Below are 40,485 nucleotides of genomic sequence, written 5' to 3'. Positions count from 1 at the left end.
CTTGGAAGTTTCGGTGGGGGAGTAGCCTCCCCCACCGAAACTTCTCACACCTCGAGCTTATTCCTACTTACACAAACTTCTTGACGCTACCCCTCGTCGGTTCGTTAGAGTTTATTTGGAGCTATTATCGGGCAAATAAGCGCTGTACGGTTCGTTAGAGTTCTCGCTCCCCACATTCTGCATTCAGCAACTCCCGCTACGCACAACGTGAACAACTAACGAACAGTACAGGCGTTAGTAAGCCGAATTTGGGATTTTTAAAATTCACCCACGAAAAAGACGTGCCTCAACCAGGCACGTCTTTTCTCTATTCTAATATTTGAATTTCGCCACCGACTCATTGAGCTTCGCGGCCATATAAGAAAGCTCCTGCGAAGATGCAGCCGTCTCTTCCGCCGCCGCTGCCGATTGTTCGCTGATTGCCGCAACCGAGCTGATTGACTGCATTACTTCACCTGATGCCGCTGCTTGGGTCTGGCTGTCCTTGAAGATTTCTTCAACTTTGCTTGAGGTCATCTGCACATTCATGACGATGTCCCCGAAGGAATCTCGCGTTCTGCCAAACTGGGCTACACTCTCAGCAACCGCTAGAACGCTCTTCTCCGCGCTGTTCTGCATAACCTTAATGATTCCTGCGATTTGTCTGGTGGCATCACCGCTTCGTTCAGCCAATTTGCGCACTTCATCTGCTACAACCGCGAAGCCGCGTCCCTGCTCCCCTGCACGCGCTGCTTCGATTGCTGCATTCAGCGCCAGCAGATTCGTTTGCTCCGCAATATCGTTAATAACGCCGCTAATATCCCCGATTTTGCGCGAATCGCTCTCCAGCTGGGACATATGCCGATTCACTTCGTCCATCTGACCGATCGTCTGATTGATCAGGTTCGTGCCTTCTTTGGCAATGTTCACCGTTTCACCCGACAGCGATTTCGCTTCTCTTGCACTTGCCGACACAGAGCGGATGGAGTTATCGAGACTGCCGAACAATTCGGACATGACACCTGCTTGTGCCGCCTGATCCACGCTTCCTTTTGCCACTTCATCCGTACTGATCGTAATCTGTTCGGCCGATGAGGCTACGCCTACGGAAGCTGTCGATACCTGCTCAATCATACTGGACAAGCCATCTAACATCCCATTCATATGAACGGCCAGTTCGCCCAATTCATCCTTGGAACGAATTTCGATTCTAGGTCGGAGATCACCTGTCGCCAGCTTCTTGACCATCGCTGTAATGTAGATGATTGGCTGAACCATTCTCGTTGTAAACGTATAGATCGCGACTAATGCGACTAATGCGACAATGAGTGCTGTAATCAGCGTAGTGCGCATCATTTGATTGATTGGCGCCATTAGTTCGCTCTCCGGAACGGCCAGCATCGTGACGAATCCGGTTTCGCTTCCGTATGCATAGCCGATTTTTTTGACGCCGTCAAATTCATAGGAGTAAGAGGCCGGTTTTCCTTGCTTCGCCGACTCAAACGCTGCTGTAAGTTCGGGAATGTTTAGATCAGCTATGTTTTTCTTCATGATAAAAGAAGCATCCGGATGATAGACCATTGTCCCGTTCATATCCAGGAGGACCGCATACCCGGAGTCGCCGATTTTCGTTTCGCGAATGACGCGGGTAGCTTCATTGATCTCTATAGCAGAGGAATAGAACCCGTAAGTGACGCCATCCTTAATCAACGGAGCTGCGAATGGAACAATCAGAGTGGACGGATCTGCCTTGGACACTGCGGGAGGTGCAATCGCCGACTCCCCACGTCTCAATTGCGGAATATACGTCCTTCCCGACAGATCGATGCTCAATCCTGTACTCAGGACGGCATTCTTGCCATCCAGATCCATGGAGAGGGAAACGCCTTGCCCGAATTCTTTGTGCTGTGCCGCGAAAGCTTTCACCATCTCCAAGTGACGCGCTTTATCAGGGCCAAGCAGCTGCGCATAGCTCGCAAAGGACTCCAGCTTCGTTAACTCTTGTCTTAGATTATGATCAAAGGAAGTCGCAATATTCTCTGTCTTTAGCGCCAATTCCTGATCAATCTGATCACGAAACAACTTGGAGTTGGGCAAGAAGAGTGCGATCGACATCGCTGCTACGATGATAATCATAATGAAGAGTGTTACCGCTGAGAACCTAGTTGCAAGCTTACGAAATGTGAAAAATTGAAGTGCGTTCTTAACCATTGCTTAATGCTGCCCCCTACTTGAAGTTAATAGTTTCTGGTTGACTTCCAGCTAACTCCAAGTTTAAGCGCTAAATGTTTAAGAAGATTATGTATAACAATTAGATCCCTACGAGATTTCATAGAAAAGTTAAATGAATATTAGATCGCAACCAAATTATGTAAGCTAACCGCCAATTGCAGCTCCGTCTCCCCTTGGATCCGCCGCACCGCTAATGACGCCATCACTGCCGATCAAGATCCCTTGCGCCTGACCCATTATGCCGTCCCAGCCATCCACCACATCGATCTGGTGTCCCCAAGCTTTCAATTGCTCAGCGGCATCGCCGAGATCGCGGTTCTCCAATCGAAGCCGATCACTATCGTCGCCCCAGGTGCGCCCGTACACCCATCGCGGTAATTCAATAGCCTCTTGAATGGTGCAGCCGTAATCCAAAACGCCGGTAATAACCGAAAGCTGCGTCTGCGGCTGCCCTTCCCCGCCTTGCGTTCCCATCAGCATGATCGGCTTCCCGTCTTTAAGCGCCATACCTGGCATAAGCGTATGGAAAGGACGTTTTCCTGGAAGCAGCACATTGGGATGAGCTGGATCGAGAGAAAAGTAGGAACCGCGATTTTGCAAAATAATGCCTGTCTGCCCGGCCGTATACGCGGAGCCGAAATCGTAATAGAGGCTTTGAATGAAGGACACCGCATTCCCCGCTTCATCTACGACCGAGGCGTATGCGGTGTCTTGACCCGTGGGCACGGAGTCACAATCACTTGCCTGCACAGGATTTCTCTGTATTTCGTTGACCAGTTGCTCCGCCATTTCTTTACTAAGCAGCTGCTCCAGCGGAATCGTGCTGAATGTCGGATCGGCTAGATACATATCTCGGTAGCGAAACGCTCGCTTTACCACCTCGGTCACCAAATGATAGAAAGCCGAAGAACTGCGCGGAATCCGCTTTAGATCGAACAGCTCCAGCATGTTCAGCATCATGAGGAGGGAGAAGCCTTGTGAATTAGGGGGCATTTGATAGACTTGCGCGCCTCTATATTCCACAGCAAGCGGCTCCACCCACTCACTATGGTGTGAGGTAAAATCCGATTCGGCAAGTAAACCGCCATCCGCGCGTACCGCATCGACGATTGCTTTCATGAGTGTGCCTTCATAGAAGGCATCGCGGCCTTCGTGCATCAACGTGCGCAGTGATTCGGCAAGCTGCGGCTGTTTGAGCCTCGAACCTTCAGGCTTGATCGTGTTCATAACGGGATCGATGTACAAGTCGCGCAGAACAGGATCCGCACGCAGCAGCTGCTCATCGCGAGTCATCCATACGTGCAGATTGCGCGAAATCGGAATGCCTTCTTCGGCATATCGGAGTGCGGGTCGCATAAGCTCTTCCCATGGCAGCTTGCCGTATTTCGACCATACTTCCCACCATGCGTCCACCATGTCGGGAACCGTTATCGCACTCTGCACGCCGCGATCAGGAAGCCGGCTCAGCCCTTCCTTCAGAAATTGGTCCGGATTTGCAGCTGACGCTGCTCTGCCGCTGCCATTTAGACCGATGATTCTATTTTCTTGCACGGAATAAATCAGAAAGAAGCTGTCACCGCCAAGCCCAGTCATATGCGGATACACGACGGCAAGCGCAGCGCTGACCGCCACGGCAGCATCTATCGCATTGCCGCCTTGAAGGAGAATCCCGCTTCCCACTTGGCTTGCCAAATAATGAGGTGTCGTCACCATATAGCGATAGGATCGCGGCATAACGTTATGCATCCGGCTTCGCCCCTTCCACATAAACAGCCAATGCCGCCGAGATGGCAGCACCTGGAATGATGCTTGCACCATTGAGGGGCAATACTGCTTCGAGCGCTGCCAAACCAAGTAAGATATTGGATTTGCGGCAGCTGTACCCCATTGTGCCGATTCGCCAAATCTGACCTTTCAGCGGGCCGAATGAGCTTGCGATTTCGATACCGAAATCCGCAAGGAGCTGGCTGCGCACCGCTTCTCCGTCTACGCCTGAGGGAATGCAAATGCAGGTAACGACAGGCATCTTGCAGCTATCGTCGCCGTATCTTGTCAGTCCCATCGCTTGAAGCCCTGCAACTAACGCTTGTTCATGCAGGCGATGGCGCGCAAAACGCTGCTCCAGTCCTTCTTCCAGCACAAGACGCAGTCCTTCTCGAAGTCCATACACCATCGCCGTCGCTTCGGTATGATGGTTCAGTCGCTGCGGACTCCAATAATCCTGCAGCTGCGTCAAGTCCAAGTAATTGCTGCGGATGAATAATTGAGGATCCTCATCGATGTAACCATCCGGCCGGATTCCCTTCTCAATCCGCTTACGCTTCATCAGCTTCGCTTCAACCCGATCGTTATATGTGATTGGTGCCATGCCGGATGGGACGGATAAGCACTTCTGCGTTCCGCCGACCACGGCGTCGAGCTGCCATGCATCCGTCTCGACAGGAACGCCGCCGATTGTCGCGACTGCATCCACGATGAGCAAGAGATCCCGTTCCCGGCAGGCTCGGCCAATCGCTTCAAGCGGCTGCAAACGGCCTGTCGATGTTTCACCATGGACGATGGCGACCAGAGTCGGCTTGAGTCTGTCGATGGCATCGATGACATCGCCGGGCTTAAACACCGTGCCCCACTCCGTCTCGATGGTTACGACTTCTGCTCCGCAGCGTTCCGCGATTTCGGCGAGCAAATAGCCGAATCGGCCGAAGATCGGAACGAGCACCCGGTCTCCCGGCTCGATGAGTCCGGTTAGCACCGCCTCCAAGCCTGCGCGGGAAGTTCCGTCTATCGGGTAAGCCCATCGATTGGACGTTCGGAAGAGCTCGCGCAGCATTTGCATCGTCTCATTCATGATCGCGGTAAACTCCGGATCGAATTGGCCGAGCATCGGATAAGAAAGCGCTCTGGATACGCGCGGATCAACCTCGACGGGACCCGGTGTCAGTATGATGCGAGGCGAGGGAGATAAATCCTTATATCGCTTCATGGGACTCCTCCACATAGGCAAGTTGATAGAGCAGTTCGGTTAAGACGTCGGTACCGCGCACGATAGCGTCCGGAGCTGTATATTCCAGCGGTGAATGGCTGATTCCACCTTGACTCGGCACGAATATCATCGCGCACGCGCATTGCGATGCGAATAATCCTGCATCATGGCCGGCTCCGCTGGTGACCGTCATATGGGAATACCCTTTATCCTCAGCGATTCGAGCCATGCGTTCTTGTATCGCCGCATTCATTGGCGCCGGATGCTCGCTCAGCCAGCACGACTTCGATATCAGGACGTTATGCTGAGCCGCTGTCACCTCAAACGCTTGAAAAGTGCGCTCACAGAATGCGGTAATGACGGCTTCATCCCGGTGCCGAATGTCTACGGAGAAGCGAACTTTATCCGGTATGACGTTGGCGATATTCGGTGAAACGTCCAGCTTCCCGACCGTGGCCACAAGACCATCCCCGTGCTCTACGCCGGCTTTGCGCAGCCAGACAATCATTTCCGCTCCCGCAGCCAATGCATCCTCGCGGATCGCCATCGGTGTCGTGCCTGCATGTCCGCTGCGTCCCTGAATATCCACGAAATAGCGCCGCTGCCCGCAGATGGCATCTACGACTCCGATCTCACATTGCGAACGCTCCAGCACTTCACCTTGCTCAATGTGCAGCTCGATGTAAATGCCGATATCCGTCCGCCTGCTTCGCCGATGTGCATCCGGATCGAATCCCGCTTCTACCATCGCCTCGCGAAGTGAGATGCCCTCGGAATCCTTTGCCTCCAATGCTCCATCGAAGCTCTTGCTGCCGGTAACATTGCCCGATCCCCAGTAGGCCAGCGGGAAACGGCTTCCTTCTTCCTCACAGAATGACACCACTTCAAGCGTTCGGCGAGGCTGTCCGTACTTGAACTGCAGCTCCGAGAGTGCCGCAATGCCAGCCGCAATACCTAGTGCACCGTCATATCGCCCTCCACATGGCACCGTGTCCATATGTGAACCAGTCAGTACATGCAATGCTTCGGCATCCGATCCGGCTAATCTCCCATATACATTGCCGACTTCATCGATGGAGACTGCGAGTCCGGCATCAGCCATCATACGAGCAGCCGCTTGCTGCGCTTGCCGCCAGGCTGAGTCATACAGCAGCCGAGTGACGCCTCCATGCGGATCTTCGCCAATCGCAGCGAGTTCCGCAAGCAGCTCTAAGATCCCTATGCTCGCCTTCAATACAGACTCCCCCTCCCTGCATATTCACGTCCCGGCAACATGAGGCCATAGCCGTTGACCACCGCCACCTGTCCGCTCTCCACCTGCTTCAGCGCTTCTGTTAAAAAGGATATTCCCGCGCAGCAGAGTCATGTCTACTTGGCAGTCAAACGCATAACCGACGAATGCGCTGTGCGGATGCCGATATTTCAGCTGCTGCTCAGTAAGTACATAGGGAGAAGTCAAATCGACTACAACCAAGTCGGCATCAAATCCGAACGTAATCTTCCCCTTCTTATGCCCGAATCCGAAGCGTTCAGCAGGCGCTGCCGACATGGCCCGGGACAACACGTGAAGGGGTATACCGCGTTTCAATCCGCCCTCGCTCACGATGACTTCAAGCAAACTCTGCGCACCGAGTATTCCGCCCCAAACGTCAAAATAATTCCCACCCGTTACTTCCTTCATTGCCGGCGGGCACGGAGAGTGATCGGACGCGATGATATCAATCTCGCCTGCGGCAAGCTGCTTCCACAGTGCCTCACGCTCGCGCTCAGAGCGTATTGGAGGCGAGCATTTCGCAGCGGCGCCAATTCGAATCACATCCTCGTCGGTGAATGCCAAATAATGCGGGCATGTTTCCGCCGTAACATCGAGCCCCGATTGCTTGGCTTCGCCAATGAGATCAATCGCCTCAGGCGTGCTGATATGGACAAAATGCAGCTTGCAGCCTGTACGCTCAGCCATATGCAGCGCACGCTTCACCGCTTCCCATTCAGCCGCAGGCGGCCTGGCGTCCAAATAATCTCGCAAGCTTACCTTGCCTTCTGCTTGCTTGGCAGCAGCAAGCGCCGATACCATCGCTTCATCCTCCGCATGCAGCGCCAATATTCCATCTAGCGAGGCGATTGCTTTCATGCCCTCCATTAATGTTTCGTCGTCCACATTCATGAAACAACCTTCTCCCGTATCGCCGGGGTAGGACATGAAGGCTTTATAGCCCACAACGCCTGCTTCCGACAGCGCCGCCAATTCTCCAATATTCCCGGGGACAAGCCCTCCCCAGATGGCATAATCCACACATGCTCCGTTCTCACCGGCTGCCGCGTCCAGCTTCAGCTTCAGTGCCGATAGATTTACGGTAGGCGGTAATCCATTAAGCGGCATATCGATGAACGAAGTGCAGCCTCCTGCCGCAAGAGCCGCAGTCCCGGTCGCGAAGCCTTCCCAATCGCCGAGCCCCGGCTCATTGAAATGCACATGGGCATCCACAATGCCGGCGAAAATATGCTTGCCTGCCGCCGAGATGACGAGATTCGCAGCGGCTTCCGGTAGATTCGATGACAGGCCGGTTATTCGCCCATCCGTAATTCCGATGTCGAGTACCTCGACGCCATCCGGCAGCACGACACTGCCTCCTTTAATGAGGACATCCCATTGCCTATCGTTCATCTCGCTTACCTCCCTATTTATACATAAAGAAGGCAAACCTCGCCTGAAATCACACTCAAAGTTTGCCGCTCCACTATACTTCACCTGATTGCGTTAGATTACATAACATATAAATGACTAATAAACCTATATTATCCTGATTATTTCGTCATGTCACTTCCTAATTCGTACAACTACTACTCTATGCCTGTATTTCATCTGCTAGAACGAGCTTGCCTAGCGGCCATCAACATTCTAATGTTACATAGTCTTACACACAAAAAAAGAAGACTCGCGAAACGCGAATCTTCCCATTGAATAATTACTTATGAAGGTATTCTTTCCAACATCTCTTTGGATCTAACTTCCCGCTCTTCCGGCGTCATTCGCGGACAGACATAACATTTGGTCCCATCGGCGCGGCGGTCAAACAAGCAGCAGGAGGAGCGCATGACCCAGTTCTCGTCAGGCTTCAAAGGATTTGCCACATAGCGGCGGGTCCACTGAAACGGATTCCGTTTACGGTTAAAGACTTCAAGGGAAATCGACTCCGTCAGGAGCTTGAAATGATAATTAAACCCATCCTTCACTTGCTCCGGCAGCTGCATAGCATGAACGAACTCCATCATCATGCCCGCTAATCCGCCGAATTGCTGCCATATCATCTCCGGCTTCATCGACGCTGCACTTGCAATCGCTTCGACCGCCGGCCTAACCGTCGTAACGATGAAATGCTCCCAATCCGCCAATACGAAGGCCTCGCCATTCTCGGAAGGAATATCTTGCGTAATAAGCTGGTTAATCTTGTAGCCCAGATGAGCGTGACCATGTCCTTCTTCATAATCAATTTGGAATAGAAGATGATCGAGGGATAAGTCCAGCACCTTGTTGTACGCCGACAGAAAATACAGCTTCGTAATACATAGATTGCACAGAGAAGTGCCGAAGAACGAGCCCGCCAGCTGGTTGTCAATCGCTTGAACCGTCTCCCCTGTCTTGCGCAGCATGTCTTCTAAGCGAGCAGGTTGAAAGAAATCCACGGCCGGCATTTCATCCAGAATATGATCGGCTCCCTCAGGCGAGATATGTAAATACATTTTAATTAAGGAAAAATCGTAAGCCGTTGTCATCTCTTCACCCCACATGAAAATGATTATCATTGTCGTCATTTTATCATGACAACCACTTTCCTACAATAAAATAAAGAAAAGTCCACGATCATGATCGTGAACTCTTCCTTATTTATTCCGCTCTGGACCAAGTACACGGTTCCCCGTCTTTCAGGCCGAGAGCTGTACGTATCATGCGTTCCACAACCGAGTAATCCTCCGGATTCTCCCGATTGAAATTCATTCGTTCATGCGTTGGCGCTACACGGTTGCACATGAAGCGAGGAACGCCAAGCTCGTTGTCGGATGGAGCATGGTAGAGGAACGGATGACAAATCACCATGTCTCCGGGTTTTCCTGTTGTCTCTACTACACGAAGCGAGTAGCCGTCCGGATCTTCGTAAGCTGTATCCTTAAACTTCTGCAGACGCTCCTTCTTCGCTTGACGATTGTCGGATGGCGTTGCTGCATAGATGTCATCGGAAGCTGGGATGTTCTTGCCCAGCAAGTCAGCCAGCCATGGGTGCTTGTTACACTCGCGAATCGCCTCGCCAAGGCCGATGCCTTCAGGGTGCTTCTCCAGCATCTTAGCCACAATATTATGGGAGCCTTCGGCCACCAACGTTCCCGATCCGCCTTTGTTAACTTCCGAGAACAAACAAACAAGAAGTACACCTTGTTCCCAGCTATCCAGGTAATGGCGGAAATGGCTGCCGTCATAATGCCAGTTGCCCGGCACCTCCGGTCCGAAATTGACGATATAACCGCCCCAGCTGACATTCTCTCTTTCTTTGCCCAGCTGCCAGCGGCCTTCACCGATCAAATCTTCAATTGCGCCCGTCAGTCGATCCGAGTTCAAACCGTTATGAATGGGATGAACATAGTCGCCAAGCCGAACGACAGGTTCGGTCCAAGTGGCTTGATCTTCTCGTTGCACGCCCCGTTTCGCCAGCTCCTCCCACAAGAAATCCTGCACCTTAAGCGCTTCTTCCCGCGGATAAGCTTCCTCGACTTTAACCCAGCCCTTGTCTATGAAATGCTTCACTTGTTCTTCTGTAAGTACTTTGGGCAATCTAAACACTCCCTAGCTTATGAGATGGTTGAACTTGCTTGTCCTTATGTTAGCGCTTTTATGGAATCAGGGCGAGAGAGGATTTTCCTAAACTGATAGGAATATCGTAGGCAGCTCTTCAGGATTGCTAACAATTATCGGAGGTTCTGCCAACAATATTCCTACCTGAGATGCTAAGCTTTTCACTGATAGCTCTAGAATGCGACAAAAAGCTGCCGGTACCAGCCGGCAGCTTTTTGCTTGTTGTGCATTTGTTTACATTCTCGGATAATTCACCTGCATGATGTCCATGAACGGAACCTTCTGCAGGCCCTCGGACGTTTCGACATGCACCCGACCGGTCCGCGAATCCATCGTCACGATTTGACCTTGGACGGCCTCTTCTCTTCCCCATACGGATAACACGATGATGGATTCCTCTTGATATGCTTCAACCAATTGATTACCCAGTTCCTCCAGCACGAACTCGTCTCGAGTCGGCCTTTTGGCAACCTTTGCTTTTGCCAATTCTGTCACTCCCCATCTATATGAAAAACGTCAAGTCTATTGTTATCATGCAGCCAAGCTCTAATCAGAGAGCCCCGGACATCCTATTATACCAAATAATTTCTAGGAGAAATAAAAAACTTGCAGCACCGGAATACGAGTCTGCCATGGAAGTGCATAAATATTCCAATCCGTCGCAAAATAACCATATTGCGCGTATTGGGGGTGTTTGGCGATGGGATTGTTCCGCAACATACTGCGAGGTAAACGGCAAAATAGCAGACAGCACAAGGCAGCACCTCAGACGAACAAGCTGCAAGCTACCAAGGCGATTAGCGACGACATCGACGTCAATCTCTCTGATCTACAGGCGCTGCTCACCGAATCTCCTGATCTCAATACGCGAAGGTTTCTGATCAAATCGACGCAAGAACGTGCAGCGTTAGTCTATCTCGACAATATGACCGACAAAGCTGCCATCAATAACGATATCCTTCGGCCGCTAATGCACGAAACGGCAGCCGATCCACAGATCGAACATATTATTACCATCGGCGGAATCAAAGCCGCAACGGATCTATATGAAATCGAACAAGCCGTTCTGCAGGGATCCAGTGTCCTGTTTGTAGACAATAGCCGTACAGCAACACTTCTCGACACGCATGGCTGGCCTCAAAGAGCCATCGAAGACCCTCAAATGGAAGCCTCGTTGAAAGGGGCTCATCAAGGGTTCGTGGAAACGGGAAGCCAGAACATCGCGCTTATTCGTAGATACATCCCCAATCGGGAATTGAAAACCATCGAAACTCGCGTAGGCGAACGCGGGCTGACAACCGTCAGTATTTTATATTTGGCTGACGTGGCGAATAAACAAGTGCTGCAAGAGCTGATCGACAGAATCGATCGAATCGATGTGGATGCCATCCTATCCTCTGGCGAATTGGAGGAGTTCATCGAAGATAACTCCTACTCTCCGTTTCCGCAATTTATTACGACGGAGCGTCCGGATTCCGTAGCATCACAAATCTTGCAGGGACGCTTAGCCATCGTGATCGATAAGTCTCCGGAGGTTCTGATCGGTCCGGCCAATTTCGTGATGTTCTTCCAAACGATCGATGACTACAGCAATCGCTGGCAGGTGTCGTCCTTTATTCGGATACTGCGGTTTCTCGCCTTCTTTATTACCATATTCTTGCCTTCGTTCTATATCGCCGTCATCTCGTATAACTTCGAGGTCATCCCGCTTCGGTTACTATTATCGGTCGGGCAATCCCGGGCAAGCGTTCCGTTCCCTCCTATTCTTGAAGCATTGATTATGGAAATTACACTTGAAATGCTGAAGGAAGCCGGGATTCGACTGCCGGCTCCGATTGGCCAGACCGTCGGGATCGTCGGCGCCATTGTAATTGGACAAGCGACTGTTCAGGCAGGTGTCGTGAGCAATATCATGGTTATCGTTGTTTCGCTAACAGCGCTATCTTCATTTATTATCCCAAATAACGACATGTCATCCGCCATCCGATTAATTCGCTTCCCCATGATGCTGGTTGCGTTCATCTATGGCATCCTTGGCGTAGCCATTGGCATGCTGGTGTTGCTCATCCATTTGATTTCGCTTGAGTCGCTTGGCACCCCTTACTTCAGTCCTTTCAGCCCGGTAAGGTTTAGAGATTTGAAGGATACGATCATCCGTTTGCCGATTTGGAAAATGACTACGCGTCCACTCAGTGCCAGAGGCATTCAGAGTAAGAAACAAGCTTCTGACCGAGGTGATAAAACTTGAAAAAATATGCGTTGAACGAGATAACGGTGATGCAATATATCTTACTGATCCACTCGACGCAGTTAGGATTTGGTTTATTGTCGCTGCCGGCGGATTTAGCGATGTATGCCGGAACGGACGGCTGGATTTCTCTTCTGATCGGATGGGCACTTGCCGTTCTTGCCAGTCTCTTTATTGTCCAAGTGATGAAAAAACACCAAGATGACACGATCTACGATCTTTTTCCTCGCTACTTCGGCAAAGTACTGGGGTTTATCCTGAACAGCTGTATTATCGTCTTTTTCATGTGCGGTTTCTTTGTATCGTTCTTTTCCGCGGTTGGCTTCTTCAAATTAGAGCTCTTAGCCAATACGCCGAATTTCTTATTGGTACTCTTGTTTGCCTTGCCCACCTATCAGCTTGCCCGTAACAATGTTCGCATTCTAGCGAGATATGCGGAAATCACGTTTTGGAGTTTCATGTGGATTATGCTCGTCATCCTGTATCCTTTAAAAGAAGCGCACTGGTTGTACTTATTGCCGGTCCTCAAAGATGGTTGGGGGCCAGTCCTGAAAGCGGTAAACCCGACCGGACTCTCTTTCCTCGGGTTTGAAATCAGCTTTATTCTGTATCCATTCCTTAAACATAAAGAGAAGGCGGCAATGGGTATTATCGTGGGAAATACGATCACGCTTGTGATCTATATGGTTGTGATCCTGATTTGTTTCCTGTTTTTCTCGCCGGACGATATTACCTCGTACAAATATCCAACTTTAAAAGTATTGAAGATAATTGAATTTCGCTTCATGGAACGGATTGAAATTATCGTCCTGGTCGCCTATTTGTTCTTGATCTTTCGCGTATGGACCTCTTATTTGTACGCATCCACGTTTGGGATCAGTCAGCTTCTGGGAAAACAAGACCATGAACCCTTTGTTAGGCTCACCATGATTGTAGTGCTTTTAGTATCAACCTTTTATAGACCTTCCAGTACTGGATTTGCTTCTCTCCTTCTCAGGTTCGGTCAGGTGGGGTGGTACTTCTCATTTGCTCTTCCTTTTTTCTTATTGGCATACACAAGTGTATTCACGCGTAAAGGAGGACTACAATGATCCGCATCCTGAAGGTTCTCCTTACACTAGCCATGTTTGTGCTGCTGCTGCCCGGCTGCTACGATCAGATGAATCTGGAGGATGCCTCCATTTCACTCATGCTCGGCATTGATGTCGATGAGGATAATCAAATTGTCATCTACTCACAGAGCCCTGTCTTTTATAAAGAAGCGCAGGAAAAAACCGAAACCGCGTCCGTACGTGCAGATTCAATCCGGCTTGCGCGAGCAAAATTCGACTCCATGTTAACAGGGATTACAACCGGCGGGAAACTCCAATCGATTCTAATTGGCAAGCGACTGTTACAGCAGAAAGATTGGTATAATATGTTCGATCTTTTCTATCGCGTCCCAAAGCAGACGGAGACGCCTATCGTAGTCGTTGTTGACGGGCCGATCGAGAGCATCTTTCACTATAAGCCGATTGATAAGCCGCGCCTCTCCCTTCATGTACGGAAGCTCATTGAAACGGCGAATAAAAGCAACATTACGGTTTCAAGGAATTTGCAGGAGCTGCGGCGAGAGATGAAAGACAAAGGAATGACAGCCTCTTTAACGCAGGTAAGGAAAGAGAAGAAAAACGTTGTTGTAACCGGAACTGCATTGTTGAACAAGAAAGGTCAGTTTACTGAGCATTTCTCGCTTCAAGAAACAACATTGTTTCTCCTCTTACAGAATCAATTTATAGGGACGCCTTCGTTCATTCTCGAATTGGATGGCGTTCAAGAACAAAGTGAAGATAGTAATCAAGCCGTCAAGAATGCAGTAGCGTTCGAGATTGTAAAAAGCTTCTACGACGTGGATACAAACGTACGAGATGGAAGGTTTATATATAACGTAACGATGCAGCTCAATATAATCATATCGACGCTGCAAACCGACGATCCAGAATTCGCCAAGGAAACGGCACCCAAATTACAGCGTTTAATTGCAGCTAAACTTCAGCAGCAATTCTCGCAGCTCATCCGTAGATGTCAGGACAAGCAGATTGATCCTTTCGGGTTCGGCATCTACGCCAGAGCTTACCAGTATAAAGCCTGGAAGCCTGTTCAGGATGATTGGGGAGCTGCGTTCGCGGATGCGCATGTGAACATCAAGCTGAAAGTCGCGATTAAGAGTACAGGGGTCGTCGATTTGTATAGTCCTTTGTAACATGAGTTACAAGGCATGAGAAAAGCCCACGATCATGATCGTGGGCTTCAACGTTTATTTGGCAAAGCGATGATGTCCAATCGTTGAAATGACTTCGAGACCGGACCAGAATGGTCCCTGGGAGACGGCAGGATTGAAGAAATAAACGGCATCCTTCACGTTGTTCTTCCCGTTCAGCGCATCCTTGGCTGCCCGCAGCGCACCTGCATTCGGCTGGCTCTTGTCCAGCAACCCGTTATGGGCCGGAGGAAACTGTCTTCCCGAATAAATGACATCGCGGATCGAATCCGGGAACTTCGCATTCTTCACTCGATTCAGGATCACATTAGCTAATGCAAGCTGGCCTTCATACGATTCATAACCGGCTTCCACCATCGTAATCTTGGCAAGCAGCATAAGATCTGCTTCTGTGAAAGGTTTGGCCGCTTTATTAAAGAACGAAGGAATGACAACTTTAAGCTTCTCGCCAGCGGCAATCTTCGATTCACCTGATAGAGCATTACGCTTCAGTAGTTCTTCCTTAGAGATATCAAATTGCTGACTGATTTGGTCCAGGCCAAATTCGTCTGTAATCGCTGCAGGTTCAACTGTCTTCAGTTCAATGACATCCGTGTCGGCATTCCATTTCAATTCTGCGTGGAGCAATTCCGAGAGCTGACGCAAAGGCACATACAGCCTGTCATCCGCCAGAAACGGGAGCGCCCCCATCCGGTAACGTGCACCGTTGAAATAAACGACCGGAACTTCATTGCCAAGCACAATCTTATCGCCGAGTGCTGTGTGTATCGTTAATTCCTCATTCACTTTGTTCCAGCTTGTCTTCGCGCCAAGCAGCTGTGCAACACGAGCCACAGGTATGTAAGTTCTGTTCTCTACCATCAGTGCAGGATCGGCCAGCTTCACCGTCTCGCCATTCAGTTCAATCGCAATATGGGTCTTCTTCGTAGTTTCCGCTGCTGAAACGATGGACTTTGGCCCAATTCCAATCAGAAGTAATGCCAAGGCCATCGTTACGATAAGCGGCTTGAATGGTCTGATCATGAATACCTCCAAGCTCATCCGTAGTATAAATCTGCCAAACTTGCTCTGGGCAAAATTATAACACAGCTAATTGCACCTGTAGGATTAACATTTTCACAGAATTAATAAAAACTTTAACTTTTCTTTATGCTAAGTTGAACAATTATCCTTCTTCGATGTCTGCAACGAGGTCACTTGCCACTTCTACCATCTTCGGAATGACCGCTTCATTCGTGCCGGAAACGTAGAGATCCCCTTGATAATGACGGAATGGAATCTGGCTATCCCCATAGCTCCACATGAAGAAATCACCTTCGATGGACATGGTCGTCTCGCCTTTCACGGTAAATACGGATGTATAGGTGAAATCAGGCTTTGAGGCAAAATAGTTCTTGCATTCCTCCAGCGAAATCGTTTGTGCGGCTAAATCCTCATGGCCTTGTAACGATCTCGTAATGCGATAACGCTGACTCATAATCGGCCTCCAATATGATGTTGATTATACTTTATGCAGTTGATGGACGCCGCTTAAGCTGGCACCTTCGACGAAGAAACGTTTAATGTTCTCCTCCACCACAGGATCCTGCAGCAGCGGCGGTGCTTGATGCGGTTTCGTGCGGGCGTCGATAATGACATTATCGCATGCCCAGTGCTTGAACTCGTAATAGCTGTTTACACCGTAAATATCATGGGAAGGATTACTTCGCGTGAAGGTCGTCCACAAGAAATTATTCAGCGTTTCGCTTACGAAGCGGCTGTCGTCACAAACAATGATCGTCGGGCACCCATCGATCGAGCCTTTCGCATGAATCGCTTCGGATAACGCCTGGAATTGCTGAGCAGCTTCGGCGTAATCGCGAAATGCCGGCCCTTGGATAGCAACAATGCCCGGCATGACAAGCGAGGCATGTTCATACCCCGGAAGATCTCTCAGAACCTCCGGAACTTCTTGGCACAGCACTCTCTTCTTCTCCCCAACCGCGGCGAAAATCACCTTGCTGCCGGAATTCAATCCGGTTCCGGAATAATCCAACGTATCGATGGTCGTATTCGTATAGAAATGGATATCTCGCTGTAGGTTGATTCGCTCTAGGATATAGGTGAGAAACCCTTCAATATCATGCGTATCCACTGGCTGATCTTCTTCGGCAGTGATGAACAAATACTTCGCCAGGCTCAATTGTCCTGTTCCCAGAATACGATTCGCGATGGTCAGAATCTCTGCCGGCTGTTTGACTTGTGCATATGGCGTGTATCTTTCGCTGCCGATCGCAAAGAGGAGCGGATGGACGCCTGCCGCATCAATAGCATGGACCTCCTTGACGCCGGGAATTTCCTGCTGAATCGCATCCCCCGTCAGTTCATGAATGAGTGCGCCGAAGGCCGTGTCCTCTTGAGGCGGGCGTCCAACAACGGTGAACGGGAAGATCGCGCCGGGCCTTGCATATACTTTATGCACTTTCATAACCGGGAACTCGTGCGTAAGGCTGTAATAGCCCAGATGATCGCCGAAAGGCCCTTCCGGCTTCGTCTCGCCTTGATGAATCTCTCCTGTGATGACGAAATCGGCATCATTGCTGATACAGAAACCATCTATATAGCTGTAGTGGAAACGCCGTCCCGCGAGTAAACCCGCGAAGGTAAGCTCGCTCATGCCTTCAGGCAGCGGCATCACCGCAGATAAGGTGTGCGCTGGGGGACCGCCGATAAAGCAGCTGACCTTGAGCGGAACACCTAGCTTGTTCGCTTTCTTCTGATGAACGCCGATGCCGCGATGGATTTGATAATGAACGCCAATTTCTTTGTTCATCTCATAATCATTGCCGCTAAGCTGAATCCGGTACATTCCCAAATTGGAGTTCATAATGCCCGGCTTCTCCGGATCTTCCGTATACACTTGCGGCAAGGTGACAAAGGCACCGCCATCATCCTGCCAATGTTTGATCAGCGGAAGATCGCTAATTTGAATTTCCTGCATGGCAACAGGCTGTCCACCGGACTTCCGTACCGGCAGCGCTTTACGTGCAGCGAGGCCCGTTCCGATATGCTTGAATGGATTCTTAAGGGCTTGCATCGGATCATTGCGCAGCGCAATCACGTTCTGAACCGACTCCCATGTATGACGGAAAATAAACTTACTCCGCTCCACCGTTCCGAAGAGGTTGGATACCGCGCGAAACTTCGAACCTTTCACATTCTCGAATAATAAGGCAGGTCCGCCGATTTCGAACATTTTCATATGGATGGCCGCCATCTCCAGATGCGGATCCACTTCTTCACGTACTCGGACCAAATGTCCGTTTCGTTCCAGGTCGATAATGCATTCTTCCAAACTCCGATAATTCATCGTATGACTCCAATCTCTGAGCTTCCTTTTTGCTATCTTTCATTATAGCCTTATCGTTAAGAAAATAAAGAGCGTGCCGAATGGTCTCGGAACGCTCTTTAAGAAGTGGTGATCTTACTACACCAACGCCGCTTGCTGCTTCTGCTCCAGCCAGGCTGTCATATCCTGAGCCGTCATCGGCTTGCTGTAATAGAAGCCTTGCATCACATGGCAGCCTCTGGACTGCAAGATATCGATTTGATCTTGCGTCTCCACGCCTTCGGCCACGACCTCGAGGTTTAAGTTCTTGGCGATGGCGATAATATTGCTTATAATAGCTTGTTTGGACAACTGCGCGCTTTTGTGAATGAAGATTTGATCGATCTTCAGCGTATCCACCGGCAGCTCGTCTAATGTGCCGAGTGAGGAATAGCCCGTACCGAAATCATCAAGCGACACTTTCACAGCAAGATCACGGATGCTGCGCAGCTGACTGACGATATCGTTCATATCACTCTTCGCAATCGATTCCGTAATCTCCAGCTCCAAATAATGCCCCTGCAATTCCGAAGCCCTTAGTGCATCATCAACCATTTCAAACAACAGCTGACTTTCAAATATCCGAATCGACATATTCACCGAAATGCAAGTGTAAATGTTATCATTCACCTGCCAGAGTTTGTTCTGCTTGCATACCTCTTGCAGCATCCAGCGCGTCATCGGAATAATCATGCCCGTTTCTTCTGCTATTGCTATAAATTCACTCGGCGATACGGCGCCAAGCTCCGGATGCTGCCAGCGCATTAAGGCTTCCATGCCGCTCAATTGATCGGTTCCCGTATCCCACTTCGGCTGATACATGATCGCGAACTCGCCATGTACCATCGCTTTGCGCATATCCTTCTCCAGCACCAGCTTGCGTATCTGATTGCGGCTCATGTCTTCATCGAAGATTCGGAATCTGTTCTTGCCGTCAAACTTAGCGGCATACATCGCCGTATCTGCTGCTTTAAGCAGCGAAGAACGGTCAACGCCATGAACCGGAGCATGGCTGATTCCGATACTGCAAGTCACATACAGTTCATGCGCTTCTACGAAATAAGCTTGTTTAATCTGGTTCAACAAATTATTGGCAAGCTGCTCCAACGCGCCGATATCCGATGTTCTTGCGACGATCAGGAACTCGTCGCCTCCAAGTCGGAATATCAATTCCCCGTCGACGGCACATAATCGCAATCGGTCCGCCACCTGCTGCAGCAGCAAATCGCCAACATCATGTCCGAGCGTATCGTTGATCATTTTGAAGCGATCCAGATCAATAAAGAGAAAAGCGCCTTGCTCAAGGCGATCATTCTTCTCGTTGAAAAACCGCTGCAAGTCATGTCGATTAGGCAGATTCGTTAGTTGATCGTAATAAGCCATCTTCTCCAGTACATGTCGATCGAAGAAAACAGCTCCCCACGAAACAGCCAATATGAAGAAGGTGGATACGGTTACGCCGAACAGTAGAAAGAACTGCGGTTCTCCGCTATCCATTACATGCTGAATCTCACTGTTTACGGTAAACTTCGCTGCCGCCATTCCCGTATAATGCATGCCACAAATGGCAATGCCCATCACGATTGCAGAGATGAGCTTCCATAAAGTGAAATCAGGCGAGTAACGCAATTTGTGGAACAAATACAGTGCGGCATAGGAAGCTGCTAATGCGATAAAGGCCGATAGTAACCATAACGTCAGGTCATAGGTCACTTCCCCCGGCATACGCATCGCACTCATGCCTGTGTAATGCATCGCGACGATGCCGCATCCCATAATCAAACCGCCTAATGCATACCTCAGCGGGCTGGACTGGCTTCTGGCCGTAATTCGAAAGGCAATGAACGAAGCCAAAATGCTGCCAAGCGACGATAGAATCGTAATAGTCGTATCGTATGTAACTTTCGTATCCATGTGATAGGCCAGCATTCCGACAAAATGCATCGACCAAACGCCCATCCCCATGACCACTGAGCCAGCAATTAGCCAAATGGTTCGCGTTCTGCCGCTTGATCGTGTAATTTTGCCTGCTAAATTTAAGGCTGAATAAGAGGCCATCACGGCAATAGCAAAGGATAGAAGGACAATCCATATATTAAAGTGACCCTGCATGTGTTGCTCTATGGGAATCCCCTCTCTCCGAACGAATTATTATGTATTCCTATTATATGTTATTCGACATTTCTCTGATAGAAGAAATTATATATTTTTGTATGAAAAGATCGAAAAAAGCCACTTCTAATCGAAGTGGCTTCGTTCTTGAAATCTCTATCCTCGACTGACGAAAAACGGCAGCTTATCAATACCTGCTATGCGCAAATAGATAAACATCTGTCCTTTGTGATGAATCTCATGATCCTTCGCATTCTGAAGCAATACGCTGCCTCGAAGGACATTCCCGAAGAAATCGATCGGTTGATCCAATTGCTCCGGTGTGATCGTTCTCAGAATCGCTTCTGTTTGTGCGGTTTGGGCTTCTATATTAGCTTTGAGCTCATCGATTGTCGCACAAGCTTTCGAAGGAACGGCCGGCGTATAGGCTCCATTCTGCACCGTTGAGGCAAACATGCCCATCGAACCGGTGATATGCAGGACAAGTCCTGACAAGGACATGCCTTGCTCCCACGGCTTCATCTGGAGCTGCTCGGTCGTTACATCCGTCAGCATCTGATGCAATACTCTTCGATGGCTTAGCCAGTCGGAAATAAATCCATTAATCATCGTCATTTAAGGCGTGCTCCTTTGGTTTCTCAGCAAGTAGTATATGCACTATGTCCGGCGCATATAAGCTCTCACCGTAATTGGAGCAAAGATGGCTACAATTACTGCGGCACCGAGGAGGGAGATGACCAGATCCCAGCCTACTGTTCCTTTGTTGGTCAAATCGCGAACGGCCGAGATGAGATGCGAGATCGGGTTCATTTTGACAAACCATTGCAGCCAGTTCGGCATCGTTTCAGTCGGTACAAATGCGTTAGATAGGAAGGTAAGTGGAAACAATACCAGCATGGAAATGCCTTGTACGCTCGAAGCGGTTCGGGCGATAACGCCGAAGAAAGCGAATATCCAGCTCATAGCCCACGAGCAAGCAATAACAAGAACGGCCGCTAAGGCAACATGCTCCAAACCGCCTTCAGGACGATAACCCATAATGTAGCCCATACTGAACGTTAGCACCGTGGCTATCGTATACCGAATGGTATCAGCCAGCAGTGCTCCTGCAAGCGGCGCAATACGAGCGATCGGCAGCGACTTGAATCGATCGAACACCCCTTTATCCATGTCCTCCCTCAGCTGCACCCCAGTGACGATGGAAGTCGTAATAACGGTCTGCACAAGGATGCCGGGAATGATAACGGGCAGATAGCTCGCAACGTCCCCGGAGATTGCGCCTCCGAAGATATACGTAAACATCAAGGTGAAAATAATCGGCTGTAACGTAACATCAAACAATTGCTCCGGTGTACGCCGGATCTTCAGCAAACCGCGGTAAGCCATGGTTAGTGAGTTGCGTATGGTCTGCCCGAGGCTCGTGTGGTTCTTTAGCTTGAGCGCTGCGACTGATTTATTGGATACTCCACTCATGCTCTTGCCTCCTTCGCTTTGTACATTTCATCGGATCCCTGTGTCGTTGTCGCCTCTTCCTTTACACCTTCGCCTGTAATCGTTAGGAATACTTCATCGAGCGTCGGTTTCTGCACGCTCATCTCGGATAGATGAATGCCTGCCGTGCGCAGCGCAATCAACAGATCGGTAACGAGGTCGGCATTCGCCATCGGGGCTGTAATTTTGCCCGCTTCGGATGATATTTTGCTCGGGACACCCAGCACCTGTTCAATAATATGACGAGCACCGTTGTTATCATCCGGATTTACTAGACGCAGATGCAACGAAGATGTACCCACGGATGCTTTCAATTCATCTACAGTCCCTTCCGCAACGACTTTGCCCGTATCGATAACGGCGATTCGATCGGCTAATTGATCGGCCTCATCGAGGTACTGCGTAGTCAGAAGGACGGTTGAGCCCGTCTTCACGAGACGACGGATTGTGTCCCACATCTGCGAACGAGTGCGCGGATCCAGGCCGGTCGTCGGCTCATCCAAGAAGATGAGCGGCGGCTGCGCAATAAGACTTGCGGCCAAGTCCAATCTACGACGCATACCGCCTGAGAAGTTCTTAAGCGGACGCTTCGCGGCCTCTGACAAACCAAATTCCTCAAGCAGCTCCTCTGCCTTACGGCGCGATTCTGCCCGTCCCAGCCCAAGCAGCCGGGAGAAGATGATCAGGTTCTCGGTAGCGCTAAGTGATTCATCAACGGATGCATACTGACCGGTCACTCCGATCAACTGACGGACGATCTGTGACTCCTTCGACACATCATGTCCGAAAATTCTCGCCGAACCTGCATCCGGACGAAGCAAAGTCGCCAGCATTCTAATCGTTGTTGTCTTACCTGCACCATTAGGACCGAGAACCCCATAGATCGAACCGGTGCGTACTTGCAGATCTACACCATCTACTGCACGATTATCGCCAAATGTTTTGACGAGTCCATGCGCTTCAACGGCCCAATCGCCGTTTGATCCGCTTTTGTTTCCATAAACCATTGCAATTCCTCCTAGATAACTGATTACTTAGGATGTTATCTCAAATTTATGAACTGAATATGAACCGCCAAGTCATATGAAAGCAGCAGATCAGGAAATAATACGATGAAGGTTGTCACAGATTGAAGCCGACTATCGTTTTATGAGTGTTCTGGCAATAACACAGCGGCGTCTGGATCTTCACTTTGGAGATCAAGTTCATACAAATACAGCAACTAACTAGGAGGATTCACATGAAAATCGTTGTTATCGGTGGTAGTGGACTAATCGGGAAGAAACTCGTAACTAATTTAAAGGAACTTGGTCATGATGTCGTGGCGGCATCGCCTTCCCTAGGAATCAATTCCGTTACCGGAGAAGGACTGGCAGAAGCAATTAGCGGTGCACAAGTTGTCGTTGACGTTTCGAATGCCCCTTCTTGGGAGGACCAAGCCGTTCTGGATTTCTTCGAAACATCAACGCGCAATCTGCTTAAAGCCGAAGCTGAGGCTGGCGTGAAGCATCACGTTGCATTGTCGGTCGTGGGTACAGACGGACTTCTTGAAAGTGGTTATTTCCGCGCCAAGATGGCGCAAGAAGAAATGATCAAAGCATCCGGCATTCCTTATACCATTGTTCGCGCGACACAGTTTTTCGAGTTCGTCGAAAGTATTGCTCAATTCTCGACGGAAGGGCAAACCGTCCGCATGCCGTCTCACTTTATTCAACCGATCGTTTCAGATGATGTCGCAGCTGCGCTTGTGGTCTATGCACTTGACAACCCCGTGAACGGCATCACCGATTTGGCCGGTCCGGAACGGATGGGGCTGGACGATCTTGTTCGTCGCTTCCTAAGCATCACGAAAGACTCACGACATGTGGTGACAGACGATAATGCACCTTATTATGGCGTAGTATTAAAGCAATATTCTCTGGTACCTGTTGGCGAGGCACGAATCGCAACGACACGATTCGAGGATTGGTTAAACCGCGCCACGAAATAAATGTTCGGATACTAAAACGGATGATCTCCCTATAAGGAGACCATCCGTTTTTTGTATTGCTTCTATTAGATGACGAACCGACTAACAGCCTCGCCAAGCTTGCTCGCCATGACCCGAAGCTGCTCTGATGCACCGGAGACTTCTTCAACCGAAGCAAGCTGCTCCTCAGATGCAGCCGCAACATGATGGGAATTGGTGGATGACCGTTTGGCGATCTGCTCCTGCTCCACCATTGTCGCCGCGATTTGCTCGCTGCCGGCAGACATTTGCTGACAAGCTGCCGATACATCCTGCACCAGATCCGATACTTGCTTAATGGATGCGAGAATCGATTGGATTGAGCTGCCCGTCGTTTGGACCAGCTCTGTGCCTGTACGAGCTTCCTCTGCGGAACCTTCAAGCACCGCAGATGCAGCCGCTGTCTTCTCCTTGATCGCTTGCAGGATCGTTCGAATCTCATCCGATGATTCTCTGGAGCGCTCTGCTAATTTGCGAATTTCTTGAGCGACGACTGCAAAGCCCTTCCCATGCTCGCCAGCGCGAGCCGCTTCAATAGATGCATTCAATGCAAGCAAATTCGTTTGACCGGCAACCTCGGTAATAAGCGTGAGAATGTCGTCTACTTTGCCGCTTGCCAGCTGAAGCTCTTGCATCGTGTCCGTTGCATGAAGTACGCCTGTTTGAATGGAGTTCATCTGGTGAACGGTGTCTCGCAATGCCTGCTCGCCCTCTGAAGCACGTTCAGATGTATGTAAAGCTAGATCCGATACGATGGCAGATGACTCGGTAATCCGCTGAATCCCGATGGCCATCTCGGTCATAGCCCGCTGGGTTTCCTGCGAGCTGCTGAACTGCGCTTCGGCGCTGGAAGCGACCGTTTGAATCGCTATGGTTATCTCTTGGGTAGCCTGTGAGGATTGATTCGCAAATTCTTTCAAGTTTAAGGAAGATACGGTTACCTCGTCCGAGGTTTGCTTGATGCTGCTAGTCAACTGACGCAAACTATGGATCATGTCGTTGAACGAGGCAGCTGCTCGGCCGATTTCATCGCTGCTCGTAACCGGCATGCTGATTGTCAAATTACCTTGTGCTGCTTCCTGCGCCGCAACGGCAAGCATGCCAAGCGGTCGAACGGTCGCGCGGATAATAAAGAAAAGAATCCCTATCGCTACAGCTGCAGCGAGCATACCAATCCCGATTACTCCCCATAATAACGCAGACAGCTCGCGCTTGACTTGGTCGTAATCGTAATCCAGCCCGAACATGGCTACAATGTTTCCTTGATCATCTTTAATCGGGGCCAAATAGGAGATCCACGTTCCGATATCATCCGAGTATGCATGGGTTAACAACGTCTCTCCGGTCATGACACGATGGTAACCATCCAGAAATACATCATCCAGCGGATAATCCGTCCCGTTATCGTTACTTCCCTCGCTGCTGAGACTGGACTGAATCATGGTAATCAGGTTCGGCTGTCCATCGATCTCAAATTGCTTCGTAGACATATAGTAAGCGTTCGTCAGGTTGTCATCATCAATCATCGCATTAAGCTGCAGCTGCAAGCTGGATACAAGTTCTGCTTGCGGATTCTGTTTGTTCTCGTAGGCTCCAGCCACAGATGCGATGAGATTACTGCTGACTTGTGCCTGAGCACTTAGCTTCGCCCCGATTTCGGTAAAACCATGAAAGGCCGCATTCTTCTGCTCCTTGTATAAAAGTCCCACCATAACGGCGATCAGAGAGAGAAAAAGGATAGAGAGTGCCAAAGTGGATGTTAAGACCAGGCTTCTGCGTTTACGAATAAATGACAAGCTACACACCTCGTTACTCAAGTTTTGTTAGCTTCAGTATACGGGCAACTTGTTAAGAAAATAGATTACTAAACGTTTAATTTCTGTTAGTACTTATTCCTTATTCAACATCATGTCGAGAATAAGGTTATCGATATCCGAGGTCGCTTCATTCCCGATCCGGCAGAAATTATCGATTGTTTTCTCCGCATCGTTTTCGATAAAACCATTAGTCGATGAAATCGTCATCCCTTTCGAAGCCAGAAGCGCCGATTGAACGGCCGCACTCGTGCAGGTAGCTACTTTCATGGCACAGCCGCCTTTGGCACCATCGCACATCATCCCGGTCACATTCCCTAGCATGTTCTGGATCGCGCCTTTTATCTCTGATTTGCCTCCGCCAAGCAGATAGGTAATCCCGCAGCTTGCCCCTGTACCAGATACCGTCACGCCGCATAATGCCGACAATCGGCCGAATTTCGACTTGATATAAATCGTCACTAAATGGCTCAGTGCTACCGCGCGAATAAGTTGGTCTTCCGATGCTCCCAGCTTCTCTGCGGCTGCAATTACGGGATTCGTCGCTGCAATTCCTTGATTGCCGCTTCCCGAATTCGCCATAACAGGCATCGTTGATCCTGCCATACGCGCATCCGATCCCGCTGCCGCCAGCGCCATCGCATGAGAGATTAAATCGTCGGATAGAATGCCTCTTTGCACATTTTCTTTAATCGTCTTCCCGACTTCCAGACCATAGGAATGAGCTAACCCGTCCAGCCCGGCCTTCCGGTTCAACTCAATACTTTGTTTAACCAAATGAAGCTCATCCGGATCGATCGCATTCACAAAATCTACAATCGTATCGATAGACAGCGCACTGCGTTCCTCCTTGGAGCTCTTAAAGCTAACGTTCGCGCAGCCGCCTGATTCGACGACCTTCCCATCCACTTCGATCAGCGTAATATTCGTGTGATTGTCTGTAATGACAACCTTCGCATAACTGTCTGCTGTTTCAACGATGACCTCTATATATAATTTCCGAGGTGTATCCGCTAGTTGAAACACGGCATTACCTTGATCCACCATCGCCTGCGCCTTTGCAATATCGTCTGATGTGATATCCGCGAGAACTTCCAGCTGCTTCTCGGCGTTTCCTGCCAATGCACCTAATGCAGCGACAAAATCAATACCCGTCAACTCCGTGCCGGGTATTCCGACAGCCAGTGCATTCTTAATGATACCGGCACTCGCTTTCACCGTAATTCGGGCAATGTCAGCAGGCAGATAGGTTTTGGCTTTTGCCGCAGCTAAGGCGATCGCAACCGGTTCCGTGCAGCCAAGCGCGACGACAAGCTCATTTTGCAGGATTTGAATGAAATTGTGCTTCTCCAACTTATGTCCTCCTAGAATACCTAAGGCACCTTACACCTTCGCATAATTCTAAAAATATACTATAGGTTGCTCCTCCGAATCAATCATATTCACCAGTAAGTTTTACCTTTCCGCTAATGCGCAAAGGGACTGCTTATCGCTAAGCAGTCCCTCCGTTTATTTCGTTACACGATTCTGCATCAATTCTTCCGCATAGTCGGCGAGCGTAATGGATTTACCGCCATTCAGACGCGACTCTTCGGCAGCAAATGCCATCAGATGACTGCGCACAGAAGCCACCGCTGATGTTAATGTCTCTCGTCCGCTATAGTTCCGTACATCGGTCAGGAAACTTCTCACGATGCCGGCGTCGCCGCCGCCATGTCCGCTGGATTGCGATGGGATCGTGATTTCGGTTTTCTGATGCGTGAGGAAATCAAACCATGTAATCTTGTCATCGTCCCCGCGCAGTTCACCGCGTGTACCCATAATTTGAATTCTTCGTTCCTGCTCGAACGTAAAGCCGCACATACTAAACATGGCCGTTGCCCCGTTCGCAAACTCCATGCCAACGACTTGATGGTCAACCACGTTGTTATCGCTCCTATAGACGCATCGGCCATAATCCGTTTCGCGCAAACCCTGAACGATATTTTCTTTGGTAAGCTCCGGTGTGAAATGTCTAGCCCAGCCTTTAAACTGCTCGCTTAAATAGAATCGAGGCGCGGAATACGGACAAGTCGTTTCGACTGCACAGTCGAGGCAACGATCCGCTGAACCTTCCGGCGCACTCGCGCTATTGAAGTGCATGAGTGATCCGTAAGAGTTCACACGCACGCAAGGCTGATCCATCAACCAGGAGAGAACGTCCATGTCATGGCATGATTTGGCCAATATCATCGGGCTGGACGTCTCGGAATTGTTCCAATTCCCTCTGACGAAACTATGCGCAATATGCCAGTAGCCTACATTCTCATTGAGCTGGATCGATACGATGTCTCCGATATGGCCCTCACTTAGAATATGCTTAATCTTGCTCCAGAACGGCGTATACCGCAGCACGTGGCAGATCGACAGTAAACGGTTATTCTCACGAGCAGCCTGCTCCATCTCGAGACACTCCAGAGGGTCCGGGGACATCGGCTTTTCCAGCAGAACATGATATTTCATGTTCAAAGCCTGTATGGTCGGATGATAGTGCATCCGGTCCATCGTGCAAATGACGGCAATATCGGCAAGCTTCGGATTCGCCAGTATCTGCTCCCAAGAATCAAAGCACATCGTATCCGGAATGTGGTGCTGCTGAGCAAACTTCTCCCGTCTAGTCGAATCCGGCTCGGCGACCGCAACGAATTTCAATTCATGCGGAAAGTCCAATGCAAAAGGAGCATAGCTGGCCGCTCCCCGTGCGCCTGCGCCAATTAGTATTGCAGTAAGTTGAGCCATATTGTCTCCCCCATTTGATTCATAGATTTAATTCTTTTCCCTATTCCGTTATTCATTATTCCAGATCGTTACCCTAGCACTGCGCTGTCTTGTAACTTGACGACAGGCTCCTCGCAGCCATGCAGCTCAAATATAACCAGTTCATTAACACCTTCGCGAAGCAGCGGTGCGGGAATATACAAGGTTTGCTGCGGTCCAATCTCCCAATAACGACCGAGATTATAACCATTCACATAAACAACACCTTTTGTCCAGCCGCTAAGAGCGAGGAAGGTATCCGCCACTTCATCAACTTCGAAAGACCCTTTATAGAACGTCGGTTTCTCCTGCTTCTCGCTGCTCTCTAGATAGTCTAGCTTCTGCAAGTCGTTAAGCGGCAGCGGACGGATCGACCAATGGTATAGAAATTGCTGCCCTAGTCGCACGCCTTCCGTAATGCCTTTGGGATCCTTCATATACGGACCATAATTAATCCGCCCCATGTTCTCAACCAGAATGTCGAGTGTCGCACCTTCTGCCGGAATATCGAGCAGCACGTCATGGTCTGGGTTATTGCGTTCAATGATGCCTTTGTACGCACCATTCAAGAAAATAAGTGCGCGGTCATGCACATCCTGCAAGTTTAATCGGGAAGCGGTAAGCGGCCCAAGCACTGTAGTCGAGTACAGAATGAAGCCGTAATCCTGCCCGAGCTGCTCCATCGTTTCCGGGCATGTACGCTCTACCGGTTCGGACAGCATGTCGAGGGACGAGAAGAGCGGAGCCTGTTCGGTCATCTTTACGCTGCCATAAGCTTTCTTCTTAATGGGTTCCGGCAGGTTAAGGGGTCCAAGCTCCACATACTTCGAGATGACCTCGCGGAATTTATAGAATTTGTCCGTCAGATCGCCGGACTCACTGATTGCCACGTCGTAATCATAGCTCGTAATCGTCGGTTGATGTTTGTTGTCACCGAAATTCGCGCCATTATAGAAGCCAAAGTTCGTACCGCCATGATACATATAGGCATTCACCGATGCGCCGGCAGCCAGCATGTCATCCAGCACGCGCGCCGCATCATCGGAATCGCGCGTATGATGCTGCTCACCCCAGTGGTCGAACCAGCCATTCCAATATTCCATGCACATGAGCGGCTTATCTTGCTGATACTCACCTAATTTATCGAATGCCTCTTGCGCGCGAGATCCGAAATTCACCGTCGCGAGCACGTCGTCCACCATTCCGCCCTGTAAGTAGAAATCTCCCGGTCCATCGGACGTAAACAGAAGCACGTCAATGCCTCTTTCCTTCATGCCGTTCTCCAAATACTTCAAATACTTCTTGTCATTCCCGTAGCTGCCGTATTCGTTCTCGATCTGCATCGCGATAATCGGACCGCCATTCGTCGAGAGAAGCGGTACCAGCTTCGGCAGCAATACATCGTAATACGCATCCACTTTATCTAGGAAAGGCTGATGATAGCAGCGAAGTCGCATGCCGGGATCAGCAAGCAGCCATGCAGGCAGTCCGCCGAATTCCCATTCCGCGCAGATATACGGACTTGGACGTACGATGACATGCAAGCCCAGCTCGCCTGCTATCGCAATGAATTCTTCAAGATCTGCAATTCCTTCGAACACGAACTGACCTTCCTTGGGCTCATGGATATTCCAAGCTACGTAGGTCTCTACCGTATTGAAGCCGCCTTCCCGCAGTTTCCAAAGCCGATCCCGCCAATATTCAGGTACAACGCGGAAATAGTGAATAGCCCCTGAAAGGATGCGAAACGGCTCGCCATCGAGCAGGAATTGTTGTTTTTCTGTAGTCAATACTGGCATACGTTATACTCCTTTGCATAAGTGCGGTAATGTTGTGACAGCCCGAACCGAGTCGGTTCGGGCTGTCTGTTATGGAATCACTTACTTCCACTCGCCTTGAACATGGTTGTCTTCCAATTGTTTATTGACCTCGTCAATCATTTCTTTACCGCCTTTGGCCATGTACTCCTCGACCATCTTGTCCCAGTCGCTTAGCGGTCTTTCACCGAAAATCATCTTCGTCGTTTCATCCGTAATATACGCCTGCAGCTCTCCGCTCTTCTCCATAAGCAGCGGCGAGATAATCCGACTTGTCGGATTGACGTAAAACTTCATCGTATGCAGCATATCTGCGAGCGTTTGCTGGAACTTCTGATCTTCAGGCGTCTTGGCGATCTTAGCAAACGTGAACAAATCTTCGTCCTTCATGAACCATCCGCCCTCGGTAATATAAGCGCCAGGAGCGACGTTCGAACGATTCTCGGCCATTGGCTGTGCCACGCCGTCGACCATTTGGTAGCCCTTTCCTTCACCGCCGTAGAGCCAGTCGAAGTATTCGTTCTGCGGATTACGTTCCTCGAAAGTTACCGGCTTGTGGAAGTAATCGATCATTTCAAGAATGCGCTTCACTTTCTCCGGCTGATCCTTCAATTTCGCCGAAATCATATACATCCGATACCAGCCGCCGCTGATGGTCAGTCCCTCTGAACCGTCAGGAGCTTTGAACGGCGGAATCGGCTCTACGACTGCTTTCGGATCGTTCTGCTTCAGCACATCGAACAATACCCCGTTGTTGCCGCTATTTCCGGGCTGTTCATACCAAATGCCGACTTTGCCCGCGTTAAATGCTTTGAAAATATCTTTGTAGGCGGTTACTGCCCAGTCCGCTTGCAGAATGCCTTCTTTTTGCAGATCAGCCAGGAAAGTGACTTTCTCTTTATTTCCGTCAGCGATGATGCCCGGAATCAGCTGTCCGCCGCTGTTCTTGTGATACCAAATCGAATTGCCGTAATAAGCACCGAAGGAAGGATCATAATAAATGCCTTTGGCCAAACCTAAACCTATTGTATCCGCTTTGCCGTTGCCGTCCGGATCGTCTTTGGTAAAGGCGATTGCCACTTTCTTCAGCTCTTCATAGTTCGTCGGCATTTTCAGTCCGAGCTTGTCCAGCCAGTCCTTACGAATGATCGGCTTCTTGCCGCCTTTAGCGGAGAAGTAGGTTGGGATACCGTACACTTTCCCGTCTACCTTCAAGGAATCCCATGAATAATTCGGCACAGCCTTGGTCGACTCATACTGCTGCAAGAATTCGTCCAATGGCAAGAATGCGCCTTGATTCGCCCATTTCGTATAATTGGAGTTTACTTCTTCCATGCCAATGACATCGGGGATATCGCCGGAGGCCATTTTCACGGCTAACTTCTCTTCATAGGTATCAAAAGGAATGTATTGCGGCTTAAAATCCACATTGAATTTCTCGTTGATCTTCTTCACAGCTTCGCTGTTGCCTGTCGGAACCGGATCTTCCCACGTGCCGTCGAACCAATCAATGGTAATCTTCTGTGCATGCGGGTCTGCCGTCGTTGCAGCGCCATTGTTTGTCTTACTCGTGTTGGAGGAAGTATTGGTCGTGGAATCCTCATTGCCGGATGAACATGCTGCAAGCATGGATCCGGATAGTGCAACTACGAGAACAGATGAGACTAGTTTGTTACGCATACTTTCGACCTCCTCTTTATGTTGGACACTTCGGTGATACTCACTTACATGAAAGCTAGCCTTTCACGGAACCGAGCATCACCCCTTTCGCAAAATGCTTTTGCAGGAACGGGTAAAGCGCAAGAATCGGAAGTGTTGCAATGAGAATGGCAGCCATACCAATCGTTTCAGCCGGTGGAGAAGCATTCGCCAGTGCGGCTTGCTGTCCATCCGATAGAGAATCGAGTCGTTGGCTTAAGATGACGATCTGCCGCAATATAACCTGTATGGTCCACTTGCTCGGATCGCTAATATAAATAAGTGCCGTAAAATAGGTGTTCCAGCTGGTTACGGCATAGAAAAGTCCGAATGCAGCCAGCGCCGGTTTCGACAGCGGAAGAATGATGCGCGCGAAAATTTGCATGTCATTCGCACCATCGAGCACGGAGGCTTCCGTTAGATCCTGAGGGATACCGAGAAAGAACTGCCTTAGCACGATCAAATTAAAGGAATTGATGGCCCCCGGAATGATAAGCGCCCAGTAAGTGTCGAGCAAGTGCGTTTCCTTTACAACCATATAGGACGGAATAATACCTGCTCCGAAGACGAATGTAAACAACACAAGGAACAGGAAGAACTTCTGGCCTGTAATATTCCGCGACAGCGCGTAAGCCATCATCGAGGTGAGCCATAGGCTGAAGATCGTACCTACTACCGTCACGCAGATGGTAACGATGAGCGCCCGGACAAACACCTTGGAGTGGAAAATGTATTGATAAGCATCCACGACCCATTTTTCCGGAAACAGAATAAACGACTTGGTTGCGCTCTCCGAAACCGATGTAAACGAGGTCGCAATCATGTAATAGAACGGAAACAGCATGGCAAGCCCGACCGCGGCAAGCAAGATTACGTTAAGGGCATTTGCTATTTTTTCCGAAATGGAATGAGTTTTAACCACTGCTCTACCGCCTCCTTAATAGATACCTTCTTCTCCGAATTTTTTGGATAACTTATTCGCTCCAACGATTAAGATCAACCCGACAAGAGACTTAAACAGCCCTACTGCCGTTGCAAAGCTGAAGTCCGAGTTGTCGATCCCTTTGTAATACACGAACGTATCGAGTACATTCCCGATCTCCTTGTTGAGCGGATTGAGCATGAGGAAAATTTGTTCGAAGCCAACATCAAGCACGCTGCCAAGCCTTAGGATGAGCAGGATAATGATGGTGCCGCGGATCGAAGGCAATGTGATATGCCAGATCTGCCTCATTCGACTTGCGCCGTCGACGACAGCCGCCTCGTACAAATGGGGATTAACACCCGCTAATGCTGCAAGGAAAATAATCGTCCCCCAGCCGGATTCTTTCCAAATGACCTCGAGCACAATGATTGGCATAAACCAATGCGCCGACGTCAGAAACGGAATCGGTTCGATGCCGAAGACCATTTGAATGAGCTGATTAATAATGCCCTCGGATTTCAAGAATGTCGTTACAATCCCGATCACAACGACCCAGGATAAGAAATGCGGCAAATAGACAAGCGATTGGATCACTCTCTTATAACGTTCGTTACGCACCTCATTAAGCATGATCGCAAGTACAATCGAAATCGGGAAAGCGAATACAATTTGAAGAAACGAGAGATAAAGCGTGTTCCAGATGACCCGGATGACTTCGCTATCTTCGAAAATTTTATTGAAATGCTTCAGTCCGACCCAGTCGCTGTGCAAGAAACCTTGAAATGGACTGAAATCTTGAAAGGCGATAATGTTTCCCAGCATCGGAATGTACCGATAAATAATAAAGTATAAAAGTCCCGGGAGGAGAAGGATAAACAGGTAGCGCTCATTCCACAGCTTGTCCATGAAAGAACGTTTTCTTTCCCTATGAGTGATAACTGTTGCCGGTGCATTTGCACCAGTATTCGTGTAGTTATTCAATGATGATCCCCCTCGATTTATTTGAAATATATGAATCTTGATTTTTCATTCCTAGCGCTATACTATAAGACTCACCCCTTGAAGAACATCGGAAATATGCCCGATTTCACGCGAATTTCAAGGTTTCCGTAAAATTGCACAGTTTTCACAAATAGGATCAGACCAAAGCAGAAGGGGTTTATTCATGAGGCAGATTTTGCAATGGAAGATTAATACCCGTTCGATCTTAACCAAGATGGTGCTCAGCTTTATGGCGATTATTCTATTGTTTGTTTCCTTTAATTTGATCTCGCTCACCTTGTTTAGAAAAAGCATCCATAGCGAAATCATTACGTATAACGATGCGAATCTGACCCATACCACAAGCGGATTCGAGCAGTACTTCGAGCTGCTGGACAATGTTATCGTAGGGATGTATTTGAATGATCATCTGAATGATTTACAGAAATCGAAGCCTTATTATAGGGCCGCCGGGAGAATTATCGATGATTTAGAGGGGATCACGGTGAATCCACGGATTTATTTGAACAATATTTTTATGTATGACGTGAAGCATCATTACATATTGGACAAGTATCGCGGCAGCTCGCTTGCAGTCATGTTCTCTGAGCACTATGTGAACCGCATTTATACACCGGACTTCTGGGAAGAGGAACTAACCAAGGCGGGCTCCGATGCCAAGCTGTATCCGGCCGCTGTATTCACGAGTCCGCCGCCGACTTATCAGGATTCGCAGCCGGGTATCGTTATTCCATATTTGTTCCGCAGTCAGCTGTATCCCGATTTCAAGTTCCTCGCATTCATTGATGCGAATGAGCTGTATCGCAATTATCATCAGTCCATTAACAACACCTTCTATATACTGGGTCCGCAAGGAAATAAGATATTCACCTCCGATCCGGCCTTTAACGAAGCCTTACCGGAACTTGTGCCGGGGAGAAACTGGATTAAGCAGAACGGCTATTATTTCTTCTATCAGAAAGGCGCGACTACCGGGCTTACTTACGTGAATATCATTCCGGACAGCAGCGTTTCCAACCGAATTGTGAAGCTAACGGTTACTCTAATCGTGCTGCTCATTGTCACGTCTATCGTCAGCTTGATCCTATCCGTCATCTTCAGCAGACGATTTAATAATCCGGTTCGCAAAATCGTGGAGTCGATTCGAAGTTTAAACGAGAATCGGGAGCTTGTTCGCGGGACGGTTAACGACTTTGAGCTGATCCATGCCAATATCGGCCACATGATCAAAGAGAATCAGGAAGCAAGGCGAAGCCTTGAAAGCAAGAAAAACCATCTGCGCCATTATTCGCTCATGAATGTACTCAAACGGATTCGGATCGAATATGAAGACTCGGATCCGGCAGCCGAGCAGGACTACCGACCGTTTCGATTTGTTCTCTTCCAGATGAATTTCAAGCAACGATTCTGGGATGAGATGCCTGAAGAAGAAGAACGGACCATTGCTTTTATTCGCGAATATATCATCCAGGCGATTGGACGAGAGATGGATGGCGCACAAACCTTCCAAATCGAGACGAATCAAATCTTATCGGTCGTCTATCTAAACAGTGAAGATGACAGCTGCCTGTCATCTGTCATCTCGGACATCAAGACGGTGCTGGAGACGGATATCGCCTATAGTTTCTGTACCATTGCCGTGAGCTCGCATTATCCGCATGCTTCTCAAATGACGAGTGCTTATGCGGAGGTGCTGAAGCTTGTGAAGCTGCGGCCTTTCGATGATTCGACCTATGTGTCTCAGGCAGGCGAAACGTACGAGAAGCCGATGCTGCCGACAACCATCCTGGAGCAGGAGCTGAATGTGAGCTTGCAAGAAGGCAACGACCAGCTCGCTCTGCAGTCTCTGCGCCGGATGCTCGCGAAGATGAAGAAACGAAACATTGCCGCAAGCAAGTTTCATCGTTTCGCGGAAGAAACCACAGACAAGGTCATGCGCGTGCTCCACAGCATGCAAATCGACAGCGATGGCTTGTCCGGCATGCTGCCTCTTATCGAGAAGCAGCATACGGTTGAAGAGCTGGATGATTACCTGGTGAAACTGGTGAACGAAGCCGGACGGCTTGTAAGGTTGAAGAAAGAGGAGCGCGATCCGATCATCAGCTTTACCGTTAGCTATACGGAGACCCATTATGGAGAAGAGCTCTCCCTCGATCTCATCGCCGGCAAATTGAATATTAGCAGCGGCTATCTCTCCACTTATTTCAAGGAGAAAATGGGCACGAATTTCGTGGATTTCGTCAATGAGGTGCGAGTGAAGAAAGCGAAGGACCTACTGCTTCTCTCGGAGATGAAGATCCAAGAAATCGCGACCGAAGTAGGCTATACGACGCTCAGTTCCTTCAATCGCTCCTTCAAGAAAATCTCCGGCGTCACGCCAACGGAGTACAGACGCAATGCCGCTGTTGCCGAGCGGTAAAGCGTCGACAGTATAAGAGGGCTTGGACGATAGCGCAACATTTCTTGTGATCCTGCTACTTCGGTGAGCGAGTGCGAACAACAAAAGCGTCCTCAAAAGTGAAGTTGCACTTTTGAGGACGCTTTTTAATTATCTATACCAGCTAATTCCAAGCTACTTGCTGGAACGTATTCGTATTCGCAGACTCGTTGGCCTTCAGGCAAAGCAGCGCGCTCAGAAGTCCATCGTCGAGCGAGGTGAACGAACGCTCCGCGCCGTTTACGATTTGGAAGAAGTTGCTCAGCAGCATGCCATCTCCCCCGCCATGACCATCCATCGCATTCAAGTCGAACTGATGGGTTTCCACTCGCGCCTCGTGGTGCATGTAAACCTTCAACTCGCCCGTATACCAATCGAATTCGAGCGTTCCTTTATAACCTAACAGACGTGCTCCGCGTCTCTGAGCCCCTCTTCTTGCGAAGAAGTTCTGCGAGTAGTTAACGTGCATGCCTGATTCGTAACGAATCAGAGCACTGCCGGAATCTTCGTTGCCGGTATCCTCCGCAAAGCTGCAATAGCTCCCTCTATCCTTGTTCGCCTGCTTGAGCGTACTCTCTTCGCAAGTGTGCTTCTCGTCGCAGTCGCGGCACATCAAACCTGCCGGCTTATCGCCTTTGAAGATTTGCTTCGATTTCATAGCCGCTATGGCAATTGGGCTTGCACCCAGCAAATAATTAATATAATCGAAATCATGCGTCGCCTTCTGCAGGAACAATCCGCCCGTAATGCTCTCATCGCGGTACCAGCTATGATAGTAGACCCCGCCGTAAGGCACATTGTTCACAGCCTGCACATGCTCCACCGTTCCGATTTGGCCTGAATCGATGATAGCCTTGGCAAGCTTGACAAGCGGCGTATTACGCAGCGGGAATGAAACAACGACTTGTGAATCAGAAGCCTCATAGCCCTTTTTCAGTCGATAGAGATCTTCAAAGGTCGTGGCAACCGGCTTCTCCAGGAATAAAGGCAGGCTGCGCTTCAATACCTTAAGTGCCATCTCCGTGTGCAAATTGCAGCGAGTACCGATTACGACGCCATCCAGTCCGGCATTATTCAACATATCATCGGCGTCCTCGTACCGTGCCAGGTTGTTTGCTCCCTCACCCATATGAGCGGCTAGCTCCTGCGCCCGGGGATCCGCAATTGCGACAAGCTGGCAGCCCGTTTCCTGCTCATCTAATTTGCCAAACAAACCGCTGACTCTGAGCCCATACCCGATGATTCCGATTCGCTTCACCATATCGCCAGTCCCCCTATTGATCAATGTCATAGTTGTTTATTGTCGCTAACTAATTCGAATGATACTATAGGTTCTATAGGATGTATTTACTCTATTTCGCTATAAAGTTGTCTATTATCGACTTCTACTCATTTAAGGGGCTTGGACCAAATGGCTGTACTATCGCAAGGCAACACCAAACCTGATCCTATGACTTGGATGCCCAGCATTCACTGGGCCCAGTACCAGAACTCCGCCTATTATCAAGGAAACGAACGACGTCTGTACGACTTCGAGGTCATGTACGTCATTTCCGGGGAAATGATCGTTCATTTCAAGGACGAGCCCGAGTCGATTCGGTATTACCCCGGCGACTTCTTATTTCTAAGTGCTCGCGAGAGGCATCGCATAGAAATCCCGACAGCAGCCGGAGCCCAATTGCTCGGTATTCATTTTGACTTCTATGATGAGTTCGAGCTGACACCCGATATCCATATGGTTGTAGATGAAACTCACGACGTTCAAGAGGCCTTGTTCTGCCGTATGCCTGTAAACGCTGATGGTGAGCGGCTGTTCGCACGTAAATACACCTCGCTTTCCGTTGAAATCGTGAAAGGAATGGAATTGATCTGCGAAGAATTCACGACTGCCAGAGCCGGCTATGAGCTTATCTGCCGAGGTGCCATGCTGCAACTGCTCGCATCGATCCTAAGATTACAGACCGTCCCGCAGCGAACCGCCTCCGCCGCCTACTTGACGGCTCTTCGGGAGCTGGTCGACGAGATAAGCGTCAGCTTGCACTTGACTTGGCCGAATTCGGTAATGGCGGAGCGATTAAACGTCAGCGAGGATCATTTTATCCGTCTGTTCAAAGAACAGTTCGGCGTCACCCCGAATCAATATGTGCAGCATCTCCGCCATCAAGAGTCCAAGCGGTGTTTGAGGGAAACGGAGATGAAAATCGAGGCGATCGGCTGCCGTATCGGCTACGACAGCTTGCATCAATTCAGTCATGCATTCAAGAGATGGCAAGGCGTATCTCCACGAGAATACCGGAAGCTGTGCAGCATTCTATAAGAGTATTGTTTATGATTGAAGCGCTCGATCAGAAACGTACACATACCTTTCAAATCGCGCCAGAATATGGCTTTTCTGCGTCGGATAATTCTCATACAGATAGTCGATGAAATGGCCCGGATGCTCCGTATTGCCCTCGAACATGTCATAATGCGCCGGAATTACCGTGTCGATCCCGGCCGCAACCGCAAACTCTGCCGCCTCACGAAAGTTCATGTTGCCGACGATATTACGCGCAAGCCGGAACGGATCGCGTCCGTTAATCGGCAGCAGGGCAACGTCGACCTGTTCCGCTTTCACCGTTTCGATCAGACCGGGATAGATCGTCGTATCGCCGGCATGGTAGAACGTCACGCCGTTTAGGTTCAGCACATAACCAACGAATCGATGATCCTGCTCGGGATCATACGCCAGTTCCTCATGCGCTGCCGGGATCGGCAAATAGCGCAAACCGCGCAGTTCTCGCCATTCGCCGGTCACCGCATGAACACGCCGCTCCGGCGCAACGCCGAATTCAGCAAGAGCGCTCAGGCTGTAGCCCGGCGCCACAAACACCGTATCATTGCGGGTTTTCGCCATCCCCGGTATCGTATCCGGATCCAAATGATCGATATGATCATGCGTGATCAGCACAACATCCGCGTTATTCGCTTCTTCCGGCAGAAGCGGCGGCTTAAACCGCCGATATGGCGCATCGGCCAAATACGGATCGATATAAACGATCGTATCGCCCCCTTTGACGATGACACTCACCTGACCGAGAAACCAGATAGCCAGCATCCCGTAAGGTACACGAGTTTCGTTAATTTCTCGAATCAGTTCCTGACCTGTCCGCACATTAGGAATATTCATTTGTTCTCTCCTTAATAACACCATAATGAAGTAACCCGTACTACTCATCTTCTACGCCGGATGCAAGGAAACCTTCTCGCTCAAAAAAGCCAGGACTCCATCGATAGGAGACCTGGCATAATGGTTTCGCAGATTCGTAAATAACCATACACTTATTCAGCAGAACGAGTCAGCGTCTTCTCTAGCATACCCCGGACTAGTTTCTCCAGCGCTTCTTTATGAATGAATGGTGCAAGTGAGGAGAGAATGTCGGCGCCAAGAAGACCAGACTCCACATGCTCCAGAAGCTTCTCGATGCTTTCCCTTGATAAGAAAGGAGCAAGTCCAACAATTTGCCTGGCATCGATGCTGCCGGCGGCAATCCGATCGACAAGACGGTCCAGCGTATCCCGGCTTATGAACGGCGCCAAGGCTTGAACAACCTGCCAATCAATTGTGCCTTCCTCGGCTTGCAGAACAAGCCTGTCGATTTGTTCGGTATCTAGGAAAGGAGCAAGTCCTCCTAGCTGCCGCATATCGAGCTTTCCTAGAGCAGCCTTATCCACCAAGCGGGCTAAGGAGCTTTTACTGATAAACGGGGCCAAGCCCTGAATAACGTCAGCGCTCAGACGGCCTTCCTCCACATAACCGAGCATCTCATCAATCGTATCGCTCCCCAGAAAAGGCGCTAACCGAAGGATCGCTTGCAAGCTCGGATGTGAGTCATCATCCGTATCGTTCGAATCATCGTCCTGCTCTTCCTGCTCTTCCTGCTCTTCGACCTGAGCTTCGGCGGGCTCGATTTCGATTGCCACACTTACTTCTTCATCTATACTTTCTTCACCTTGAGGCTTCTCGATGATGTATTGCTCTTCGCCAGCAGCAGACTGTACGGATGCTGTTTCCTGAACGAGTACAATCTTGCTTTCACCGGCGAGAAGCTCATCAATGGACGCTTCAAGCAGCCGGCTGATTGCCGGCAGCATCCCGATATCAGGCAGCGACTCACCGCGTTCCCACTTGGACACGGCTTGATGACTTATTCCTAAACGCTGGGCGAATTCCGCCTGCGTCATCCCTTGTTTTTTTCGTAGACTGGAGATGAAAGCACCGATCTTACGCATTTCCATTGTAGAACGCCTCCACTTATTGGATTGTACAGTGCGCACTGTCTGCAATCAGCATAGCATGCCTGGCTGCTCTACTCTATCAATAGTCAGTTGAACACGTCAATTCAACTGCCGGTTGAATCCATCCTATTCAGGGTGATTATGCGATTCCGTGCCGAGAGCAAAAGGTGTCGTAATCCCTTCGTAGGCGAG

32 protein-coding genes (1 of these 32 cut by a window edge) are annotated in these 40,485 nt (G+C 49.7%); 6 read left to right on the top strand and 26 right to left on the bottom strand.

Annotation, left to right across the window (positions count from 1 at the left end):
• Nucleotides 1-312: 312 nt before the first annotated feature.
• The 8 genes from BLW29_RS27720 to BLW29_RS27685 form a co-directional block, all read right to left on the bottom strand.
• Nucleotides 313-2,190 (bottom strand): methyl-accepting chemotaxis protein, encoded by a 1,878-nt coding sequence (locus tag BLW29_RS27720; protein ID WP_090985807.1) that lies wholly within the window; start codon nucleotides 2,188-2,190, stop codon nucleotides 313-315.
• Nucleotides 2,191-2,355: 165 nt separating this feature from the next.
• The gene (gene ggt, locus BLW29_RS27715) at nucleotides 2,356-3,957 is read right to left on the bottom strand and encodes a gamma-glutamyltransferase (RefSeq protein WP_090985805.1); all 1,602 of its coding nucleotides are present in this window, start codon (nucleotides 3,955-3,957) and stop codon (nucleotides 2,356-2,358) included.
• Nucleotides 3,950-5,194 carry a pyridoxal-phosphate-dependent aminotransferase family protein gene (locus tag BLW29_RS27710; RefSeq protein ID WP_090985802.1) on the bottom strand — a complete coding sequence of 415 codons (1,245 nt, stop codon included), beginning with the start codon at nucleotides 5,192-5,194 and terminating at the stop codon, nucleotides 3,950-3,952. The genes ggt and BLW29_RS27710 overlap by 8 nt, the downstream gene beginning before the upstream one ends.
• Complete coding sequence (locus BLW29_RS27705; RefSeq protein WP_256208984.1) at nucleotides 5,181-6,428, bottom strand: Zn-dependent hydrolase; 1,248 nt, start codon at nucleotides 6,426-6,428, stop codon at nucleotides 5,181-5,183. The genes BLW29_RS27710 and BLW29_RS27705 overlap by 14 nt, the downstream gene beginning before the upstream one ends.
• 24 nt (nucleotides 6,429-6,452) lie before the next feature.
• A complete protein-coding gene (allB, locus tag BLW29_RS27700; RefSeq protein ID WP_090985799.1) occupies nucleotides 6,453-7,859 on the bottom strand; it encodes an allantoinase AllB in 1,407 nt (468 codons plus the stop codon).
• A 305-nt stretch (nucleotides 7,860-8,164) separates the two neighbouring features.
• Nucleotides 8,165-9,007, bottom strand: a complete 843-nt coding sequence (locus BLW29_RS27695; protein ID WP_090985797.1) for a (2Fe-2S)-binding protein — start codon at nucleotides 9,005-9,007, stop codon at nucleotides 8,165-8,167.
• Between the two features lie 73 nt (nucleotides 9,008-9,080).
• Nucleotides 9,081-10,019, bottom strand: a complete 939-nt coding sequence (locus BLW29_RS27690; protein ID WP_090985795.1) for a phytanoyl-CoA dioxygenase family protein — start codon at nucleotides 10,017-10,019, stop codon at nucleotides 9,081-9,083.
• A gap of 255 nt (nucleotides 10,020-10,274) precedes the next feature.
• On the bottom strand, nucleotides 10,275-10,526 hold the full coding sequence (locus tag BLW29_RS27685; protein WP_090985793.1) for a YolD-like family protein: 252 nt from the start codon (nucleotides 10,524-10,526) through the stop codon (nucleotides 10,275-10,277).
• 214 nt (nucleotides 10,527-10,740) lie between these two features.
• Here BLW29_RS27685 and BLW29_RS27680 point away from each other — a divergent pair, with 214 nt between their 5' ends.
• From BLW29_RS27680 to BLW29_RS27670, 3 genes are read left to right on the top strand one after another with little or no spacing between them, the layout of a single operon-like run.
• Nucleotides 10,741-12,288, top strand: coding sequence for a spore germination protein (locus BLW29_RS27680; protein ID WP_090985792.1), 1,548 nt, complete (start codon nucleotides 10,741-10,743; stop codon nucleotides 12,286-12,288).
• Complete coding sequence (locus BLW29_RS27675) at nucleotides 12,285-13,379, top strand: GerAB/ArcD/ProY family transporter (RefSeq protein ID WP_090985790.1); 1,095 nt, start codon at nucleotides 12,285-12,287, stop codon at nucleotides 13,377-13,379. The genes BLW29_RS27680 and BLW29_RS27675 overlap by 4 nt, the downstream gene beginning before the upstream one ends.
• Entirely contained in the window at nucleotides 13,376-14,530 is a 1,155-nt protein-coding gene (locus tag BLW29_RS27670; protein ID WP_090985788.1) for a Ger(x)C family spore germination protein, read from the top strand. Before BLW29_RS27675 ends, BLW29_RS27670 begins: the two co-directional genes overlap by 4 nt.
• A gap of 54 nt (nucleotides 14,531-14,584) precedes the next feature.
• Here BLW29_RS27670 and BLW29_RS27665 read toward each other — a convergent pair whose 3' ends face one another.
• The 7 genes from BLW29_RS27665 to BLW29_RS27635 all read right to left on the bottom strand — a co-directional run bounded on the left by BLW29_RS27665 (nucleotide 14,585) and on the right by BLW29_RS27635 (nucleotide 22,525).
• Nucleotides 14,585-15,571 carry a cell wall hydrolase gene (locus BLW29_RS27665; protein ID WP_090985786.1) on the bottom strand — a complete coding sequence of 329 codons (987 nt, stop codon included), beginning with the start codon at nucleotides 15,569-15,571 and terminating at the stop codon, nucleotides 14,585-14,587.
• 142 nt (nucleotides 15,572-15,713) lie between these two features.
• Nucleotides 15,714-16,025: a hypothetical protein gene (locus tag BLW29_RS27660; protein WP_090985784.1), complete on the bottom strand. Its 312-nt coding sequence runs from the start codon at nucleotides 16,023-16,025 to the stop codon at nucleotides 15,714-15,716.
• A gap of 24 nt (nucleotides 16,026-16,049) precedes the next feature.
• Nucleotides 16,050-17,897 carry a UbiD family decarboxylase gene (locus BLW29_RS27655; RefSeq protein WP_090985782.1) on the bottom strand — a complete coding sequence of 616 codons (1,848 nt, stop codon included), beginning with the start codon at nucleotides 17,895-17,897 and terminating at the stop codon, nucleotides 16,050-16,052.
• Nucleotides 17,898-18,014: 117 nt separating this feature from the next.
• The gene (locus BLW29_RS27650) at nucleotides 18,015-19,874 is read right to left on the bottom strand and encodes a bifunctional diguanylate cyclase/phosphodiesterase (RefSeq protein ID WP_371264813.1); all 1,860 of its coding nucleotides are present in this window, start codon (nucleotides 19,872-19,874) and stop codon (nucleotides 18,015-18,017) included.
• Between the two features lie 309 nt (nucleotides 19,875-20,183).
• Complete coding sequence (locus BLW29_RS27645; protein WP_090985778.1) at nucleotides 20,184-20,642, bottom strand: DinB family protein; 459 nt, start codon at nucleotides 20,640-20,642, stop codon at nucleotides 20,184-20,186.
• Between the two features lie 42 nt (nucleotides 20,643-20,684).
• A complete protein-coding gene (locus BLW29_RS27640; protein WP_090985776.1) occupies nucleotides 20,685-21,500 on the bottom strand; it encodes an ABC transporter permease in 816 nt (271 codons plus the stop codon).
• Nucleotides 21,497-22,525, bottom strand: coding sequence for an ATP-binding cassette domain-containing protein (locus BLW29_RS27635; protein WP_090985774.1), 1,029 nt, complete (start codon nucleotides 22,523-22,525; stop codon nucleotides 21,497-21,499). Before BLW29_RS27635 ends, BLW29_RS27640 begins: the two co-directional genes overlap by 4 nt.
• A gap of 233 nt (nucleotides 22,526-22,758) precedes the next feature.
• On the opposite strand from BLW29_RS27635, the gene BLW29_RS27630 reads away from it, so the two are divergent.
• Nucleotides 22,759-23,508, top strand: a complete 750-nt coding sequence (locus BLW29_RS27630; protein WP_090985772.1) for an SDR family oxidoreductase — start codon at nucleotides 22,759-22,761, stop codon at nucleotides 23,506-23,508.
• Between the two features lie 65 nt (nucleotides 23,509-23,573).
• Here BLW29_RS27630 and BLW29_RS27625 read toward each other — a convergent pair whose 3' ends face one another.
• The 7 genes from BLW29_RS27625 to BLW29_RS27595 all read right to left on the bottom strand — a co-directional run bounded on the left by BLW29_RS27625 (nucleotide 23,574) and on the right by BLW29_RS27595 (nucleotide 33,482).
• Nucleotides 23,574-25,322 (bottom strand): methyl-accepting chemotaxis protein, encoded by a 1,749-nt coding sequence (locus tag BLW29_RS27625; RefSeq protein ID WP_090985770.1) that lies wholly within the window; start codon nucleotides 25,320-25,322, stop codon nucleotides 23,574-23,576.
• Nucleotides 25,323-25,415: 93 nt separating this feature from the next.
• Nucleotides 25,416-26,693 (bottom strand): L-cysteine desulfidase family protein, encoded by a 1,278-nt coding sequence (locus BLW29_RS27620; protein ID WP_090985767.1) that lies wholly within the window; start codon nucleotides 26,691-26,693, stop codon nucleotides 25,416-25,418.
• 156 nt (nucleotides 26,694-26,849) lie between these two features.
• The gene (locus BLW29_RS27615) at nucleotides 26,850-28,118 is read right to left on the bottom strand and encodes a Gfo/Idh/MocA family protein (RefSeq protein WP_090985765.1); all 1,269 of its coding nucleotides are present in this window, start codon (nucleotides 28,116-28,118) and stop codon (nucleotides 26,850-26,852) included.
• 68 nt (nucleotides 28,119-28,186) lie between these two features.
• Nucleotides 28,187-29,935: a glycoside hydrolase family 35 protein gene (locus BLW29_RS27610; RefSeq protein ID WP_090985763.1), complete on the bottom strand. Its 1,749-nt coding sequence runs from the start codon at nucleotides 29,933-29,935 to the stop codon at nucleotides 28,187-28,189.
• Nucleotides 29,936-30,016: 81 nt separating this feature from the next.
• Nucleotides 30,017-31,633, bottom strand: coding sequence for an extracellular solute-binding protein (locus BLW29_RS27605; RefSeq protein WP_256208982.1), 1,617 nt, complete (start codon nucleotides 31,631-31,633; stop codon nucleotides 30,017-30,019).
• Between the two features lie 55 nt (nucleotides 31,634-31,688).
• Nucleotides 31,689-32,573 carry a carbohydrate ABC transporter permease gene (locus tag BLW29_RS27600; RefSeq protein WP_256208981.1) on the bottom strand — a complete coding sequence of 295 codons (885 nt, stop codon included), beginning with the start codon at nucleotides 32,571-32,573 and terminating at the stop codon, nucleotides 31,689-31,691.
• 15 nt (nucleotides 32,574-32,588) lie between these two features.
• Nucleotides 32,589-33,482, bottom strand: coding sequence for an ABC transporter permease (locus tag BLW29_RS27595; protein ID WP_090985816.1), 894 nt, complete (start codon nucleotides 33,480-33,482; stop codon nucleotides 32,589-32,591).
• 259 nt (nucleotides 33,483-33,741) lie between these two features.
• Here BLW29_RS27595 and BLW29_RS27590 point away from each other — a divergent pair, with 259 nt between their 5' ends.
• Entirely contained in the window at nucleotides 33,742-35,997 is a 2,256-nt protein-coding gene (locus BLW29_RS27590; RefSeq protein WP_090985761.1) for a helix-turn-helix domain-containing protein, read from the top strand.
• A 142-nt stretch (nucleotides 35,998-36,139) separates the two neighbouring features.
• On the opposite strand, the gene BLW29_RS27585 is transcribed toward BLW29_RS27590, so the two are convergent.
• The gene (locus BLW29_RS27585) at nucleotides 36,140-37,276 is read right to left on the bottom strand and encodes a Gfo/Idh/MocA family protein (RefSeq protein WP_090985757.1); all 1,137 of its coding nucleotides are present in this window, start codon (nucleotides 37,274-37,276) and stop codon (nucleotides 36,140-36,142) included.
• A 150-nt stretch (nucleotides 37,277-37,426) separates the two neighbouring features.
• Between BLW29_RS27585 and BLW29_RS27580 the strand changes: the two genes are divergently transcribed.
• Nucleotides 37,427-38,332, top strand: coding sequence for a helix-turn-helix domain-containing protein (locus BLW29_RS27580; protein ID WP_090985755.1), 906 nt, complete (start codon nucleotides 37,427-37,429; stop codon nucleotides 38,330-38,332).
• A 9-nt stretch (nucleotides 38,333-38,341) separates the two neighbouring features.
• Here BLW29_RS27580 and BLW29_RS27575 read toward each other — a convergent pair whose 3' ends face one another.
• The 3 genes from BLW29_RS27575 to BLW29_RS27565 all read right to left on the bottom strand — a co-directional run.
• Nucleotides 38,342-39,184, bottom strand: a complete 843-nt coding sequence (locus BLW29_RS27575) for an MBL fold metallo-hydrolase (protein WP_256208980.1) — start codon at nucleotides 39,182-39,184, stop codon at nucleotides 38,342-38,344.
• Nucleotides 39,185-39,336: 152 nt separating this feature from the next.
• Nucleotides 39,337-40,293: a helix-turn-helix domain-containing protein gene (locus BLW29_RS27570; RefSeq protein ID WP_090985753.1), complete on the bottom strand. Its 957-nt coding sequence runs from the start codon at nucleotides 40,291-40,293 to the stop codon at nucleotides 39,337-39,339.
• A 126-nt stretch (nucleotides 40,294-40,419) separates the two neighbouring features.
• Nucleotides 40,420-40,485: the 3' end of a multicopper oxidase family protein gene (locus BLW29_RS27565; protein WP_090985751.1), read on the bottom strand. The gene runs 2,040 nt beyond the window's last position; 66 of the gene's 2,106 nt are visible here — the last part of the coding sequence; the start codon falls outside the window, past its right edge — the gene reads right to left on this strand; its stop codon occupies nucleotides 40,420-40,422.

The organism is Paenibacillus sp. CF384 (assembly GCF_900106745.1).
Lineage (GTDB): Bacteria > Bacillota > Bacilli > Paenibacillales > Paenibacillaceae > Paenibacillus_Z.
The sequence above is the reverse complement of the archived record's forward strand: the minus strand, read 5'-3'. Positions and strand labels throughout refer to the sequence as shown.

Bases quoted from the DNA above. Each gene is read 5' to 3' on its own strand.
- BLW29_RS27720 (WP_090985807.1), bottom strand. From the start codon at position 2,190: ATGGTTAAGAACGCACTTCAATTTTTCACATTTCGTAAGCTTGCAACT.
- ggt (WP_090985805.1), bottom strand. From the start codon at position 3,957: ATGCATAACGTTATGCCGCGATCCTATCGCTATATGGTGACGACACCT.
- BLW29_RS27710 (WP_090985802.1), bottom strand. From the start codon at position 5,194: ATGAAGCGATATAAGGATTTATCTCCCTCGCCTCGCATCATACTGACA.
- allB (WP_090985799.1), bottom strand. From the start codon at position 7,859: ATGAACGATAGGCAATGGGATGTCCTCATTAAAGGAGGCAGTGTCGTG.
- BLW29_RS27695 (WP_090985797.1), bottom strand. From the start codon at position 9,007: ATGACGACAATGATAATCATTTTCATGTGGGGTGAAGAGATGACAACG.
- BLW29_RS27680 (WP_090985792.1), top strand. From the start codon at position 10,741: ATGGGATTGTTCCGCAACATACTGCGAGGTAAACGGCAAAATAGCAGA.
- BLW29_RS27670 (WP_090985788.1), top strand. From the start codon at position 13,376: ATGATCCGCATCCTGAAGGTTCTCCTTACACTAGCCATGTTTGTGCTG.
- BLW29_RS27665 (WP_090985786.1), bottom strand. From the start codon at position 15,571: ATGATCAGACCATTCAAGCCGCTTATCGTAACGATGGCCTTGGCATTA.
- BLW29_RS27660 (WP_090985784.1), bottom strand. From the start codon at position 16,025: ATGAGTCAGCGTTATCGCATTACGAGATCGTTACAAGGCCATGAGGAT.
- BLW29_RS27655 (WP_090985782.1), bottom strand. From the start codon at position 17,897: ATGAATTATCGGAGTTTGGAAGAATGCATTATCGACCTGGAACGAAAC.
- BLW29_RS27650 (WP_371264813.1), bottom strand. From the start codon at position 19,874: ATGGGCGTTTGGTCGATGCATTTTGTCGGAATGCTGGCCTATCACATG.
- BLW29_RS27645 (WP_090985778.1), bottom strand. From the start codon at position 20,642: ATGACGATGATTAATGGATTTATTTCCGACTGGCTAAGCCATCGAAGA.
- BLW29_RS27640 (WP_090985776.1), bottom strand. From the start codon at position 21,500: ATGAGTGGAGTATCCAATAAATCAGTCGCAGCGCTCAAGCTAAAGAAC.
- BLW29_RS27635 (WP_090985774.1), bottom strand. From the start codon at position 22,525: ATGGTTTATGGAAACAAAAGCGGATCAAACGGCGATTGGGCCGTTGAA.
- BLW29_RS27630 (WP_090985772.1), top strand. From the start codon at position 22,759: ATGAAAATCGTTGTTATCGGTGGTAGTGGACTAATCGGGAAGAAACTC.
- BLW29_RS27615 (WP_090985765.1), bottom strand. From the start codon at position 28,118: ATGGCTCAACTTACTGCAATACTAATTGGCGCAGGCGCACGGGGAGCG.
- BLW29_RS27610 (WP_090985763.1), bottom strand. From the start codon at position 29,935: ATGCCAGTATTGACTACAGAAAAACAACAATTCCTGCTCGATGGCGAG.
- BLW29_RS27605 (WP_256208982.1), bottom strand. From the start codon at position 31,633: ATGCGTAACAAACTAGTCTCATCTGTTCTCGTAGTTGCACTATCCGGA.
- BLW29_RS27595 (WP_090985816.1), bottom strand. From the start codon at position 33,482: ATGGACAAGCTGTGGAATGAGCGCTACCTGTTTATCCTTCTCCTCCCG.
- BLW29_RS27590 (WP_090985761.1), top strand. From the start codon at position 33,742: ATGAGGCAGATTTTGCAATGGAAGATTAATACCCGTTCGATCTTAACC.
- BLW29_RS27585 (WP_090985757.1), bottom strand. From the start codon at position 37,276: ATGGTGAAGCGAATCGGAATCATCGGGTATGGGCTCAGAGTCAGCGGT.
- BLW29_RS27580 (WP_090985755.1), top strand. From the start codon at position 37,427: ATGGCTGTACTATCGCAAGGCAACACCAAACCTGATCCTATGACTTGG.
- BLW29_RS27575 (WP_256208980.1), bottom strand. From the start codon at position 39,184: ATGAATATTCCTAATGTGCGGACAGGTCAGGAACTGATTCGAGAAATT.
- BLW29_RS27570 (WP_090985753.1), bottom strand. From the start codon at position 40,293: ATGGAAATGCGTAAGATCGGTGCTTTCATCTCCAGTCTACGAAAAAAA.